This is a genomic window from Nocardia sp. NPDC020380, assembly GCF_044386975.1.
Taxonomy (GTDB): Bacteria; Actinomycetota; Actinomycetes; order Mycobacteriales; family Mycobacteriaceae; genus Nocardia.
Genome location: NZ_JBIRVQ010000007.1, coordinates 1 through 57,213, shown reverse-complemented (window position 1 = coordinate 57,213; position 57,213 = coordinate 1). Strand labels below are relative to the sequence as shown.

The window sequence follows — 57,213 nt, the reverse complement described above, 5'->3', positions numbered from 1 at the left end:
TGGCGGCGGTATTGCCGATCGCGGTGACCAGCAGCGCCACGAAGTTGGCGATCTGGGCGCCCATGACCGGCTGCAGCAGCACGTAGAGCAGTGCGTAGGCCAGGGTGGACAGCACGCCGACGATGCCGAACCGGACCAGCTGCCCGACCATGCCCAGCGGTACGCCCTCCATGAGCGGCTCCCGTCCGATGGCCGCCCGCAGCTCGTTGATGGGCAGCTTGCCGGTGGTCATGGCCCGGCCGACGCGCCAGACGCCGAGCAGATCCTTGCGGGCGGTGTCGACGATGTCGACGCTGCTGTCGGGATCGTCGATCCAGTCGACCGGCACCTCGTGGATGCGCAGTCCGATGCGTTCCGCGATCACCAGCAGTTCGGTGTCGAAGAACCATTCGCCGTCCTCGACGAGCGGGAGCACGACCTTGGCGACGTCGGTGCGCATGGCCTTGAAGCCGCACTGGGCGTCGGAGAACTTGGCCTGCAGCGAGGTGCGCAGGATCAGGTTGTAGCTGCGGGAGATGAACTCGCGCTTGGGTCCGCGCACGACTCGCGAGGAGGCGGCGAGGCGGGTGCCGATGGCGAGATCCGAGTGACCGGAGACGAGCGGGGCGACCAGCGGCAGCAGCGCATTGAGGTCGGTGGACAGGTCGACGTCCATGTAGGCGACGATCTGCGCGTCCGAGTGCTGCCACACCTCGCGGAGCGCCCGGCCGCGGCCCTTGCGGTCCAGGTGCACCACGCGCACACCGTCGAGCTGGTCCACCAGCTGGTTGGCCACCTCCATGGTGGTGTCGGTGGACGCGTTGTCGGCGATGGTGATCCGGGCAGCGAACGGGAAGCTGAGCGCCAGGAAGGCATGCAGGCGGCGCACGCACGGTCCCAGGTCGGCCTCTTCGTTGTAGACAGGGATGACCACGTCGACGACGGGCGCGGCCACTGCCTCTGCTTGTTCCGCCGCCCGGACGGCGGTCACTGTCTCGGTCATGAACACTAACTTCGACGATCACACTGAACTCGGCCTGCCATGCAGCTGGGAGGTTCCTGGGAGCATCGACTTCAGGTCTTGACCAGGGCGTTACGAACCGGAAATGCCCAGGTGCAGACGCCAGAGCGGCGAGACCGGCCCGTGTCCTGCGCCGAGGTCGTAAGAGGCCTCCAAGCAGCGGAAAGTCCACTCCTTGGCGAAGGCGACCGCATCGGGCACCGAATAGCCGTGCGCGAGGGCGCTGGCGATGGCCGCGGCGAGCGTGTCGCCGCCGCCGTGATCATTGCCCGTGGCAATGCGTTTCGCGGGTAGTTCGTGGAAGGTTTCGCCGTCGAACAGCAGGTCGGTGCTCTGTTCGGAGCTGCGCAGATGCCCGCCCTTGACGATGGCCCAGCGCGGTCCGAGCGCGTGCAGCGCCTCGGCGGCCTTGCGGGCGCTGCGGTCGTCGACGACGTCGAGGCCGGTGATGAGCCGGACCTCGTCGAGGTTGGGGGTGACGACGGTGGCGAGCGGAATCAGGGTGTGCCGCACCGCGTCCAGGGCCTCGGCGTGCAGCAGCGGGTCGCCGTGCATGGAGGCGGCGACGGGGTCCACCACGAGCGGGATCTCGCCGTCGCGGCCGATGCCGACCTCGCGGCAGACGCCGGCCACGGCCTCGATGATGGCAGTGGAGGCGAGCATGCCGGTCTTGGCCGCGCCGATGCCGATGTCGGACACCACGGTCCGCACCTGGCCGGCCACGATCTCCGGCGGGATCTCGTGAAAAGCGCTGACGCCCAAGGTGTTCTGCACCGTCACGGCGGCCACGGCCACGCACGCGTGCACGCCGCACAGCGCCATGGTGCGGGAGTCGGCCTGGATGCCGGCGCCGCCGCCGGAGTCGGTCCCGGCGATGGTGAGCGCGCGGACCGGGGTCTGACCGTTGGGGGTGAGCGGAAGCAGTTGCACGGAGTCGACCCTATGTCCCGGGGTGTGGCGGTGGACACCCCACCCGGCCCTGTAAATGAAAACCATTATCATTAGCTCGTGACTTCAGCCCAGACACCCGCACAGCTGCCCGTGACCGTGCTCTCCGGCTTCCTCGGGGCCGGTAAGACCACCCTGCTCAACCACATCCTCGCCAACCGCGACGGCCGCCGCGTAGCCGTGATCGTGAACGATATGAGCGAGGTGAACATCGACGCCGCCCTCGTCGCCGGCCAGGGCCACCTGGACCGCACCGAGGAGAAACTCGTCGAACTCACCAATGGCTGCATCTGCTGCACGCTGCGCGAGGACCTCATCGAATCGGTCGGGAAACTCGCCCGCGAGGGCCGCTTCGACCAACTGGTGATCGAATCCACCGGCATCTCCGAACCCATGCCCGTGGCCGCCACCTTCGAATGGGAATTCGAGGACGGTTTCACACTCGGCGATATCGCCCGATTGGACACCATGGTGACGGTCGTCGACGCCTCGACCTTCCTCACCGAAGTGGTGAAGGGGCAGGCGCTCGCGGAGCGGAATATGCAAGCGGGAGAAGGGGATGCGCGCACCATCGCCGATCTGCTGATCGATCAGGTGGAATTCGCCAATGTGCTGATTCTCAACAAGACCGATCTGGTGAGCGCGAATGCGGCGGGGACGGTGGAAGCGACGATCCGCCGCCTGAATCCGGCGGCGCGCATCATTCGCGCCGAACGCGGAAGCGTCGATCTCGCAGACGTTTTGGGGACCGGGCTCTACAACCCCGATCTGGCTGCCCAATTCGACGGCTGGGACGAAGAACTCGCGGGCGGGCACACCCCCGAAACCGAGGAATACGGCATCAGCAGCCTGACCTTCCGGGCCGACCGTCCTTTCCATCCCGAACGGCTGGAAAACGCACTGGCCCAATTGCATCGGCTGCTGCGCAGCAAGGGCTTCTTCTGGCTGGCCACCCGCCCGGACCTGGCCGCCATCTGGTCGCAGGCCGGTCCGAACCTGACCTTCGAGGCGGGCGCCTACTGGAGTGCGCTCGATATGCAACCCGGTCAGGAAATCGTGTTCATCGGCGTGAAACTGGATCGCCCGCATGTGCAGGATCTGCTGACCTCGGCGCTGCTCACCGACGCGGAATGGGAATCCGGGCCGCGTGCATGGCTGCGGCTCCCGGATCCCTTCCCGTCGTGGGGTGAAACCCACGAGCACGCCTGAATCGGTGAATTACCGGACCTGAGCGAAGAATTCGCGAATATCGGAGACCAATACCCGCGGCGCCTCGTGCGCGGCGTAATGCCCGGCCGCGTCATTGGGCCCGCCGATCGTCGAGCCGATGTCGTAGGAGTTCCAGCGCACGATGTTCTTGTGATCCCGTTCGGCGAATCGCCGGATGGACTGGAAATCGCCCTTGAACATGGCCAGTGCGGTGGGCGTGGTGGTGGGCTGCTGCTGCGGGGCGTGCGCGTCCTCGTAGTAGAAACGGATGCTCGACCCCGCGGTGCCGGTCAGCCAGTACACGGCCACATTACCGATGATGAAGTCCGGGTCCAGGCTCTCGCCGAAAAGCTGTGCGTTCCAGCCGAGCAGGCCGATCGGCGAATCGGTGAGGGCGTAGGCGAGGGTCTGCGGCTGCTGGCTCTGCAGGGTATTGAACGACATCTTGTTGTCCAGGAACCACTGCAGATGCTGCAGGCCCGCCATATCCTCGGCGGAGATCCCCTCGAACTCCGCGGGATCGCCGGAGGGGAACGAGAACAGCTGTGTCACATGGACTCCGATGACCTTCTCCGGTGCCAGCCGGCCGATCTCGGGCGAGATCATCGAGCCGGCGTCATTGCCGATCGTGCCGAAGCGCTGGTAGCCGAGCCGGTCCATGAGCTCCACCCAGGCGCGGGCGGTGCGGTCGCGGCCCCAGCCGGTGCTGCGGGTGGGCCCGGAGAAGCCGTAACCCGGCAGCGAGGGAATGACCAGGTGGAAGGCCGGATCCGTCGCGGATTCGGGAGCGGTGAGCAGCGGGATCACGTCGAGGTACTCGAGGATGCTGCCCGGCCAGCCGTGCGTGAGGACGACCGGCACGGCATCCGCCCGCTCGGATCGCACATGCAGGAAGTGGATGTCCTCGCCCTCGATCTCGGTGGTGAACTGCGGGTACGCGTTGATCTTCGATTCCAGTGCGCGCCAATCGAATTCCTCGGCCCAGTAGCGCGCCAACCGCTGCACCCGATCGCCGGGCACGCCGTAGGCGTCGCCCACGCCCGGCAGTTCGGCGGGCCACAGCGCCTTGCGCAACCGGTCGTTCAGGTCGTCGAGGCGGGCCTGCGGGATGTCGATGAGGAAGGGGCGGATGGCGGTGCTGCTCATGTCTGGCTCCTAGATTGGAACGGAATGTTTCGTTCTGTTTGAAGCGTATCGGAACGGATCATTCCGTTCAAGTGGTATTCTCGGATTCGTGCCGAAGTCAGTAGAAACCGCAGCTCAGCGCGCCCTGCCCGGTCGCAAGGCCCAGGCCGCCCGCAATGACGAACTCATCCTCGCGGCCGCCCGAGAGGTCTTCCTCGCCGAACCCAAGGCCCCGATCTCGGCCGTCGCCGAACGCGCGGGCGTGGGCATCAGCGCCCTCTACCGCCGCTATCCCAGCAAGGAGGACCTGCTGCGTACCCTCTGCTACGACGGCCTGCGCCGCTACAACACCGAAGCCGCGGCGGCACTGGAGAATGCGGACGACTGGCAGGTGCTCGTCGACTTCCTACAACGCGTCGTCGACGCCGACGTCCACTCCCTGACCGTCCGCCTCGCCGGCACCTTCACCCCCGACGACTCGATCCTCCCCGAGGTCCTCCGGGCCGGGGAACTCAACGAGCAGATCCTCCGCCGCGCCCGCGAATCCGGCCGCCTCCGCCCGGCCGCCACCGTCGCCGATTTCGGCCTCATCCTCGAATCCTGCGCCGCCATCGCCCTTCCCGATCCGGCCCGGTCGGCACAGCTCCGCCGGCGCGTGCTCGCCCTGCTCATCGACGGCCTGGCCGCCAGCGGCGACCTACCGGGCCCGCCACCCGAGCCCGGCGAATTCGCGGGCCGATGGCGGCCGCGAACCTGACGAGTTTCGCGAGACTAAGCTTCCCGCGTGGAATTGCGGCAACTGCGCTACTTCGTGACCGTGGCGGAGGAATTGCATTTCGGGCGCGCGGCCGAACGGCTGCACATCGCGCAGCCGGCGGTGAGCCAGCAGGTACAGCGCCTGGAACGAGACCTGAAGGTGCAGTTACTGGACCGGTCGTCACGACGCGTGCGACTGACCGAGGCGGGCCTGCGCTTCCTGCCCGAGGCGCGCGCGGTGCTGGCGGCCGCGGATCGGGCGCGGGCCGCGATCGCGGACCTGGCGGGGGAGCGGGCGCAGACGCTGCGCCTGGGGACGGTCACCGGGCTCGGCGAGCGGCTGGACTCGGTGCTGGCAGGTTTCGCCGATCGGATGCCGCAGGTGCAGATCGATCTGCTCGCGTTGCCGGTGCAGGAGCGGCTGGCGCGGGTCGCCGACGGGCGGCTGGACGCGGCCTTCGTGCGGGCGCCCTCCCCGGGGGAGAGTCCCGATCTGGAATTCCTGCCCGCCTGGGACGATCCGCTGATGGTGGCATTGCCCGCCCGGCATCCGCTCGCCGAGCAGGAGTCGCTGCGCCTGGCGGATCTGGCGGCCTTGCCGCTGCACATGATCGAGCGCCGCAATCATCCGGCCCTGGTCGATCTGGTGCTGAACGCCTGTGCGCGTGCGGGATTCGAGCCGATTCCGGTGCCGACGGCCTCCGCCACCTTCCAGGACAATATGGCGATGGTCGGTTCCGGGTCACCCATGTGGACGGTCATCTACGCCGCCAATGCGCATCAGGTGCACACGTCGCGGGTGGTCGTCCGTCCGTTCGCCGAGCCCGGCATGAGCCTGCCCATCGCCGTGGCGGTGCGCCCGGATGCCGTGTCGCCGCAGCTGAACCTGCTGATGCGGCTGCTCGCCGAGGGCCGTCCCGAGGCCGGCGCCGAGCGATAAGACATCGTTATCGCTGCGTGCGAGATCCGGCCATTGGTCGGCGCGGCGGGATGCGGTGAACTGTTCTCAGGCCGCGAACGGACCGTCGCAGACGGAAACCGAAGGCGGGCAAAGGTATTCACACCTTTCGTAGAGGAGAGCAGTCATGCCCATCATCACCGTTCAGCAGGGTCCCCGCACCGTCGAGCTGAAGCGGGACCTGGTCCGTCGCCTCACCGACGCCATGGTCGACGCCTACCAGATTCCGGCCGAGGCCGTGCAGGTCTGGATTCAGGAGACCCCCACCGACAGCTGGGGCATCGGCGGCATCCTGACCGCCGACAAGTAGTCGCCGCGCAGGTCACTCGGTATCGCCCGGGCCGGGCCAGGATTCGATGATCCTGGTGAAGGCCCGGGCTGCCGCGCTTTCATAGGCGTTCTCGCGGCGGAGCAGGGCGGCGGTGCGGGCGGGGAGTGGCGGATCCAGTGCGATCGCGGTCAGGCCCGAGCGGTCGGCGCTCACCGCGTCCGGCAGAACCGTCGCCAGCGTGGTGTGCTGCACGATCTCGATGACCGCCTCGATGCTGTTGGCCTCCATGGCGATTCGGGGAATCACCGCGTGCGCGCGGAAGTAGGCGTCGATGTGACCGCGCGTGGCGAAGTCCGAGTTCAGCAGGGCGAGTTCGTATTCGGCGAGATCCGCGGGGGAGACCGGGGAACGGGCGGTGCCGTCGGCGGCCTGGACGAGGCTCAAGGTCTCGGTACCGAGGGGTGTCGCCGCGATACCGTCGAAATGGTTTCGGACGAAGGCGATTCCGAGATCCAGCTCATCGGCCAGCAGTCTCGATTCCAGTGCGTCCTGGCTGGTTTCGGTCAGTTCCAGCGTGATGCCCGGATGCCGGGCCCGCAGCTCGGCCACCAGCGGGCCGACCAGATACGAGGTGAAGGTCGGGGTGACCGCGAGGCGCAGGTGCCCGCGGGTCAGCTCGGCCACATCGTGCACGGCCTGTTCGGCCTGATCCAGTTCCCGCAGCGCCCGCCGGGCATGCCGGGCGTACACGCTCCCGGCGTCGGTGAGCCGTACCGCGCGCCCGCTGCGGTCCAGCAGGGGCGTGCCCACCAGCCGTTCGAGCTGGCGAATCTGCTGCGACAGGGTCGGCTGCGACAGATGCAGTTCGGCGGCCGCGCGCGTGAAGTTGCCGTGCTCGGCGACCGCCAGCAGGTAGCGCAGATGCCGCAGTTCCGGGGTCATACCCCCGACTATAGACAGCATCAATGCTAACCATGGACAGCAAGTCTTGGACTCTATAGTGGCTGCTCCGGCAGGGTGTAGTTACCGGCTCGAACGGGCCGGACACCCACCGAAAGGAGCCGGCGTGCAATCCCTCATCGACGGTGTGCGGCGCTTCCAGCGGGAGGTCTTCCCGGCCAAGGCGGACCTGTTCACCTGGCTGTCCACCGCGCAGCACCCCACCGCCCTGTTCATCGGCTGCTCGGATTCCCGTGTCCCGCCGGAACTCATCACCTCGGCCGAGCCGGGTGAACTGTTCGTCATCCGCACCGCCGGCAATCTGGTGCCCGCCTACGCACCGGGCGCCGGGGACGGGGTCACGGCCAGCATCGAATACGCCGTGGCCGAACTCGGCGTCACCGACATCGTGGTGTGCGGGCATTCGGCGTGCGGCGCCATGACCGCACTGGCGCACGGCCACGACCTGTCCGCCGTCCCCGCCGTCGCGGGCTGGCTCCGCAATGCCGAAAGCTCCCGGGCCCGCGCCGAATCCACCGCCTCGAATGGCGTGGAAGTGGCGGATCTGGTGCGCTGGAACGTGGCGGCGCAGCTGGCGAACATGGCCACCCATCCCGCGGTCGCCAGGGCCCTGGCCGCCCGCACCCTCACCCTGCACGGCTGGGTCTTCGACATCGCCACCGGCGCGGTCGAGGACATCGGCACCGGCACCGGCGAATTCACCTCGAAAGGACTCTGACCACCATGGTTCACGCACAGTTCGATCCCACCGCCCGCGAGCGGCTCGCCATCGAGGCGGTCGCCGCCAAGACGGCCAAGGACCTCACCTGGCAGCAGATCGCGGACGCCTCCGGCCTCTCGCCCGCCTTCACCACCGCCGCGGTCCTCGGCCAGCACCCGCTGCCGCGCGAATCCGCCCTCGCCGTGGCCGAATTGCTCGGCCTCGACGAGTCGGCCGCGGCACTGCTGCAGACCATTCCCACCCGCGGTTCGATTCCCGGTGGCGTGCCGACCGATCCGACCATCTACCGCTTCTACGAGATGCTGCAGGTCTACGGCACCACGCTGAAGGCCCTGGTGCACGAGCAGTTCGGTGACGGCATCATCAGCGCCATCAACTTCAAGCTGAAGGTGGAGAAGGTCGCCGATCCGGAAGGCGGGGAGCGCGCGGTCATCACCCTCGACGGGAAGTACCTGCCCACCAAGCCTTTCTGAGCCGGACTACTGCTCCGGAAATGACGCCGGGCGGGTGACCCGAAGGTCACCCGCCCCGCACGGGGGTTCTGCCCCCACCAGATTTCTTACACGACCGGCAGGTACACCTTGTTACCCGCGTCCGCGAATTCCGCCGACTTCTCGGCCATTCCGGCCTCGATGGCCTCCAGGCTGGTGAGCCCGGTCTTCTCCGCGTACTCGCGAACATCCGCCGAGATCCGCATGGAGCAGAACTTCGGCCCGCACATGGAGCAGAAGTGCGCGGTCTTGGCGGGCTCCGCCGGCAGCGTCTCGTCGTGGTATTCGCGAGCCGTGTCGGGGTCCAGCGACAGGTTGAACTGGTCCGTCCACCGGAATTCGAAGCGCGCCTTGGACAGTTCGTTGTCCCGGTCCTGCGCCCGCGGGTGCTGCTTGGCCAGGTCGGCGGAGTGGGCGGCGATCTTGTAGGTGATCACGCCGACCTTCACGTCGTCCCGGTTGGGCAGGCCCAGGTGCTCCTTGGGCGTGACGTAGCAGAGCATGGCGGTGCCGGCCTGGGCGATGATGGCGGCGCCGATGGCCGAGGTGATGTGGTCGTAGGCGGGCGCGATATCGGTGGCCAGCGGGCCGAGCGTGTAGAAGGGGGCCTCCTCGCAGAGTTCCTCTTCCAGCTTCACGTTCTCGACGATCTTGTGCATGGGCACGTGGCCCGGGCCCTCGATCATCACCTGCACGCCATAGGATTTCGCGATCTTGGTGAGCTCGCCGAGGGTGCGCAGCTCCGCGAACTGGGCCTCGTCGTTGGCGTCCGCGATGGAACCCGGGCGCAGGCCGTCACCCAGCGAGAACGTGATGTCGTACTTGGCCAGGATCTCGCACAGTTCCCGGAAGTTGGTGTACAGGAACGATTCCTGGTGATGCGCGAGACACCACGCCGCCATGATCGAGCCACCGCGCGACACGATGCCGGTGACGCGCTTGGCGGTCAGCGGCACGTAGCGCAGCAGCACGCCGGCGTGCACGGTCATGTAGTCCACGCCCTGCTCGGCCTGCTCGATGACGGTGTCGCGGTAGATCTCCCAGGTGAGCAGGGTGGGATCGCCGTTCACCTTCTCCAGGGCCTGGTAGATCGGCACGGTGCCGACCGGTACGGGCGAGTTGCGCAGGATCCATTCGCGGGTCTCGTGAATGTTCTTGCCGGTGGACAGGTCCATGATGGTGTCGGCGCCCCAGCGGCTGGCCCACACCATCTTCTCGACCTCTTCGGCGATGGAGGAGCTGACCGCCGAGTTGCCGATATTGGCGTTGATCTTCACCGCGAACTGCTTACCGATGATCATCGGCTCGGATTCGGGATGCTTGTGGTTGGCCGGGATGACCGCGCGGCCCGCGGCGACCTCGTCGCGCACGAACTCGGGGCTCATGCCCTCGCGGGCGGCGATGTAGCGCATCTCCTGGGTGACGATGCCCCGCCGGGCCCAGGCGAGCTGGGTGGGCGGGCCGTCGACCTGCGGTTTGGTCCACTCGTCGCGGAGCTTGGGCAGGCCCGCCTCGAGGTCGATCTCGGCGGTGTCGTCGGTGTACGGACCCGAGGTGTCGTACACGTCGAAGTGGTCGCCATTGGTGAGATTGATGCGCCGCACCGGAACTCGCAGGGTGATGCCGTCGGCCTCGACCTGCTCGTAGTGCTTGACGCTGCCCTGAATGGGACCGGTTGTCACGGTGTCGACAGGCGCTGCCTGGTTGGGGACACGGCTGGATGACATTGTGAATCCTCCCTACGCCGGCATTACCCGGTCAGGTTCATACGGTCGACGGCCCACTAGCCGTCCTCTCAGCCCGCTGGTGCGAGCCCCCGTTGGCATGCGTACTTTTCCGGCCCGACCTTACCTCGCGGACGCAAGAGGTGAGGCCGGGCCGGGAAAGATATACGGATCGGCGCTAGTGCTCGGCCGGCCCGATGGGCCAGCCCAGCGCGCCGAAGAGGGCGTTCAGATTGATCTCGGTCTGTGTCTTCAGGGCGTCGAGACTGCCGAGCATGGTGAGCACGTCATCGGTGTGGCACCCCTGCGGATCCGGGGCGCCCGGCTGCAACCGCGCCTTGACCCAGTTGAAGGCGTCCGCCATGCCGAGCGTGGTCAGGGTCAGGTGTTCGCTGAGATGGTCGCGCTTGTATTCGACGGAGGTGCCGCCGTCGCACCAGCGTTGGACCATGCGGTCGTTGGTGTACCAGGGCACCGCCTCGTCGTACACGCCCTGATAGACGAACATGGGTGCGGTCGGCGGATTACTGCCCAGCACGGTCGAGTCGAAGACTTCCTTGATGTCCGGCAGCGCAAGGAAATCCGCGATCGGGATGGTCAGCATGCGCTGGTAGTCGGTGAACATCAGTTCCACCACATTGCGCACCAGGCACTGGCTGTTCGTGCGATCCATGATCGCCTTGCCCTCGGGCGTCAGATACCGGTCGAGGGTCGTCGCGAACTTCGGATACGCATTGCGCAGCGAGGCCATACCCACGCCGATGAGGCTGGCGAACATGGAACCGTTGACATGCAAAAGGGATTCGACATCCGAGACGGGCGCGCCCAGCGCGATGCCCTTCACATTCAGCTCCGGGGCGTAGGTCGGCTGCATCTCGGCGGCCCAGCCACTGCCCATGCCGCCGCCGGAGTAACCCCACAGTGCGACAGGCGTATTCGCGCCGTCCAGGCCGAGCGGCTGGAACGCCTCGGCCGCGCGGACACTGTCCAGGATCATGTAGCCGGGCTCCTTCGCCACGGCCAGATGTCCTTGCAGCCCTTCGTAATCCGGCACATTGATCGCGTAGCCCTGGCTGATGGAGGCCGCGAGTTCGAGGTACTCGGCGGTGGAATGGATGCCCTCCAGCGCGGGCAGCCCGCCGCCCTGCTGCAGCACGAACGAGGGTGCGCAGTTGGGTGCGGCGCTGTCATAGAAGAACTGGTGCGAGACCAGCGGCCGGCTGTGAGAAGTGTTCGCCCCCAGGGGAACCGCGACCGTGGTGGCCGCGACGGCCGGCTTCCCGAACAGATCGGTGGTGCGGTACAGCAGCTGCCAGGACCGCACATGCACCGGTAGCACGGTGAGCACGGCCAGCTGCACCTCGCGGCTGCGCAGAATCGCGCCGGGCGCAGCGGATTCGAAGCCGTCGGGCGCCTGATAGAACGGGTCCACATCGATCGGCAGCGGGCCGGCGCTCGCGGGCGCGGCCGTGACCCCTCCCACCAGCGCGGCGCAGGCCGCGGTCAACGCCATGACGAGTGCGGCCGCGGTGCGCCGCCGCCACTCCCTTCGCCGGCGATCCCCTTTGATTGCCACGGCTGCCCCTTCCTCATCGACGTGATCAGAATTACAACATGGCATCCGGTTATCAACAAGATGTCTTGTTGAAACTGGCTCGGCTATCGTCTGGGCATGTCCCGCAGCAAATCTGCCGCGGCGCCCGACCGGAGTCCCGCACGGCGTCGCATCCGCGGCCTCGATGCCGACGAGCGCAGCGCGCAGCGCCGCCGTCAACTGCTCACCGCGGCGACCGAACTCTTTGCCCAGCACAGCTATTCGGGCACCTCCATCGAACAGATCTGCCAGCAGGCGTTCGTCGGCACCAAAGGCTTCTACGATCACTTCGACAGCAAGGAAGCGCTGTATCGGGCGCTGCTGGAACAGGTGAGCACCGGTATCCAGCAACGTGTCTCACAGGTGGCCGCCGAGACCGCCGGCCAGGACTGGCCGCAGCGCCGCGGCAAGGTGGTAGAAGCCTTCGTGCACGCCATCGCCGACGACCCCCGCCTGGCCAAGGTCACCTTCGGCGAAGCGGGCGGCATCTCACCCGCGGTCGAGGCCCAGCGCCGCAGCAACCGCCGCTGGTCGGCGGAATTCCTTGCCCACCAGTGGGGTTCGGCGGATCCGGCCGGAGACCCGCAACTACTGGCCCTCGCCCTGGCCACCATCGGCGGCATGTTCGAACTGGTCGCCGACTGGCTGCATCACCACGACGACGGCGGCGCACCCGATTCCGTCGACACCCTCGTCGCGGACCTGAATCACTTCGTGGCCGTGGTGGACGCGGGCCGGACCGCCGGTCGCTGAGCGAGCATCAGCTCACGCAGGGTTTCCCTCAGCCAGATATGCGCCGCATCCGCGTCATTGCGCGGATGCCAGGCCATCCCGTAGGGGAGCGGCGGTGTCTCGACCGGAAGATCGAACACCGCCAACCCGATGCGCTCGGCCATCCCCGTCGCACAGGCGGGGATATTGCCCAGCAGATCCGTGTCCTGCAGAAAGAACAGCGAACTCGGGAACCCGGCCACGCTGGCGCACACCGCCCGCTGAAATCCCAGCTGCTCCAGGGCCGTATCGATCGGGCCGGAGAGTCGCCCGCGCCGCGACACCGACAGGTGCCGGGCGCGCGCATAGTCCTCGAGTCGAATCGTCCTGCCGCGCACCATCGGATGCCCGATGCGCGCCACCCCGACCATGTGATCGTCGTACACGGGCTCGACGTGGATCTCGGGCGACCGCGCCCCGATGATGCCGAGTTCCAGATCGGCCGCCCCGTCCCGCAGCACCGGCAGATCCACATGGCTCTCGGTGAGAAAACGCAGCGTGACGCCCGGCGCCCCTGCAGCCGCACGTTCCAATAGCGCCGGACCGACGACAGCCGCCAGCGCGTAGTGCGCGAGCACGGTCAGATCCCGCGTCACCGTCCGCACATCCGTCCCGTGGGCCGCCGAGAACAACCGCCGCACTCGCTCGACCAGCTCCCGCACCTCCGGCTCTATCGCCAGCGCATGTGGCGTCGGCACCATGGCTCGACCGGCCCGGACGAGAATCGGATCCGCGAGCGTCTTGCGGATGCGCCCGAGCGCCCGGCTCACCGCGGGCTCCGACAACTGCAATCGCTCAGCGGCTTCCGTCACGCTGCGCTCCATCAGCAGAGCATCGAGTGCCACCAGCAGATTGAGGTCGAGATTCCGCAGGTCGGCGCCCGCCCCGCGCGAGTCCACCGTGTTCCGCCCGGACACGGCATCCGGCTCGGGCGCGGCGTCCCGCCCGGACGCGGCACCGGAGTTCTGCGCCGCGCGGTGGTCCGAGGTGCCGCGCAGGCCCGCGCTTGCGCCGGGATCCCCGGTCGAGGCGGCGGTCCGGGGCATGCGCGCTCTGCTGCCTGTAGTCGATGATTGCTTTTCGTGCATATATTCCTTGCTGAAGATGCATTGGAGTAATTGCACTGTCGACTCTACTGTCGAACTCGACGCGGTGCAGCCGCGGCCCCGGGGCTTCGCCCGGTCGGCCGGATCGACTGCGCCGCAATCGGTTCCGCCGCTCGTGCCGGTCGGAATGTAGATTCCGCTATTGCTCAGGAGTTCGTCATGTCCACTGCTGTATCCACGGCGCCTGCCGTGACCGCTGCCCGCGGCCCGGGGCCGTCGCGCGTCGTGCTGCTCGCCCTCTGTGCCTGCGTCATGGTGGCGCAGAGCATGGTGGCGGCCCTGAATCTGTCCATTCCGCTGCTGGCGGCGTCGGCGCTGCATCCGAAGTCGTCCGAACTGCTGTGGGCGGTGGACGCGTACGTGATCGTGTTCGCGAGCCTGCTCATCCCGGCCGGTGCGCTCGGTGACCGATACGGCCGGAAGGGGGCGTTGCTCGCGGGGCTGGGGCTGTTCGCGGTCGGGGCCACCACCAGCGCGCTCGCCTTGCATCCGGCCGTGCTGATCGCGGGGCGGGCGGTGTCCGGGGCGGGGGCGGCGTTCATCATGCCCGCCACCATGTCGATCCTGGTGCAGTTGTCACCGGATGCGAAGACGCGAGCGCATGCGTTGGCGGCGTGGACGCTGTCGGTGGGCGTCGGCGGGGCGCTGGGCAATATCGGGGGCGGGCTGTTGCAGCAGTATCTGCCGTGGCAGGCGCTGTTCTGGGTGATGGGGCCGGTGGCGGTGGCGTTGATCGCCGTCGTGGCGGCGGTGACGCCGAAGACGCCGCGGCGGGCCGTCGATCAGGATCCGGTCGGAGCCGTGCTGCTCACCGCCGGGTCGACCGCCATGTTGTACGGCCTCATCGAAGGCCCGGGGCAAGGGTGGGGATCGCTGCCGGTGCTGGCCGGATTCGGTTGCGGTGCAGTGCTACTCGCGGTGCTGCTGTGGCATTCGCTGCGGTCGCCGCAGCCGCTGATCGATCCGCGGCTGTTCCGGTCGGGCCGCTTGCGCGCCGCGGTGCTGGGCACGGCCACCAGCTTCTTCGGATTGTTCGCGCTGTTCTTCGTGAACTCGCAGTACCTGCAGTACGCGAAGGGGTTCTCGCCCGCCGAGGCCGGTCTCGCCATCGTGCCGCTGACGCTCGGCATGATCTTCGTGCCGCGGCTGGCCGTGCGGATGGAAGCCAGGCTGGGCGACCGGATTCCGGCCACGGGCGGGCTCGTGATCATCGGGCTCGGTCTGCTCGCGGTGGCCACCGCCGACGCGAGTACGCCCTACCCGCTGTATGCCGGGTACCTGGTGGTGCTGTCGATCGGCATCGGGCTGGCGGCTCCGGTGCTCACGCACGCGGTCATCGCGAGCCTGCCGGCCGAACAATCCGGCATGGGCGCCGGATTGAACACCGCCGCACGGGAATTCGGCGCCGCGATCGGCGTGGCGGTGCTGGGCACCATCCTCGCGTCACACACCACCGACGCCGCTCACCACACCGTCGCGTTCCTCGACGGCATGGGCGCCGGACTCGCCGTCATCGGCGCGCTGGTCCTGGTCGCCGCCGCCGCGGTGGGTATCGGCTACCGCGTCCGCCGGTGACTCCTCCAGGCCGATCCGCTTGTGCAGTGCCGCAAGCGGTTTCGGCGCCCACCAGTTGCCGGTGCTCATCAATCGCATGAGCGCCGGCGCGAGCAGGCCGCGGATGATGGTGGCGTCCGAGATCACCGCGAGCGCCAGGCCGATGCCGAACAGCTTCATGGGCGCGACCTCGGAGGTCGCCACCGCGAGCAGCACCACCGCCATCAAACCCGCTGCGGCGGTGAAGATCCGGCCGGTCCGCGCCACGCCCAGCGCCACCGACCGGGTGTTCGCCGCCTTGCCGCGGTCCGAGGCCAGCCATTCCTCGCGAATGCGGGACAGCAGGAACACCTCGTAGTCCATGGACATGCCGAAGGCCAGGCAGAACATGAGGATCGGCATGAACATGTCGATATTGCCGGTCGCGGTGAAACCCAGCAGCCCGGACAGGTGGCCCTGCTCGAAGATCCAGATCATGGCGCCGAAGGTCGCGGTCAGCGACAGCATGTTCAGCAGCAGCGCCTTCAACGGCAGCACCACGCTGCCGGTGAACAGGAACAGCAGGATGAAGGTGATGACGGCGATCAGCCCGGCCGCCAGCGGCAGTCGCGCGACGACCGCGTCGGTGGTGTCCTCGTTGAGCGCCGCCGCGCCCGCGAACAGCGTCTGCCCGGGCGCGGATACCGCCCGCAGCTCGGCCAGCTGCTGCTTACCCGCCGCCGAGTACGGCGCCAGCTTGGTGCCGACCGACAGGTACGCGCCCTGCGGTCCCGCCATCTGCGGAATCCCCGCGGCCATCCGCTGGCCGTTCATATAGACGCCCTCGCTGGAGAGCACCGCCGGCACGCCGGGCACCTGCGACAGGTCGTGCGCGTACCCCGCGAGTTGTGCGGGCGTGCCGTGGAATCCGGGCAGCACGATCACCGCACTCGACGCCATATCCGCGGAGAAGTCCGAACGGAGTGCGTCACCCACCTGCCGGGCCGGCGCGAAGGTGCCGATCACCCGATCGTCGGGAGTCCCGAAATGCGCCCGCAGGAACGGCGATCCGAGCGCGAGCAGCACCGCCGACGCGATCACCGCCACCGGCACGGCCCGCCGCATGACCCAGGTGACCAGGCGATACCAGAAGGTCTCCTCCGGCTGCTTCGCGACCGGTTCGGGGCGGCCGAGCAGGCGGCGCAAAGGTTTCCGCAGATCCCACGCATTCACCCGATCACCGAGCAGGATGAGCGCGGCGGGCAGCAGCAGGACCGACGCGCCCACCGCGGCAATCACCACCGCCACACCGGCATACGCGAAGGACTGGAAGAACGGCTGCGGGAACACCGCCAGCGCGGCCAGCGCCAGCGCCACGGTGAGACCCGAGAACACCACCGTCCGCCCCGCCGTCTGCACCGCCCGCGTGACGGCCGACCGAGTATCCCGCCCCTGCGCCAGCTCCTCGCGATACCGGCTGACAATGAACAAGCTGTAGTCGATCGCCAGCGCCAGCCCCAGCGCACTGGTCATGTTCAGCGCGAACACCGACACATCCATGACCGTGGTGAGCAGCCGCAGAATCCCCATGGTCGCCGCAATCGCGAACAGCCCCACCCCGATCGGCAGCGCCGCCGCGACCACACTGCCGAACACCAGCACCAGCAGCAGCCCCGACACCGGCACCGCAATCGCCTCGGCCAGCAGCAGATCCTTTTCGACCTGGTCATTGATATCGGCGAAGGTGCCCGCCATACCGCCGACCCGCACCTGCACGCCGTCCCGGTCGCCGTTCAGATCCTTGCCGAGCGCCGCGGCCCGATTCTGCACCTGGGTATCGGTCCCGGTCACCGTGGCCATGATCAGCCCCCGATGCCCGTCCTTACTCTTCAGCGCACTCGCCAGATCGGGCCGCGCCGCCCCACTGCTCCAATACGACTGCACCCCTGTGATTTCCGGGTCGTGCGTCAACTGATCCGTGATCCGCTGCGCCTCGGCACGCGTCTGCGGACTGTTCACTCCCGCATCCGAGCTGACCATGATGATCAGATTCGGATTCCCGCCGGGAAAGTTCTGATCGATGAAGTCATTGGCCCGCACCGACTCCAGCGAATTCGTCAAATAGCCGCCGCCCACCATGTGGGACTTGACCGTGGCGCCGAAGCCACCGCAAACGACCATCAGCAACAGGGCGGTCACCAGGACGGCACGCGGACGCGCCATGGCGAACCGGGCAAGACTGGTCAACATCGACGCCACCCTCCGGGGAGTTTCTCACCGGAACGGTAACGTTCCTCAACTCCCCGGAGCAGTCTTCAGTGACCATGCTCATGGTGATAGCAATCACCTATGACAAGCGCTCGCGCGGCCTGGCGGTTAGGCGGGCACGATGCGCCCCCGCACTTCACCGAGGGTGAGGCGGCCGCCGTCGGTGGCCGGGGCGGTGGCGGTGATGACTACCTCGTCGGCGTCCTCCAAGAAGGTGCGTTTGGCCCCGGCTACGTCGACGGGTTCGGTTCCGGCCCAGGTCAATTCCATGAAGGAGCCGCGCTGTTCGCGGTCCTCGCCGGAGATGGTGCCGGAGGCGAACAGGTCGCCGGTGCGGAGGGAGGCGCCGTTCACTGTCATGTGGGCGAGCATTTGCGCGGGGGACCAGTACATGCGGCGGTATGGGGGAGCGGAGACCTGCTGTCCGTTCCAGGTGACCGCCAGCTCGATGTCCAGGCCCCAGAGTTCGCTGTCGCGAAGATAGGGGAGCGGCTCGGGGGCCTGGGGTGGTAGCGGGATGCGAGCGGCGGCGAGTGCGTCCAGGGGAGTCACCCAGGCGGAGAGGCTGGTCGCGAAGGATTTGCCCAGAAACGGGCCGAGCGGTTGGCCCTCCCAGGCCTGGATATCGCGTGCGGACCAGTCGTCGACCAGCGCCACGCCGAAGACGTGATCGGCGAAATCGCCGGTGGGAACGGACTTCCCGCGCTCCGAACCGACACCGACCAGGAAGCCCAGCTCCGCCTCGATGTCGAGGCGACGGGTGGGCCCGAAATCGGGCACACCGGAATCCGTCTTCCGCTGGCCCGCCGGGCGGATGATGTCGGTGCCCGACACCACGACCGTGCCCGAACGCCCGTGATAACCGACCGGCAGGTGCCGCCAATTCGGTAGCAGTGCCTCACCGTTCGGGCGGAGCATGCGGCCCAGCGCGGTGGCGTGCTCCAGGCTGGCATAGAAGTCGACGTAGTCGCCGATCTCCACCGGCAGGTCCAGCCGTACCGAGGACACCGGATGCACCGCCGCGGCGGGCAGTTCCGATTCGGCGGCGGTGCGCACCTGTTCGCGTACCTCGCGCCAGCATTGCGGGCCCTGGGTCATGAAGGCGTTCAGGCTGGGGCGGGCGAACATCGGATCATCCAGTGCCACCGCCAGATCGATGATCGAATCGCCCAGTCGCGCACCCACTCGCGGTTGCTCGCCACGTGGCCGGAATACGCAGTAGGGCAGGTGTGACAGGCCGAAGCCCGACTCGTCCGGCACCTCGATACGCACACGACTATTCATTCCCGCACCCCATCCGAATCCTCTCCACGTATCCGTGCCTCAAATCCATGCCGAGGGACCCCGTCCCGACCAGGTCCACGCATACCCGGGGTCCTCGCAGGCCAGCGCGCCCTCCGCCAGTTGCAGCGGATGGAAGGTGTCGACCATGACGGCCAGCTCGTCGAAGAACTCCGCGCCGATGCTGCGCTCGTACGCGCCCGGCTGCGGGCCGTGCGCGTACCCGCCGGGATGCACCGATACCGACCCCTGTGCGATCCCGGATCCCTTGCGCGCCTCGTAGTTTCCGCCGCAATAGAACATGATCTCGTCGGAGTCGACATTGGAGTGGTAGTACGGCACGGGGATGGACAGCGGGTGATAGTCCACCTTGCGCGGCACGAAGTTGCAGACCACGAAGTTGTTGCCCTCGAAGGCCTGATGCGCCGGCGGCGGCTGATGCACGCGGCCGGTGATGGGCTCGAAATCGGCGATATCGAAGGTGAACGGATACAGGCAGCCGTCCCAGCCGACCACGTCGAACGGATGTTTCGCGTACACCATCCGGGTGCCCACGACCGCACCCGCCGGGCGGTGCTTCACCAGCACCTCGACCTCTTCACCCTCGACGAGCAGCGGTTCCGCGGGACCGTGCAGATCGCGCTCGCAGTAGGGTGAATGTTCCAGCAGCTGACCGTATTTCGAGAGATACCGCTTGGGTGGCGCGATGTGACCGCTGCCCTCGATCAGATACGCGCGCAATGGTTCCGGACCATCCGGTATCCACCGGTGCGTGGTGGCGCGCGGTAGCAGCACCTGGTGTCCCTGCCGCACCGGGATCACGCCGAACACCGTCTCCACCCGCCCGGAACCGGACTCGATGTAGACGAGCTCGTCGCCGATCGCATTGCGGTACAGGGGCGATTCCCGCAGCGCCGCCACATAGGAGATGCGGACGTCATTGTTGCCGAGCAGCAGCCGCCGCCCGGTCACCACATCGCTCTCGGCGGGCTTGTCGCCCAGGAACAGCTCGTGCAGCTTCAAATGCCGGTGCTGCAGTGGATGATTCGCGAACAGTCGTTGTTCGGGCAGCTGCCACACCGTCGAGTTCACGATGGCCGGTGGCAGGCCCCGGTGGTAGAGCAGTGACGAATCGCCGGAGAAGCCCTCTTCTCCCATCAGCTCTTCGTAGTAGAGGTTGCCTTGCTGGTCACGGTGCTGGGTGTGCCGTTTCGGCGGCACCGAGCCCACTTGTCGATAGAACGTCATCCTCGGCCTCCCGATGGACGGATGGTCCCCGTAACCTCATCGTATCCATCGAATCGGCGAGCTAACCGACGTTTTCCTTATCTTTCTGTTCAGGCCGAATATTCTTCTCAGGCGTGCCGGAGCGCGCGGTAGACGGCAGCGCCCACGAACTCGCCGAGCGTGTCCGGGGTCCAGTCGCCCGGCTCGCCGAGCTGGGTGCGCACCGCGCTCTCACCAGCGGAAACCCACAGCTCCACCAGTGCGGGCAGCTTGCGCTCGGCGTCCTCGGTACCCCACGCCTGCAGTGTCGGCCGCAGTCGCCGGGTGCAGCGTTCGAGAGCCAGCGCCCGGCCGCGGCCGAACGAATCCGCCACTGCCGGATCGGGATTGCCGTACAACAGCCGCCAGGTATCGGGCCGCGCGGCCACCGTGTGCAGCAGCGCGCGGAAGCCCTCCACGAACACGGCCTCGTCGGCCTCGACGCGGCGGCGGGGGAGGGTCTCCATCACCCCTTCGAGGAGGTAGTCCTCCTCGCGGCGGATGAGGGCCTCGATGAGCTCGACCCGATCGGCGAAGCAGGCATACACGACCGGCCGGGTGACCTGCATGCGCTCGGCGACGGCCGCGATGGTGACGGTCGCGATCCCGTGCTCGACCGCGATTTCCAGGGCGGTGTCGAGCACTTGCGGGCGTCGGCGTTCGGGACCGAGATGTTGTGCGCGCTGCCGTGGTCGCACGGCCGATTCGGTACCCATGCCCACCGACGATAGCAGCGTGCGAATCCCGCGCCACCTGGGTCGCAAGATCATTTCCTACAGCGGCGAATGAAAATGTTACAGTCACGAATGAAAAGTCCGGACGGCCGCCGAGGCCGCCCGAAGGCAAGGCCGCCACCGCCGAGGAGAAGCCATGACCGACACCCTCTTCAACCCGAAGACCTGCGATTTCGCCGAATTCGACGGCGAGACCCGGCGTCTGCTGCGCGCCACCGTCAACTGGTTCGAAGACCGCGGCAAGGTCCGCCTGCTCGCCGACAGCCGCGACCGCATCTGGTACTCCGACTTCCTCGACTTCGTGAAGCGCGAACGCGTCTTCGCCACCTTCCTGACTCCGGCCGCCGAGGCCGCCGGCGATCCCAACAAGCGCTGGGACACCGCGCGCATCGCCATGATGAGCAAGATCCTCGGCTTCTACGGCATGCAGTACTGGTACGTCTGGCAGGTCAGCATCCTCGGCCTGGGCCCGATCTGGCAGAGCGCGAACCAGGCCGCCAAGGCCCGCGCCGCCGCCGCGCTCGACTCCGGCGAGATCTTCGCCTTCGGTCTCTCCGAACAGGCGCACGGCGCCGACATCTACTCCACCGATATGGTCCTCGAGCCCACCGGCCAGGGCGGATTCGCGGCCACCGGCGGCAAGTACTACATCGGCAACGGCAACGAGGCCGCCATGGTCTCCGTCTTCGGCCGCCGCGCCGACAAGCCGATCATCGACTCGTCGGACTTCCTGCGGAAGATGACCGATGAGGAGTACTCCGGCTACCTCTTCTTCGCCGCCGACTCCCGGCACGCCGGCTACAAGCTGCGCAAGAACGTCGTCGACTCCCAGATGTACGTCGCCGCATTCGATCTGGAGAACTACCCGGTCGACGAGGCCGACATCCTGCACACCGGCCGCGCCGCCTTCGACGCCGCCATGAACACCGTCAATGTCGGCAAGTTCAACCTCGGCTTCGGCGCGGTCGGCGCCTGCGAGCACGCCATGTTCGAGGCCGTCACGCACGCCGAGAACCGAGTCCTGTTCGGGCACAAGGTGACCGAGTTCCCGCAGGTGAAATCGCTGCTCGCGGACAGCTACGCGCGACTGATCGGTATGAAGCTCTACAGCGAGCGGGCCATCGACTACATGCGCTCCGCGGATGACGACGACCGCCGCTACCTGCTTTTCAACGCCATCGAGAAGATGTCCGTCACCCGCAACGGCCAGAAGCTCTACGAGGACCTCGCCGATGTCATCGCGGCGCGCGGCTTCGAGAACGACATGTACTTCCCCATGGCCATGGTCGGCATGTTCGGCCTGCCGCGCCTCGAGGGAACTGTGCACGTGAACATGGCGCTCTCGCTGAAGTTCATGCCCAACTACATGTTCCATCCGGCCGATGCCGGATTGGCCGCGCTCCGTTACCTTCCCGGCGCGGGCGCCGCCCCCGCCGCCGCGGTGCGGGCCGTCTCCGGCGCGCTCAGCTGGACCAGCCGCCGCGCCGCTCGACCCGCCGCCAAGGCCGTTCCGAAGCTGCGCACCGAATTCGCCCGTGCCGCACACGCTCCCGTGCCGGTGCGCCGCGATGCCGCCGATGACGAGTTCCTGTTCCGGCAGGGCCCGAGCAGCGGGCTGGGCAAGATCCGCTTCGCCGACTGGCGTCCGGTGTTCGAGCACTTCTCGCACATCCCGAACGTGGCGGTGTTCCTGGAGCAGGCCCTCGCCCTGCAGACGCTGCTGGCGGCGGCGACCCCGACCGCCGAACAGCAGGCGGACGTGGACTTCCTGTTCGGCCTCGGCGAGCTCTTCACGCTGGTGCCCTACGCCCAGCTGATCCTGGAGCAGGCGAAGCTCGACGGCACCAGCGTGGATGTGCTGGACCAGCTGTTCGACATCTTCGTGCGCGACCTCTCCAAGCACGCCCTGACCCTGCACAGCAAGCCCGCCGCCACCAAGGCGCAGCAGACCCGCGCACTGGATCTGGTGCGGCGCCCGGTGGCCGATCAGGGCCGCTTCGACCGGGTGACGACGCAGGTCCGGGCCCTCGCCGGCGGGTACGAAATGAACCCCTGACCTTGTTCGTAGCCGAGCTAACGAACATTTGCTACATTCGTGAATGAAAGGGCCTTCCCGGCCCGCGTCACCTGCAAAGGAGCAGACGATGACGGCAGCGAACACGCGTCCCCAATTCGACGCACCTGCCCGCACCATCCGTGAGGTGGACTACGGCTTCTTCGGGCCGGGCTCGCCCACCTGGAAGGTATGGACCGCCCCGACGGCCCTGATCGGCTTCCAGCGCGCGGTGACGCTCGAACACTTCGACCCGGACCTGACCGCGGCGGTCGCCGATGTCGGCGGCATCTACAGCGACCCCCGCGGCCGGCTCGACCACACCTTCGCCTACTTCCTCATCGCCGCCGTGGCCGACAGTCGCATGGCCATCGAGGCCTCCGAACACCTCATGCAGGTGCACGCCAAGGCGACCGGTATCGAGCCGATCAGCGGAAACCGTTACAGCGCAAACAATCCCGACTCCCAGCTGTGGATCCACGTCACCGGCTGGCATTCGGTGCTCAAGTGCTACGAGATGTACGGCCCCGGCCCGCTGAGCCCGGCCGAGGAACAGCGGTACTGGGCCGAATGCGTCATCGCCGCGGAACTGCAGACCTGCAAGCCGTCCGACGTCCCGCGTTCGCGCGCCGAGGTCCGCGACTACTTCGCCGCGGTCCGGCCCAAGCTGTGCACCTCCGAACGCGCCCGCCAGGGCATGCACTACCTGCTCTTCACTCCCTCGGAGAAGGGCCTGAGCCTGTGGGCCGGCAGCCGCCTGGTCGCCCCCGCCGCCATTGCCACGCTGCCCGAATGGATGCGTGTCACAGGCGGTTTCGACCAGCCCGGCGTCCTCGACGCCGCCTACCCGCCCGCCGTCCGGGCGGCCATGGGCGCGTTGCGCAGCGATCGCCTGAAACTCAAGGTGGCCGAGCACTTCATCGGCCGCATGACCGGGCGATTGCTGAAGGAACACCTGCAGGCCGGCGTCCCGGAGAACCCGGTCACCGTGACCCCGCGCGAGGCCAGGGAAAGGTACGGGCGACAGGCCCGGAATGTAGGGTGACCAATTCGTGACTTGGCTGGTCCGACGGGTTTTTTCGCTGTAAAACGCAATCCCTACGGTTGCGTAACCGAACGAGCGTACGGCAACCTGCGCTTGATCATCAAGACTTACGGCGAGGAGGCCCGTCCGTGTCCCACTACAAGGCGAACCTGCGTGACATCGAGTTCAACTTGTTCGAAGTACTGGGAATCGGGGAACTGCTGGACGCAGGCGCCTACGGCGACCTCGACAGCGAAACCGTCCGCGACATGCTCACCGAGGCCAAGCGCCTCGCAGAGGGACCGATCGCCGAGTCGTTCATCGAAGGCGACCGCACCCCCGTCGAATTCATTCCGGAGCAGCACACCATCATCGTGCCGCCGCTGCTGCGCAAGACCGTCGCCGCGGTGAACGAAGCCGGCTACTCCGGACTCGGCATGTCCGAGGAGATGGGCGGCGTGCCCGCCCCCAACGCGGTCATCTGGGGCATCCAGGAAATGATCGTGGCCGCCAACAACTCGGCCTCCTTCTTCAATATGGGCCCGCTCATGCACAAGGTCCTCTTCGACGAGGGCACCGAGGAGCAGCAGCGCTGGGCCGCGCACGCCTGGGAGAACCGCTGGGGCGGCACCATGGTGCTCACCGAGCCCGACGCCGGCTCCGATGTCGGCATGGGCCGCACCAAGGCCGTGCAGCAGCCCAACGGCGACTGGCACATCGACGGCGTGAAGCGCTTCATCTCCGGCGGCGACGTCGGCGACACCGCCGCCAATATCTTCCACCTGGTGCTGGCCCGCCCCGAGGGCGCCGGCCCCGGCACCAAGGGCCTCTCCCTGTTCGTGGTGCCGCGCTTCCTGTTCGACTCCGAGACAATGGAACTCGGCGAGAAGAACGGCGCGCTGGTCACCGGCGTCGAGCACAAGATGGGCATCAAGTCCTCGCCCACCTGCGAGATCACCTTCGGCGGCGACAAGCCCGCCATCGGCTACCTGGTCGGCAATGTGCACAACGGCATCGCTCAGATGTTCAAGGTCATCGAGAACGCGCGGATGATGGTGGGCACCAAGGCCACCGGCGCGCTCTCCACCGGCTACCTGAACGCCCTCGAGTACGCCAAGCAGCGCGTGCAGGGCGCGGACCTGACCCAGATGACGGACAAGGCCGCCCCGCGCGTCACCATCACCCACCACCCCGACGTGCGTCGCTCGCTCGCCACCCAGAAGGCCTACGCCGAGGGGCTGCGCGCGCTGTACATGTACTGCGCCTCGCACCAGAACGCCGATGTGGCGCAGGCCAATTACGGTATCGACGCCGAACTGGCCGAGCGGGTGAACGACCTGCTGCTGCCCCTCGTCAAGGGCTGCGGCTCGGACCGGGCCTACGAGAGCCTGACCGAATCGCTACAGACCCTGGGCGGCTCCGGCTACCTGCAGGACTACCCGATCGAGCAGTACATCCGCGACTGCAAGATCGACTCGCTGTACGAGGGCACCACCGCCATCCAGGCGCAGGACTTCTTCTTCCGCAAGATCATTCGCGACAAGGGCGCGGCGCTGGGCCACGTCGCCGGGCTCATCCAGAAGTTCGTCGACGCCGGGCCGGACCAGTTCAAGGCCGAGCGCGGACTGCTCGGCGCGGCCCTCGCCGACGTGCAGGCCATGGCCGCCGCCCTCACCGGCTATCTGATGGCCTCGCAGCAGCAGGTCGACGAGATCTACAAGGTCGGCCTCGGCTCGGTCCGATTCCTGTACGCCGTCGGCGATCTCGTCATCGCCTGGCGACTGCTGGAACAGGCCGCCATCGCCCAGGCCGCCCTGGATGGCGGCGCTGCCGAGAAGGACAAGAACTTCTACATCGGCAAGGTCGGGATCGCTTCCTGGTTCGCGAAGAACAAGCTGCCGCTGATCAACGGCGTGCGTTCCGTCGTCGAGAACCTCGACAACGACATCATGAAGCTGGACGAAGCCGCCTTCTAAAACCGCTGGCCGCGTGTCATATCGGCGTGTTTTCTGGCGCGCCGGTGTGACACGCGCTTTCTGTTTGCGACCTCGCGAATTGTGACGGTCGTACCGGGTACAACTACGGCATGGTCTTCCCGGTGACATTCGGCTGGATACAGATCCTGCTGATCGTGCTCGCTGTCGGCGCTCTCGCGCTGCTGGTGACCGCGGTGTTCAAGGCGCGCAAGGTCGGTCTGCGAGTACTCGCGGGCCGCGGCGCCGGGGCGGTCGGGCTCGTGCTCGTCGCGGTGGTGATCCTCTGGATCACCACACTGCTGCAAACATTCCTCGGACTCACCGGCGAGGTGAAAGCCGCGCATATCGTCGCGACACCCATTGCGGGCCAGGACCACGAGATGAACGTGGACCTGACCCTGTACGGCGACAAGGACCACGGCGAACAACACCTGACCTACAAGGTCGAGGGCGATATGTGGGTCCTGCAGGCCGATATCGTCGAACTCGAACCCTGGGTCAACGCACTGGGATTCAACTCCGGATACAAGATCACCCGGCTCTACGGGCAGCGCTTGGACGGCATCGCCACCAAGCAGAACCAGATCTTCCTGAACGGCGGCGACGGCGACTTCTTCAAGGACATGAAGGACCAGTCCTGGTACACCAAGCCCTTCGTGAAGTCCGCCTACGGCAATGCCGTCATCGCCATCAACGGCAGCTACGACGTCTTCATCTCCCGAGACGCCATCAAGGCGCGGCCCTCGTAGGTCAGTTCGCGATCTCGGCGAACACGGGCGCGTGATCACTGGCGCCCTTGCCCTTTCGCTCCTCGCGGTCCACGTTCGAGTCGGTGACGCGGGCCGCGAGATCGGGGGAGCCCAGGATGAAGTCGATGCGCATGCCCTCCTTACGGGGGAAACGCAGCTGGGTGTAGTCCCAGTAGGTGTAGACACCGGGGCCCGGATGGAACGGCCGCATCACGTCCGAGAAGCCCGCTTCGGTGAAGGCGTCGAAGGCATTTCGCTCCGGCTCGGAGACGTGGGTCTTGCCCTCGAAGAACTCGGACGACCACACGTCCACGTCGGTCGGCGCGATATTCCAGTCGCCGACCAAGGCGATCTGCGCATTCGGGTCTTCGGACAACCACTTCGCGCCCGCGGTCCGCAGGTTCGCGAGCCACTCCAGCTTGTAGGTGTAGTGCGGATCGTCCAGCGCGCGGCCGTTCGGCACGTACAGGCTCCACACCCGCACCCCGCCGCAGGTCGCGCCGAGCGCCCGCGCCTCCACAACCGGTGTGCTGAGCAGGGATTCACCCGCGTCCTTGTCGAACCCCGGCTGATCCGGGAACGACAGCTCCACATCCTTGATACCTACCCGGGACGCGATGGCCACACCGTTCCACTGGTTGTGGCCGACATGCGCGACCTCGTAGCCGGCCGCCTCGAACGCCTCGAACGGGAACTGCTCGTCCTTGCACTTGGTTTCCTGCATGGCCAGCACGTCGATATCGGAGCGGTCCAGCCAGGACACCACCCGATCGACTCGGGTCCGGATGGAGTTCACGTTCCAGGTAGCCAGCCGCACGGGAGAACCTTTCAGCAATAGTGTCTTTCAGGGTAATCAGCAATCAGGCGCGGTCTGTCAAGGCGCCGCGTACCGATAGGCATGGTGTTCCACGAAACCCAGCTCGCGGTACAACGCCAGCGCCGCCTCGTTGTCCGCCTGCACCTGGACGTAGGCGTGCGTCGCCTCGCGGGCCTGACCCCAGCGCAGCATCTCCGCGCACACCAGGGAGCCCAGTCCGTGCCGGCGATGCCCGGCCATCACCGCCACACAGGTGAGACCCACCCAGCGGCGCCCGCCCGGCGCGGTCGTCACCGCCGCCCGGCCGATGGCCAGGGGAGTGGGCAGACCCAGCGCGGCGAAACCGACCTCGCCGTCCCGGACCGCCGTCAGCACGTCAGCCACCGGCATCGGCGCCACGTCCGAATCGCCGCCGCGATGCCGGTACACGGACAGCCAGCCGCCGTCCGGTTCGGCCGTGAACCGCACCATGGGCGGGCCCTGCGGCAGCACCACGTTCTCGATATCGACTGCCAGCACCAGGGTTTCGCTCCAGGTGCGCCAGCCCGGCGGCACCGGCGCCAGCCGGTCCGGCAGCATCAGCTGCACGGGCAGGCCCTGCGCCGCATACCATTCGGCGATCCCCTGCAGGGCGCCGTCCGACAGCAGTGCGTGGCCGTCCGGGCCGCCCAGCGGCACAGCCGAATTCGCGCGATTGGTGTAGCCCTGCCCGGCGCGCAGCAGCCAACCGTCCACCCAGGAGCGTTGCAGGCCGGGCCAGCCGTCGGCGGCCGCCGCCTCCAGGGCGCGGATCTCGCTGGTGCGAATCGGCCTGGGGCCCACCGCTTTACACGCGACGATGCGATCCGGGGCGATCGACAGCACCTGGCCGTCGCCGGTGCGCACGGTCAGTGGATCGGTCGCCAGCAATTCGCCGATCACATCGGTGAGCGGCTGCGGATAGCCTTCGGGCAGGCGGTAGCGCACCACCACCCGCTGCCCGATCGGCGGCAGCCCGGAGTCAGCGGTCACGGTCGGTGATCAGTCCTCGAAGTCGTCGTGCCCGAACGGGTCCGGCACCGTGCCCGGAATCCAGCTCTGTCCCGGTGTGCCCCAGCCGTTCCGCTTGATGGCCTTCTTGGCCGCGCGCGCGTTCCGGCCGATCAGTACGTCCACATAGAGGAAGCCGTCCAGATGGCCCACCTCGTGCTGCAGCATGCGGGCGAAGAAACCCTCGCCCTCCAGCTCGACCGGCTCACCCTTCTCGTCGGTGCCGGTCACCCGGGCCCAGTCCGCGCGCCCGGTCGGGAACTGCTCGCCCGGCACGGACAGACAGCCCTCCTCGTCGTCCTCGGGATCCGGCATGGTCTCCGGCAGCTTCGAGGTCTCCAGCACCGGATTGACCACGACCCCGCGGCGCCGGACCATCTTGCCGTCCACCGGCTCGTCGGGGCAGTCGTACACGAAAAGGCGCAACGACCGGCCCACCTGATTGGCGGCCAGGCCCACACCATTGGCGGCATCGAGGGTCTCGAACATGTCCGCGATCAGCCCGGCCAGTTCCTCAGGAGTCTGCGTGACCTTTTCGGTCGGATTGTGCAGAACCGGGTCGCCGACGATGACGATCGGGAGAATAGCCATGCTGAGCAGCCTACTGGGTGATTGCGGGGCTCCGATCGCACCCCGTGGGCGTCGCGACACGCCGGACGATCGGCCTGGAAACACGCCGAGCGGTACGCATCGGGAAGGTCGCGGCCCGTGGTTGAATGATCGGCGACGTACAAGCACCATATTCGTCTGGTGACAACTCGGCGAGGGAGCATTATGGACGGCGCAGCGGCATGGAACATCTCCGCAAGCGAGGACGGCCCTGCCGCGAGCGAAGGGTCCGCCGCGAGCGAGGGTGAAGGCGCACACGGCCTTTCCCGCCGGGAACTCGACATCCTGGACTTCGAGCGCAAATGGTGGAAATACGCCGGCGCCAAAGAGGAAGCCATCCGGGAACTCTTCGACCTCTCACCCACCCGCTACTACCAGGTCCTGAACGCCGTCGTGGACAAGGCCGAAGCCCTCTCGGCCGACCCGATGCTCGTCAAGCGCCTGCGCCGGCTCCGCGCCAGCCGCCAGAAGACCAGGGCCGCACGCCGACTCGGCTTCCAGGTGTGAGCAACCGGTACCCATTAGGCTGCAGGCCGTGAGCAATCCGAATTCGCCGTCCGGCGGCCCGCCACTGCGCGCGCTGGCGATGGTCCTGATCGCCCTGGCCATCGTGTTCGCCGGCCTGGGCGCGATGTCCCTGTCGAGTTCGGACTCCAGCTCGGCCTCCGGCAGCACCACCTCCAGCCCCGCCGCACCCACCACGACTGCGGCGCAGCCGGTTTCACCCGCCCCGGCCACGGCCCCCGCCACCACGGCACCGTCCAGTTCGGCAGCGCCCACCACGACGGCAGCGCCGAGCACCACGACCGCGGCGCCCACCACCACCGCGGCCGCCCTCGACAAGTCCGTTCCGGTACAGGTTCTCAACAACAGCACCGTCTCCGGCCTGGCCGCCAAGACCGGCAGCCAGCTCACCGCCGACGGTTTCAATGTCACCGGAACCGGTAACTACCCGAACGGTGTCATCCCCAAAACGACCGTGTACTACGGCAACTCGCCGCAGGAGCAGGCGGTGGCGCAGGCCATCGCCGCCGAACTCGGCTGCGCGGCCGAACCCAAGTTCTCCGGACTCGGCGACTCCTCCCCGGGCGTCGTCGTCATCGTCACCGGTAACTGAAAGCTCTCCAGGTAGCTCTTCCGCACGCGCACAGAACACCCCGGGCGGCCCCTCCACGGAACGCACCGGTGCCTCTGGCATCATCTTGTCCGGTACGAACTATGTCCAACCGGCTTTACCCGTAAACTCGGTACTCGTAAAGGAGTTCCCCGATGGCCCCGTCCCCCACACGTCGCCCGTCCTGGCGGATCGTCGCCCCGGTGCTCGCGGTCGCGGCGCTCGGCCTCGCGGCGTGCTCCAACGGTCAATCGTCGAGTGACGTCAAGGGAACAACCCCGCCGGTGTTCACCAGCTCCGCCGCGCCCGCGGGCCAGGAGAGCGGTCTCGCGAACCCGCCCAGCGACTCCGTCAGCGCCACGCTGAAGGACTCCAACGGGCAGCCGGTCGGCACCGCCACCTTCGCCAAGTCCGGCAACTTCGTGCAGGTCACCATCGACGCCCACGGCCTCAAGCCCGGCTTCCACGGCCTGCACATCCACTCGGTCGGCAAGTGCGAGCCCAACTCGGTCGCACCCGCCGGCGGCGCGCCCGGCGACTTCCTCTCCGCGGGCGGTCACTTCGAGGCCGGCGATATGAGCCTGCACCCGCAGAGCGGCGACCTGACCTCGCTGCAGGTGCGCTCCGACGGCACCGCCAAGCTGGTCACCACCACCGACGCCTTCACCGTGGACCAGATCAAGGACAAGTCCCTGATCATCCACGCCGGCGCCGACAACTTCGGCAATATCCCCACCCGCTACGCGCCCGCACCGGACGCGGAGACCCTCGCCACCGGTGACGCCGGCGCCCGGGTCGCCTGCGGCGTTATTTCCTGACCCTCCTAACCAGAGGTGAGCCATGGCCGGGGCAATCCGGAAGGTCCCCTTCAACTCCTCGCCCCGGCCCACGCTCGGCGTGGAATGGGAGGTCGCGCTCGTCGACAAGCAGACGCGCGACCTTTCCAACACCGCCGCAGCGGTTTTCGAGGAAGTCGGTGATCTGCGCGCCTGGGACGGCACCCCGCAGATCACCAAGGAACTGCTCCGCAACACCGTGGAACTGGTGTCCGGCAAGCACGACAATGTCGGCGAAGCCGTCGACGAACTGCGGGCCACCCAGGACGCCGTGCGCCGCGCCGCGGACCGGCTCGGCGTCGACATCTTCTGCGCCGGAACGCATCCCTTCGCACAATGGTCGACGCAGTTGCTCACGCGCAGCGAGCACTACGACGAACTCATCGAGCGCACCCAGTGGTGGGGCCGGCAGATGCTCATCTGGGGCGTGCACGTGCACGTCGGCATCTCGCATCCGGAGAAGGTCTTCCCCATTCTCAACCGGCTGCTGACCAGCTACCCGCACCTGCTGGCACTGTCCGCCTCCTCACCCATGTGGGCCGGCGTCGACACCGGCTACGCCTCCAACCGGGCGCTCATGTTCCAGCAGCTGCCCACCGCCGGCCTGCCCTTTCAGTTCGAAAACTGGCGGCAGTTCGAGGCTTTCGCGCACGACCAGATCAAAACCGGTGTGTTCGAACAACTCGGCGGCATGCACTGGGACATCCGGCCCGCCCCCAAATGGGGCACCATCGAGGTCCGGGTCTGCGACGGCACACCCACCAAGACCGAGCTCGCGGCCATCGTGGCGCTGATCCATTGCCTCATAGTCGATCTCGATCGCCGCGTGGAATCCGGGGAACCGCTACCCGCACCGCTGCCCCCGTGGCATGTGCAGGAAAACAAATGGCGGGCAGCGCGATACGGGCTGGACGCCATTGTCATCACCGACGCCGACAGCAACGAGCGGCTTATCACCGACGACCTGTCCGAGATGCTCAACCGCCTCGAACCCACCGCCAAGAGCCTCGGCTGCGAGAACGAGCTCGCCCTGGTCGCCGAGATCCCGAAGCGCGGCGCCTCCTATCAACGGCAGCGGCGGGTGGCCGCGGCCGCGCAGGGCGATCTGGTGGCGGTCGTCGACTCGCTGGTGCACGAACTCGAGAACTGAGCCCGCGGGGGTTGCCCGCGCAAGCCGCACAGGTTTGCCGGAGCGACACGGGAACCCGTTCCAATGGCGGATTCCGGCCGTTTCCTGAATACGCGCTGTGTGATTTCGGTTACCCGGCTGTGCGTACGGCGTACGGCCTGGCCAGCGCCTACATGCGGCTGAGCGGCACCTGTTCACACGGTGACGGGGGTCTCGTTCAACTGCCCACCCGGTTGGCGTTCATGCTGCGTTTACTATGGCTGGGTGTTGCTCGACGATCCGCGTTCCGGCGTAGGTGGGGCACGCCGGAGTCCGATGTCGTCGACGCGCGTCCGGACCACCGCCGTGCTGTCCGCCGGTGCGGTCGTACTCATCGCACTGCAGCTCGTCGCCGCGCGCCACCACTTCACCGGCCCGCTGGAAAGCCTCTGGGCCGACTACACGGGCACCCCCAAATCCTTCACCGTGCCGTGGGCCGGACTCGGGCTCGCCCTCATCGGGCTGTCCTGGCGGCGACGCTTCCTCGCCGCCGGCGCCGCACTCGGCATCGACCTGATCTATCAGGCCTTCCGATCCCTCGACGGCGGACCGCTGGCCATGGGCAACGGCCCGGTCATCGTGCTCACCGGGCTGATCGTGCTGGCCGCCTGGAAATGGGACGGCAAGGACCGCGGCAATGCGATTCACGCTGCGGCACTGGGCATTCTGCTGGTGCTTTCCAGCAAGATCGCCGACGTCTGGCTCGGCATCACCGTGCTCGCCGGGCCCAAGGTCCTCGACCAGCACATCGTGCTCGTCGACCACGCCCTCGGCGACCCCTCCTGGATGCTGGGCCAGCTGCTCGCCTGGCTCGGCTCGGCGCCCTCCGCCGTCCTGCACTGGGTCTACATCGAGCTACCCATGGGCGCCATGATCGTGACCATCTGGCAGCTGCGGAACGTGGTCAAGACGGGGGAGTGGCCACGGCACTACCTGGTCCGCACCTTCCTCACCATCGGCCTGATCGGGCCCATCTTCTACATCGTGTTCCCGGTCGTCGGGCCCATGTTCGCGTTCGGCCACGACGGCGGCGCCTTCTCGCTCGGCGACTACTGGCCGAACATCGTGCCGCCGGTGGATCTCCATCCGGGCGCCATGCCGTTCGACCACTACACGCCGCGCAACTGCATGCCGTCGCTGCACACCGCGTGGGCGCTGTCGATCTTCATCCACTCCCGGCGTGACACCGCGGGCAATCCCGCACCCCGCTGGCTGCGCTGGGGCGGCGCGTTCTGGCTGCTCGCCACCCTGTCCGCCACCCTCGGCTTCGGCTACCACTACGGCGCCGACCTGGTCGCGGGCGCGGTGCTGTGCCTGACCATCGAATCCGCGCTGCGGGCGCCCGAACGCGGCTGGGATCCGGCCCGCATCCGGCTGGTCGGCGCGGGGGCCGTGCTGTTCGGCTCGCTGCTGCTGTCGTACCGATACGCCTCGGACTTCTACGCCGCGCACCCGCTGCCCGCCGGATTCATCGTGCTCGGCCTGCTGGCCGCGTTCGTCACGGCGTTCTATCGCACCTGGTTCGCGCAGGTGCCCGTGCCGGCCGCGGCAGAGCTTCCGGCCCGCGTCTGAGCCCTCGGGTCGATCCTCAGCCGGAAAGGCCTTCGCCGCGCGGGGATTCGCCGCTGTCGGCTGATTCCGCCGGATCCTGCAGCGGACGGTTCCTGCGCAGCACCAGAATTCCGCCCATACAGCCCGCCGTGACCAGCAGCGCGGTCCACGCGGGCGAGGAAGTCGCCTCGGTGGCCACCGTGCACACCACCGAATGGTTCGAGGTCTGCAGCGCGTAATGCCCGCGCGCCACGTAGTCACGCATGCCCAGCACCGCGGACGGCACGAACACCACCATGCTGCCCAGCACCCGGCTCGGCACATAGCGTGTCCGCGCCGCGGTGAGCCCGAAACCGTAGAGCCAGGCCAGCACCGCCGTACTGCCCACGATGATCCAGGCCCGCGAGGTATCCGAGGTGAAGGCGGTGACCAGGTCGAGCACGATCAGCAGTGCCAGACACGCGACAGGCGCATGCCGTTTGCTGCCGTACCACATGCCTACCGCGGCGATGGCCACCGAAACCGGAATCGCCCAGGCCGGCAAGGCCACCGCCAGGGTGGCCGCGCCCACCGAACTCACGGCCACGGTCGTCAGCACGAGTTCGCCGTCCCGGCCCGGCAGCAGCATGGCCGCGATGAACGCGGTCACCACCGCGCTGGTCACCGCGAGCACGATCCCGGCCAGCGAGTCCCCGTGCCGCGCCAGCCATTCCGCACTGGCCAGCGTCACCAGCACCAGCACCACGCCCGCCAGGATCGGCGCCATGGGCAGTTCGATCGAGGGCCGATCCGCGGGCGGGCGATTGCGATTCCACAGCAGTCCGGCCACCACCAGCACCAGGGAGACCTCGATCATCCACAGGGGTGGCATATCGGTGGCCTGCCAATGGTCCGGCAGCGTCTCGTCCAGGGTGCCGCCACCCACGTGCGGCAGCGGGTTCACCGAACCCAGCAGCAGGCTGATCAGCACGCCGAGCGTCCAGGCATAGGCGGACAGCTTGTGATGCAGCACGGCCGCGCCCAGCGCGCCCAGAATGACCCCGCCCGCGAAGGAGTCGATGAAGTTCATGGTGGACAGCGAGGACGCCGGATCCGCCGCATGCCCGAACAGGTGATTGATCAGCAGCACCAGCAGGCCGCCCAGGGTGGTGCCCCAGGCCGCGACGGTACTGGCCAGCGTGGTGATCAGCACCGCCACGATCATGGCGATGATGACGCCGGCGGCCACCGCGCGGGGCAGGCTGTAGGCGAGCAGGTCGAGTTGCAGGGCGGAAGTCTGTGAGGTCCAGCCGAAGTCGATCGGCAAGGCCAGCGCCAGTCCAGCAACCGTGGCTGTGACCAGAGCCGTGATCGTCTCGGCGGCGATCTGATACGACTTCACCTGGGTGAAAATACCGGCGGAAGCCCGACCGACCAGTCCGACACTCTGCCGCCTCCCCGAAACTTAAGCGCCCGGCAAAGTGCCGTCTGCGCTGGCCAGGCGCCTGGCGGCCGGGTGCCGAACCGATTTTGGGCGTCCCCGGGGAGTTACCCGGAGCCCCGCGAAATCAGTCGTTGCGTTCTTATCCCCGGGTCAGACATAGCCCTCGGCCGTGCCCGCCGGGCCCGGCACCCGCTGCTCCGCATACAGCCGCAGCGACTCCACCTGCATCGGATCCAGCGACGGCCGGACCGCCGCCCGCGCGGCCGCGACATCCGCCGCGGTCACATCGGCGGCGTCCACATCCCGGCGCATGGCGGCCAGCGCCGCCTCGCGCAACAGCGCCGAACAGTCGGCGGCCGAATACCCGTCCAGGCCCTGCGCCAGCTTGCGCAGGTTCACGTCCTTGGCCAGCGGCACGGATTTCGCTGCCGTGCGCAGGATTTCGGCCCGCGCGGCCGCATCGGGCGGCGGAACGAAGACCATCCGCTCCAGACGGCCGGGACGGGTCAGGGCCGGGTCGATCAATTCCGGCCGGTTGGTCGCCCCGACCACCACCACATCCCGCAGCGGCTCCACCCCGTCCAGCTCGGTCAGCAGCGCCGCCACCACCCGATCCGACACTCCCGAATCACTCGACTGCCCGCGCCGCGGCGCCAGCGCGTCCACCTCGTCCAGGAAGATCAGCGACGGCGCGGAATCGCGTGCGCGCTGGAACAATTCCCGCACCGCCCGCTCCGACGAGCCCACCCACTTGTCCATGAGCTCCGCGCCCTTCACGGCGTGCACGCTCAACTGCCCCGAACCCGCCAGCGCGCGCACCAGGAACGTCTTCCCGCATCCGGGCGGCCCGTACAACAGCACGCCGCGCGGCGGTTCGATACCCAGTCGCGCGAACGAATCCGGATGCTGCAGCGGCCACAGCACCGCTTCGGTCAGCGCCTGCTTGGTCTCGGTCATATCGCCGACATCATCCAGGCTCAGATTCCCGACGGCCAGCTCCGCCGACCCCGAACGCGACAGTGGCCGAATCACTTCCAGCGCCCCGGCCAGATCCTGCTGCCGCAGCTTCGGTTCGCTGTGCTCCCGGCTGGCTCGCGCGGCCGCCCGCAGCGCCGCCTCCCGCACCAGCGCCGCCAGATCCGACACCACGAATCCCGGTGTCCGCGCGCCGATCTCGTCCAGTTTCAGCTCGTCCGCCGGAGCCTTCCGCAGCAACTGCTCCAGCAGCGCGGCGCGCACCCGTCCCGTCGGCAGCGGCAGCGATACCTCGCGATCGCACAGATCCGGTCCGCGCAGCCGCGGATCCACACCCACCGCATTCGACGTGGTCGCGATCATCGCCACCGCGGGACTGGCCACCGCCGCCCGCAATTGATCCAGGATCATCGTCGCCACCGGCTCCGCCTCGGCGGGCAGCAGGGCGTCGACATCGGTGATCAGCAGGATTCCGCCCGCGCCCGAACAGATCTCGCCCACCACCCGGTGCACCTCGTTCAGCCGGGCCCCGGCCTCGCGCGCGCCCGTCGAGGGACCGTCCAGCTCCACGAGGCGCCGCTGCCCGGCCACCGCCCGCACCAGCGTCGCCTTCCCGACTCCCGCCGGGCCGGTGACCAGCACACCCAATTGTGACGTCGCGCCAAGGGTTTTCAGTAGTTCCGGCTCGTCCAGTGCGAGGTTCAGCCACTCGGTGAGCTTCGCGGCCTGTGCCTGTACCCCGGCCAGATCCGCCACCGCCACCGCCGTCATCGGAGCGGGTGACATCGGCCGCTCCTGCAGGGCCGGCCCCGCGGGTGCGGTCTGCTCGAACTGCGACTGCGGGATGTCCGACAGGGCCGCGCCCGTATCCCACACCACCGAAGTACTGGGCAGAATCGTCACGGGTCCGTTCGGGTGCGTGCCCGTCACCGTGAGCACCTCCGACGTCCACGCGATCCCCAGTCCCGACAAGGCCTTCCGCGCCACCGACGGGCTGATCACCGACCACGGTTCGTTCGGCCGCAGATCCCGCGGCAGCAAGGTCACCGTGTCCCCGGCGGTGACCACCTTCCCGAGCAGTGCCTGCCGCAGCGTGGCTTCCGGAATGTGGGTGGTGGCCAGCGCGGATCCGGTGAGCGAAATGCGTTGCGCCGGAGCCTCGACGGCCGGCTCGATACGCACCTCCGAGCCCTCGCGCACCCGCGCGTTCCCGAGCGTCACCTCGTCCAGCAATGCCACCTTGGTGGGATCGGCCGCGGCCCCCACCCGATGCGCGGGCGTGAAGGCCGCCACCACCGCCGCCGTCCGGCGCGTGCCGATGAGCGTGACCCCGTCCCCCGGTTGCAACCCGAGCGCGGCCAGCGCCTTCGGATGCAACCGCACCAGCCCCCAGCGGGCGTCAGCGGACGAGGTATTGCGTTGCGCGGTCAGCGCGAGTTCCGGCACGCAGTCAATTCTGCCCGGACCGCCCGGTCTACGACCGGGACGCTCACGAAATGGGCCTAGCGCTTGATGTTCTCGATATAGCGATCACGCGAGCCCGGACGCCGCAGCCGCAGGCGAGCGGTGGAGACCCGCGGGACCCGGGCCAGCGGCGGCCGCTGGCGGCGCTGCGCTCGCCGCTGTGCGCGGCGTTCGGCGGGCTTGTGGTTCCAGGTCTCCGGCCGCGCGGCCACCCAGCGGGCTGAATGCACGGCGAACGGGATGTGGATCAGGTACAGCGCCACCAGGGCGATCATCAGGATCAGCGGGTAGGTGACCAGCAGCGCGGCGGCCAGGCCGACCAGCACCAGCAGGATCGGCGCGGTGCGCGGGGCCACCGACACCGACTTGACCGCCAGCGTCGGCAGGGTGCTCACGCACAGCAGCCCGGTCAGCACGGTCCAGGTGGCGACCGCGGGGAAGCTCACCCACCAGCCGTCGTGGAACTGCTCGGACAGCGCGATGGGTAGCAGCACGATCAGCGCGCCCGCGGGCGCCGGGACACCGACGAAGTACTCACGCTGCCAATCCGGCGTGTTGTCGTTGTCCATGAGGGTGTTGAAGCGGGCCAGCCGCAACACCATGCACACCGCGAACATGAGCGCCAGGATCCAGCCCACGCTGTCGGAGTGCAGGAAGGTCACGTAGAGCACCAGCGCGGGCGCGACGCCGAAGGCGATGGCGTCGGACAGTGAATCCAGTTCCGCGCCCATCTTGGTGGTGGCGTCCAGCATGCGGGCGATGCGGCCGTCCAGCATGTCGAAGACGGCGGCCGCGGCGATCAGCGCCAGCGAAACTCCGAGCGTGCCCTCCATGGCGAACTTGACCGACGACAATCCGGAGCAGAGACCCAGGATGGTCACCATGCTCGGCAGCAGCCGGATGGTGCGGTTACGGCGGCGATCGGACTCCGCGTGCGCGAGTTGCTCCATCACGAATCCAGTTCGGCCAGCACCGTTTCCGCGCCGATGGTGCGCTGTCCCGGCGCGACCAGCAGCTTGGTGCCCACGGGGAAGTAGGTGTCGACCCGCGATCCGAATCGGATGAGGCCGTAGGTGTCTCCGATGGTCAGCTTGTCGCCGACCTTGGCCTCGCACACGATCCGGCGCGCCAGCAGACCGGCGATCTGCACCACCACGATGCGGCGGCCGGTCTCGGTCTCGATGACCATGCTGTTGCGTTCGTTCGCGTCGCTCGCCTCGGGTAGGTCGGCCGAGAGGAATTCGCCCTTCTTGTAGACGATCTCGTTGACCAGACCCGAGACCGGCGTGCGCTGCACGTGCACGTCCAGCACGCTCAGGAAGATGCTCACGCGCGGCAGCGGCTGATCGCCCAGCGCCAGCTCGGCCGGCGGCACCGCGGTATCGACCAGCGCCACCTCGCCGTCCGCGGGGGCGACCACGACACCGGCGCGGTTCGGCGGCACCCGATGCGGATGCCGGAAGAAGGTCGCGGTGGCCGCGGCTGCGAGCAGACCCGCGCGGCGTACCCATTTGTGCCGGATGCCGAGCGCGGCAACGGTCAACGGCGCCGCGACGAACGGCAGTCCGGCCGGATGCAGCGGAGGAACGGCTTTGCGGACCAGGTCGGCCACATGGCCGAGGCCGGTGCGTTCGGGGGTGCCGGGCGGGGTGGGACGGCGGGCCACAAGCTCCTCTTTCATGCGCGGGTAAGTGCGGTCAGGACCGCGATCACACGATACGGGAATGCGGCGCGGGGCTCGCGCTCTCGGTGACCGGAAGCGGCGGTGATCCGTCTGGCAGGCCGGTCCGATTGTGACCATAAGCACTCGGACGACGCCGTATCTCGATTAATATGAGGGAGCCTCATGTCTGCGGCGTGCTCGGTCCGTGGGGGGTGAGGAACCCGATGAAGGTCACGTTCGACGCGCAGTACATAGGAGAAGAACCATGGCTGCTCGACTTGCCTCGATCACTGGGGCAGAGCACACGGCAATGCTCGGGCTCGGCGTGTACCGCCCGGAACGAGTCGTCACCAATGATGAGGTCGCGGGGGCGATCGATTCCAGCGACGAATGGATCCGCACCCGGTCCGGCATCCGCACCCGGCGCTTCGCCTCGCCGCGGGAAACCATCATCAGCATGAGCGCGGCCGCCGCGCGCGATGCCATCGAAGCCGCCGAGATCGAAACCGGCGCGATCGACTGCGTCATCGTCGCCACCTCCACCTGGCTGCTGCTCACGCCCGCCGCCGCACCCCAGATCGCCACCGAACTGGGCCTGAAAAACGTTGCGGCCTTCGATATCTCGGCCGGCTGCGCGGGCTTCTGCCACGCCGTCGCGCTGGCCTCCGACCTGGTGAAGGGCGGCACCGCCGGGCATATCCTGGTCATCGGCGTCGAACGCCTCACCGACACCATCAACCCGAAGGACCGCGGCACCGCCTTCCTGTTCGCGGACGGTGCGGGCGCGGTGGTGGTCGGCCCCGCCGAGGAACCCGGAATCGGGCCCACCGTCTGGGGTTCCGACGGCACCCAGCATCACGCCATCCGCCAGGACAAGGACTGGATGCAGTTCTTCGCCGAGATCGAGGAGCAGGGCCTCGACGCCGTCCGCCCCTACCTCGCCATGGAGGGCACGGCCGTATTCCGCTGGGCCGCACACTCTCTGGAGACGGTGTGCCGCGACGCCATCGACCGCGCCGGCCTCACTCCCGAGGATCTCGACGCCATGGTGCCGCACCAGGCCAACGGCCGCATCATCGACATCATGGCGCGGGTGCTCAAACTCCCCGAGAGTTGCGCCCTCGCCAATGACATCGAGGAGACCGGCAATACCTCCGCCGCGTCGATCCCCCTGGCCATGGAGGCCATGATGCGCAAGGGTGACGCCAAACCCGGTGGCACGGCACTGCTCATCGCCTTCGGCGCGGGCCTGTCCTACGCCGCCCAGTGCGTCACCCTGCCCAACTGGAAATAAGTTCCAGCCCTTCAGTTTCTCGCCTCCGCGCGCCGCCTCCAGGCGGCGCGCGGGATCAAGAGTTAACCCAGATCCCAGGCGACGGTCACAGTGAAAGTGACCGTCTGCTGGCCTGGTTCGAGGTTGATGTTCGGCGCGGCAGCCGGGGCATTCTGCCGGAAGGTGGGCGGGGTTGTGTCGCTGCCGTTTTCGCTGATCGTCTTGACCGACTTCAACTTCAGGTTCGAGAGATCCGCGTACTGCTGTGCGCGGCTCTTGGCATCGTCGAAGGCACGTGCCCGGGCGTCCGACAGCAGCTTGGTGTTGTCCTCCAACGCGAAGGACACCGAGTTGATCCGGGTGTCATTGCCGCCCGCCTGCACCGCGGCCGACAGGATCGCCGACGCCTTCGGCAGATCCCGCACGGCCACCTGCATGGAATTGGTTGCGCGATAACCAGTGATGTTGTGCCCATCGGTCCCGTAGGTGGGCTGCACAGACAGGTCGCTGGTCTTGATGTCCGCCTGTTTCGCCCCCGCCGCGACCATGGCGTCACTGATCGCCTTGGCCTTGTTATTGGCCTGATCCACCGCGCTCGACACGTCGGCGGCGTTCACATCGGTGCCGAGGTCGGCATTGAGCACATCCGGTGTGCCCTGCACCTTCCCGGTGCCGGTCACGGTCACGGTCCGATCGCCGGAAGAGTCGGAGCTGCCGCATCCGGTCAGCAGCAGCGCGACACCGGCGGCCACGGCACAGATCCCTGTCAGTCGTCCCATGGCCCGAACCTACGCGCTCAGTGTTCGAGTGCGGCCTTGATATTGCGGAGAGTCTCTTCCATTCCGGCGATCAATGCCGCCTCGAACGGCTGTTCCCCGCCGAGTGCCGCGTCGGTGGCCTTGCGGGAGAACCAGCTGACTCCGCGCGGAATGTCCCGGCGTTGCACCACATGGGTGCCGCCGTCGGCGTTCGGTTCGAGGGTGTAGCTCCAGATGGTCCGGTTCTCGTTGATCCGGAAGGCGATGGCCCGGTTGGGCTCGTAGCGCACGACGCGGCCGGTGGTCGGGTACACGTAGTGCTGGGCGCGATTCAGGTGGACCGTCCAGGTGCCGGTGTGAACCCGCCCGAGCGGTTGCATCCGCAGCGTGGCGGGACTGAACTCGGGGATACGTTTCAGATCGGAGACGATGCCCCAGACCTGTTCGGGTGTCGCAGCGATATCGATGCTGGCTTCGAGGGGTTTCGGCAACGCTGCCTCCGGGTTCGGACCTGTGTTCTATGAGGAATCCTAGTTCCGGGGGGTGAAAATCAACTAGATCACATTCCGGTGATGTCGATGGGCCAAATGTAATGAGCGGCGCACAATAAGGGATAGACGAAGCAACAGACACCGCCACCAACTTCCGATTGATTGGGAAACGTGAGGTGATCGGCCGTGAACCTGCGCTCGCTCCTGCATCGCAAGGCAAGAGCTGTTCCGCTCCTCCCCGCCGCACAGTCCGGCGAAACCCCGCCACCCACCGGGCATATCCGGAAGTATCGCCGCAAGGCCAACGGCGCCTTGGAAGAGAAGCTGGAACGCCTGCTGACCCCGAGTGAGCTAGACCTGGTTCAGCATCACCGAATTTGAGCGCCGGGAGGAATGCCCATGGCGAGTGCCGGCTCGTGGATCAACTGCCCTGGTTACGGGCCTCCGCGCCGTAGCATCATGCGCCGAGTTGCCCACCCACTTCATACTGCTTAGGTGACTTCACCAGCTGCCGCCAAACCGGCCATCCTCAGCGTCGACGACGATCCGGGCGTTTCCCGTGCCGTCGTTCGTGACCTGCGCCGCCGGTACGGGGCGGACTACCGGATCTTGCGGGCGGAGTCGGGGGCGGACGCGCTCGAGGCTTTGCGAGAAATGAAACTGCGCGGCCAGCCGGTCGCGGTCCTGATCGCCGACTACCGGATGCCCGGTATGAACGGCGTCGAATTCCTGGAGCAGGCCATGGACCTGCACCCGTACGCGCGGCGCGTGCTGCTGACCGCCTACGCGGACACCAATGCCGCCATCGAGGCCATCAATGTGGTCGACCTCGACCATTACCTGCTCAAGCCGTGGGATCCGCCGGAAGAGAAGCTGTACCCGGTCGTCGACTCCCTGCTGGAGGCGTGGCGCGGGGACGCGCACAAGCCGGTCACCGAGACCAAGGTGGTGGGTCACCGCTGGTCGGCGCGCTGCTCGGAGGTGCGGGAATTCCTGGCGCGCAACCAGTTGCCCTACCGCTGGTACCAGTTCGACGAGCCCGAGGGCGCCCGCCTGCTCACCGCGGCCGGCGCGAACGAGGACCAGTGCCCGGTCATCATCAGCTCGACCGGTGACGTGCTGATCATGCCCACCGACGCGGAACTCGCGGTGAGCGTGGGCCTGAATACCGCACCGGCGGAAGACTTCTACGACCTCATCGTGGTCGGCGGCGGCCCGGCCGGTCTGGGCGCGGCGGTTTACGGCGCGTCCGAGGGACTACGCACCGTGCTCGTCGAGCGCACCGCGACCGGTGGACAGGCGGGACAGAGTTCGCGCATCGAGAACTATCTGGGCTTCCCGGACGGTCTCTCGGGCGCGCAGCTGGCGGATCGGGCGCGGCGGCAGGCCGTGAAATTCGGGGCCGAACTGATCACCGCCCGCGAGGTGGTGGCGCTGGAGCAGTGCGGTTCGGCGCGCGTGGTGAAGTTCGCCGACGGCGGCAGCATCGCCGCGCATTCGGTGCTCATCGCGACCGGCGTCAACTACCGGCACCATCCGGCGCCGGGCGTGGACGAATACACCGGCCGCGGCGTCTACTACGGCTCGGCCATGACCGAGGCCAGCGATTGCGCCGAACGCGACATCTACATCGTGGGCGGCGCCAACTCGGCTGGTCAGGCGGCGGTCTTCTTGTCCAGGAACGCGCGCTCGGTGCACATCCTGGTGCGTGGCGACGCGCTGGAAGCGTCCATGTCGCACTACCTGATTCAGCAGATCGAGCAGATTCCGAACATCACGGTGCACACCGGTACCGAGGTGGTCTCGGCCGACGGCGACGATCACCTCGAGCGAATCGTGCTGCGTGACAACAAGACCGGCGCCGAGGAAAAGGTGGATACGGAACGGTTGTTCCTGTTCATCGGCGCCGCACCGGAAACCGATTGGCTCGACGGTCAGGTGCACCGCGACGACAAGGGTTTCGTGCTCGCCGGACCCGACCTCATGGTGGACGGCGAGCGCCCGGCGGGCTGGGAATTGCCGCGGCCGCCACAGCATTTGGAGACCAGCGTGCCCGGCGTGTTCGTGGCGGGCGACGTGCGGTCGGAATCCGCGAAGCGGGTGGCGTCGGCGGTCGGCGAGGGTGCCATGGCCGTCATGCTCGTACACCGCTACCTGGCGAAACAGTAGGAGTGGCCGGAATGGGCAATACCCGATTGATCTGTGATCCCGATGAACTGCGCACGCTGTTCCTGTTCGAGAAGCTGAACGACGAACAGCTGGCGTGGCTCTGCAAGGACGGCCGGGTGGAACGGTTCGAACCCGGTCCCGTCTACGCGGAGGGCGACCCGGCCACCTGCTTCTACGTGCTGATGGACGGTGAGCTGGTGCTCACCAAGAATTCGGGCGGCGAGCAGATCGAGCTGGTGCGCACCACGCACCGCGGCGCCTACTCCGGCGCCTGGACCGCCTACATGGGCGACAAGGTCGACCAGCACTACGCGGGATCCATGACCGTCACCACGCCGGCGACGTTCTTCGTCCTGGACGCCGATTCCTTCGCGAAGATGATGAAGGAATGGTTCCCGATGGCCCTGCACCTGCTGGAGGGCCTGTTCTTCGGCAACCGCAATACCAACGAGATCCTCGGCCAGCGTGAGCGATTGCTTGCCCTGGGCTCGCTCTCGGCGGGCCTCACCCACGAGCTGAACAATCCGGCCGCCGCCGCGGTGCGCGCCACCTCCTCGCTGCGGGATCGGGTGGCGGGCATGCGGCACAAGCTGAAGATGATGGCGCACGGCAAGTTCGACTCCAACACCATGGAGGCGCTGGCCCAGCTGCAGGAGGAGGCCGCCGCGCAGGTGCTCAAGGCCCCCACCCTGACCTCGATGGAGGCCGCCGACCGCGAGGACGAGATCGGCGACTGGCTGACCGATCACGCCATCGACAACGGCTGGGACCTGGCGCCCAACTTCGTGCAGGCGGGCTTCGACATCGACTGGATGGAGAAGGTGCACGGCACCCTGTCCGGTTGCGGCCCCGATGTTTTCGAGGGCGCCATCCGCTGGCTCAACTACACGGTCGAGACCGAGTTGCTGATGAACGAGATCACCGACTCGACCAACCGCATCTCCTCGCTGGTGAACGCGGCCAAGCAGTATTCGCAGATGGATCGCGCGCCCTTCCAGGTGGTGGACATCCACGAACTGCTGGACAGCACGCTGGTCATGCTGGCCCGCAAGATCGGCGACGATATCGAGGTGGTCAAGGAGTACGACCGCGGCCTGGCGCCGGTGCCCTGCTTCGCGGCCGAACTGAATCAGGTGTGGACCAACCTGATCGACAATGCGGTCTCCGCCATGGGCGGGCACGGCGTCCTCACCATCCGCACCTACCGCGAGAACGAGTGCGTGGCAGTGGAGATCGGGGACACCGGCCCGGGTGTGCCCGCGGAGATCCGCAATCGCATCTTCGAGCCGTTCTTCACCACCAAGCCGGTCGGCGAGGGTACCGGCCTGGGCCTGGACATCTCGTTCCGCATCGTGGTGAACAAGCATCACGGCGATATCCGCGTCGAATCCGAGCCCGGCAATACGCGTTTCATCGTGCGCCTGCCGCTGGAGAGCCCGGAGGTCGCCGAAGGCGAAGCAGCACAATCGAATACAGGAGGCAATTGATGTCCGAGCAGATTCCCGGGATCGATCCGAGCGTCGCGCCCAGCGGCACCGGCTGCGTGGAATGCGAAGCGGCCAAGGGCTGGTGGGTGCATCTGCGCCGGTGTGCCGAGTGCGGGCACGTCGGCTGTTGTGACAGTTCCCCGTCCCAGCACGCCACCAAGCACTTCAAGAGCTCCGGTCATCCCTTCGTGCAGAGCTTCGAGCCGGGGGAGGACTGGTTCTACAACTTCCAGGACGAGGGCATGTACGAGGGCCCGGAACTGGCGCCGCCGCAGCATCACCCGCTGAACCAGACGGTGCCGGGACCGCGGGAACGGGTGCCCGCCGACTGGCAACAGCACGTTCACTGACCTCTGCGAACGATCTCTTCCGGGACTCGGCGAGCCCGGGTACGCTGCTGCGAGCGCCGGGCCCGCCCCGCGCCTGCAGTAGCGGAAAGAGTTCGGGAAGCAGGGTATGAAACGTTCTTCGATCGTCGCCCTCGCGGCAGGCGCGATGGTGTTGAGTCTCGCCGGCTGCGGGTCGGGCAAATCCACCCAGGCGGACGGCGTCCGGCAGGCCACCTCGACCATCACGGCGAAAACGGCCCCGGCGGCGAGCCCGGCTCCGGTCATCCCCACGACCGCCGCCGCGGCCACCACCTCGGCCGCATCGGTGATCGAACCGCCGCCCAATGCCGCGCCCGTCACCGCGTCGGTGGCGCAGCAGACCACCGCCCCGAACGGTGCGCAGACCAACTGCCACGAATTCCTGCAGCTGACCGAGGACACCGAGAAACAGGTGATCGGCCAGATCCTCGCCGCCAACCCCGGTTCCAAGTTCGACGGCAGCCCGAATGTGGCGCTCGGCACTGCCCGGATCGCCTGCACCGTCGCCGACTATGCGAAAACCCCTGTCGCCGTGGCCATCGGCGCCGCGAAATAGCCCGGGCGCGCCTTCGCCCACCTCGCGCCCGGCGTATTGTCGCTGAACGACTATGTGACATGGCGCCGATCATGTGACGCGAGGACGGGGTGGAGGCCATGGACGCCGACGGGCTGGTGGAATTCGAGCGGCACCGCCCGCGCCTGTTCGCGCTCGCCTACCGGATGCTGGGCTCGGCGAGCGAGGCCGAGGACGCCGTGCAGGAAACCTACCTGCGCTGGGACGCCACCCTCCGCACCGAAATCCGTTCCGCCGAAGCCTGGTTGACCACCGTCCTGGTGAACCTGTGCCGCACTTGGCTGGAATCGGCCCGCGCCCGCCGCGAAACCTACGTCGGCCCTTGGCTACCCGAGCCCGTGCCCACCGGCCGCGGCGAACTCGGCCCGCTGGAATCCGCCGAACAGCGCGAAATGGTGTCCATGGCCTTCCTGACCCTGTCGGAACGCCTGACCCCCGCCGAACGCGCGGTCTTCGTGCTGCGCGAGGCCTTCGGTTACGCCCACCGCGAGATCGCCGACATGCTCGGGTTCACCGAGGCCAACTCGCAACAGCTCTACCGCCGCGCCGGCCAGCGGGTCCGGGAGGATCACGCGCGCTTCGATCCGGCGCCCGCGCATTCGTTCGCCCTGCTCGAAAAGTTCCTGAACGCCGCGCAATCCGGTGATGTGGCCTCCCTGGAGGCGATGTTCACCGCCGACATCATGGCGACCGCGGACGGCGGCGGCAAGCTCAATGCGGCACGGCGTCCGATCGTGGGCCTGGGCCGGGTGGCGCATTACCTCGTCAAGCTCTGCACCGTCGATCTGCCGGGTTTCGCGCTCGGTATCGAGGAGGTCAACGGCGCACCGGCGGTGGTGGCCCGGGCCGGCGGCCAGGTGGTCGGGGTCGTGTTCGCCGAGTTCATCGGCGATTCGATCGCGGCGGCCCAGGTGGTCGTGAACCCGGACAAGCTGGTGTATTTCCGGCGCGTCGAGCAGGCGCACACCGGTGAGATCGCCGGCTGAACCGCGCCTCCCAGGGCGAGTGACGCAGGACACAGCGCGGAGCTGTCAGGGATTCCGGGGCTGTCCGGTCTAGAGGGTGTCGGACAGCTTGGAAGGACCACTCTCATGACCGCACATCGCATCGTCATCCTCGGCGCGGGATACGCCGGACTCTCGGCCGCCAAGGAAGCAGCCGAGGCCGAGGGCGCACAGGTCACCGTGATCGACGCCCGCACCGAATTCCTCTCCCGCGTCCGCCTCCACCAGGTCATCGCGGGCCAGCCCGTCGAGCGCGTCGATCTGCGAAACGCTCTGGAGCCCAAGGGAATCCAGTTCGTGAACGCCTACGCGACCCGCATCGACCCCGATGCCCGGCGCATCGAACTGACCGCCGCAAACGCCGGGGCCACACCCGATTTCGTCGAATACGACACCTTGATCTACGCGCTCGGCAGCCGTGGCGACCGCAGTGCGGTGCCGGGCGCGGCCGAATTCGCCCATGCCGTGGCAACTCCCGAGGACCTGCCCGCCATGCCCGCCCTCGCCGGCCGGGTCGCCGTGGTCGGCGGCGGCCCGACCGGTATCGAGACCGCCGCCGAACTCGCCGAATCCCGGCCGGACCTGGACGTGATCCTGGTGAGTTCGAACGAGCCGGGCAGCTGGCTGACCGCCAAGGCGTGCAACCACATTCGCGCCACCCTGCAGCGGCTCGGCGTACAGGTGCACGCCGATGTCAAGGTCGCGGAGGTGACCGCCGCGGGTCTCGAACTGGTCGGCGGCGAGCACATCCCCGCCGACATCGTGTTCTGGACAGCAGGTTTCGCGGTGCCCGAGGTGGCGGCCCGCTCGGACCTCCCCGTCGATGCGCACGGCCGCCTGCTGGTCGGCCCCGACCTGCGCGTCCTCGACCACGAGCACATCTACGCGGTCGGCGACGCCGCCGCCATGCACGGCCCCGACGGCCGCGAACTCCGCATGGCCTGCGCCACCGCCATGCCCGCCGGCGGCTACCTCGGCAAAGCCGTCGCCACCCGCCTCCGCGGCAAGACCCCCGCCCCGCACAAGGGCTGGTACATCCTGCAGTGCATCAGCCTCGGCCGCCGCGACGCCGTCATCCAGCACGTCCACGCCGACGACTCCATGGCCCGCCTGGTCCTCACCGGCCGTCCAGCAGTCTTCGTGAAGGAGCAGATAGTCCGCGGCGTCGGCCGTGTCGCCAAGCTCTGATCAGGGGGTTTCAGGGGGTTGCCCCTGAGGGTCCCGGGAGTGGGAATCTCCGTCAACTGACGGTTGACCATCGTGGCATGGTCAACCTATCGTTGACGATATGACTAATCCGCATATCCGCCTCGATGATCTGATCGACGGCATCAAGAAGGCCCTCCCCGACGATGTCCTTGAACAGCTCAATGCCGCCGTAGTGGCCGCCAACCACCTGGGCGAGGTGGCCGATCACCTGATCGGCCACTTCGTCGACCAGGCCCGCCGTTCCGGCGCGTCCTGGACCGAGATCGGCCAGAGCATGGGCGTCACCAAGCAGGCCGCCCAGAAGCGTTTCGTCGCCAAGTCCTCCAGCAATCTGGAAGCCGCGATCATGGATCCCAAGGACGGCTTCGCCCGCTTCACCCCGCGTGCCCGCAATGTGGTGGTGTCCGCTCAGGAAGAGGCGCGGCAGGTCGGCAATCTCGAGATCACGCCCGACCACCTGATCCTCGGCCTGCTGGCCGAGCCGGATTCCCTGGCCGTGAAGCTCATCAACGCCAAGGGCGTCTCCGACGAGGCCGTCCGCCGCGTCGCCGTGAACGCCCTGCCGCCTGCCTCGGGTGAGGCCGTACCCGCCCTCATCCCGTTCGACGGCCAGTCCCGCAAGGCGCTTGAGCTGACCTTCCGTGAGGCGTTGCGGCTCGGTCACAACTACATCGGCACCGAGCACATTCTGCTGGCCCTGCTGGATCTCGAGGCCGGTACCGGCGTGTTGTCCGGTCTGGGCCTCGACAAGGACGAGTTGTCGGCCGATCTGACCGCCCTGCTCGCGTCGATTGTCGGCGAGAAAGCGGCCCCCACCTCGGAATCTGCGGATCCGCAGTAGTTCTGCGCGCGCAGCTCCCGCGTTCCGGAGCGAGCGCCCGATACGATATCGGCATGGCGGACGACGAAGGTTCCGACCTAATAGCGGGGGAACTGCGCACTGACCTGCTGCGCGCGCTGAGTTATGTCACCACCGAGGACACGCCGGACGGCGGCTACATAGTGAACGGCGACCTGCCTCCCGAGGTAGCGCCGCCGTTCGTCCGGGCCATCATGCGCATCGAAGCGGAACTCCTCCTCCAGGACGCCGAACTCGTCAACATAGAACACGGCGAGCCACGCACCCCCGAGGAACGCCGCACCGACGCCCTGATAGCCCTCCTGCTCCGCGTCGACGACCGCGCCGGCTTCGGCTTATAGAAGCCCGTCCTACCCGGCCGCCGAGAAAGACTCGCGCGGCCATAGCTTCGTCGCCGGAATGCAAGATCGGCGGCGGACCGCGGCCCCTGTGAAGGGCACGTGGCAGCCGCAAGAAGACCTGGCGCGCCAGCTTGGCGGAAGCCGAGGGGCCTGGGTGGCAGCCGGGGAGCCCGGGTTGCAGCCGAAGGGGGCCGGGCGCAGCCCCAAGGGGGTTTCGGGGGGCTTGGCCCCCGCCCTGCTTTTCCGGGGTTCGGGGTACGGCCCCAACCTTGCACTCGCTGGTGGGGAGTGCTAGAAAGGGGTTTGGCACTCCGGACCCCTGAGTGCTAGGTCGGAACGGTGAGACCGGTCAACCGGTCGTCCGTCGCGGGCACCGAACCTGACCAGATCATGTCAATCCCCTGATCTGGAGGATCTCAACGCAATGGCCAAGACAATTGCGTACGACGAAGAGGCTCGCCGCGGACTCGAGCGTGGCCTGAACAGCCTCGCCGACGCTGTCAAGGTGACCCTTGGCCCCAAGGGCCGCAATGTCGTGCTGGAGAAGAAGTGGGGCGCCCCCACCATCACCAACGATGGTGTCTCCATCGCGAAGGAAATCGAGCTCGAGGACCCGTACGAGAAGATCGGCGCGGAGCTCGTCAAGGAAGTTGCGAAGAAGACCGACGACGTCGCGGGTGACGGCACCACCACCGCGACCGTGCTCGCCCAGGCGCTCGTGCGCGAGGGCCTGCGCAACGTGGCCGCCGGCGCCAACCCGCTGGGCCTGAAGCGCGGCATCGAGAAGGCCGTCGAGGCTGTCACCACCGCCCTCCTCGCCACCGCCAAGGAGGTGGAGACCAAGGAGCAGATCGCTGCCACCGCCGGTATCTCCGCGGGCGACTCGTCCATCGGTGAGCTCATTGCCGAGGCCATGGACAAGGTCGGCAAGGAAGGCGTCATCACCGTCGAGGAGAGCAACACCTTCGGTCTCCAGCTGGAGCTGACCGAGGGCATGCGCTTCGACAAGGGCTACATCTCCGGTTACTTCGTGACCGACCCGGAGCGTCAGGAAGCGGTCCTCGAGGATCCGTACATCCTGCTGGTCGGTTCCAAGATTTCCACCGTCAAGGACCTGCTGCCGCTGCTGGAGAAGGTCATCCAGGCCGGCAAGCCGCTGCTGATCATCGCGGAAGACGTTGAGGGCGAAGCGCTTTCGACTCTGGTCGTGAACAAGATCCGTGGCACCTTCAAGTCCATCGCCGTCAAGGCCCCGGGCTTCGGTGACCGTCGCAAGGCCATGCTGGCCGATATCGCCATCCTGACCGGTGGCGAGGTCATCAGCGAAGAGGTCGGCCTCTCCCTGGAGACCGCCGGTCTGGAGCTGCTGGGCCAGGCCCGCAAGGTCGTCGTCACCAAGGACGAGACCACCATCGTCGAGGGCGCGGGCGACCCGGAGGCCATCAAGGGCCGTGTCGCGCAGATCCGTACCGAGATCGAGAACTCGGATTCGGATTACGACCGTGAGAAGCTGCAGGAGCGTCTGGCCAAGCTGGCCGGCGGTGTTGCGGTCATCAAGGCCGGCGCCGCGACCGAGGTCGAGCTGAAGGAGCGCAAGCACCGCATCGAGGATGCCGTGCGTAACGCCAAGGCTGCCGTCGAAGAGGGCATCGTCGCCGGTGGTGGCGTGGCTCTGCTGCAGTCGGCTCCGGCCCTGGACGCCCTGTCCCTGACCGGTGACGAGGCGACCGGCGCGAACATCGTCCGCGTCGCGCTGTCGGCTCCGCTGAAGCAGATCGCGTTCAACGCCGGCCTGGAGCCGGGCGTTGTCGCCGAGAAGGTCTCGAACCTTCCCGCCGGCCACGGCCTGAACGCCGATTCGGGCGAGTACGTCGACCTGCTGGCCGCCGGCGTTGCCGACCCGGTCAAGGTCACCCGCTCGGCCCTGCAGAACGCGGCCTCCATCGCGGCCTTGTTCCTCACCACCGAGGCTGTCGTCGCCGACAAGCCGGAGAAGGCCGCCCCCGCGGGCGACCCGACCGGTGGCATGGGTGGCATGGACTTCTGAGTCCTGCCTTCCGGCAACCTTTTCGAGAATCGAAGCCCCGGCCACCGATGGTGGCCGGGGCTTCGGCCATTCTCCGGGCTGTTGCGGCCGGAGTTGTGACGGTGGTCGCATCCGTTTGCGCCCGCGCGCCGGCACCCCTCAGAATTCTTGAGTAGCCAGTTATTTGCTCAAGTGCAGGGGCGGATGCATCCATGAGGTTGATCAGTAGAAAGCATGCTCACACCGGGGTTGCGGTGCGCCGCCGCCCGCCGATTGTCGAACAGGCCGTGCACGATTACGTCGCCGCCGCGAACGCGGTCGACCGCGCCCGTCACCGCAACAGTGAGTGTGGCTGCATGGTCGAGGAATTGGAGACGCTGGGCCCGTTGGTCGCGGTGACCCTGGTCCGCGGGAAGTCGCCCCGGCGCGCCCGTCTCAGTGTGGAAGGTTTCGCGGCCACCCGGATGGACGGCGATACCGCGACGATCGAAGCCGTGCTGTCCCGCGCGGATTCCCCTGCGCCGCAGCAGGTCCGGTTCCGTCTCGCCCGTTCGGAGGGCGTCTGGAAGGTCTGCTCCACCGACGAGCCCATCGCCTGATCGTCAGGCGGGCAGGCCGATCAGGTCGGCGATGAGACTCATCTGGTGCTCGAAGTATTCGGCGCGCGCGGTGACGGTGCCTTCGAGGCGTCCGAAGATCTCGAAGGTGATGAGTCCGAAAAGCTGTGTCCAGCCGAGGAATACGCGATCCAGCACTTCTTCGGGCAGGTCCGAGTCGCGTTGCGCGATGAGCACCCGCAGATCCGCGCGTACGGGTGCGGGCAGTGGTGTGGCCAGGGGTGCGGGCTGCAGCCGGCCCGCGTAGTGCGCCGCGCCGGCGATGTCGGAGAGCAGCAGGACCACGGTGGCGGCGGGGGCGATGGTGTCGTGTGGCGCGTCGTAGCCGGGGATCGGGCTGCCGTAGAGCAGTCCGTATTCGGCGGGGTTGGTGAGGGCCCAGTCACGGACCGCGTGGCAGACGGCGAGCCATTGCCAGCGGTCGTCGTTGCCGGTTGCGGCGGCGCGGGTGGCGGCGGCGCCGAGTGATTCGTAGCTCTCCAGGATGAGCGCGGTGAGCAGGTCGTCGCGGCTGGGGAAGTAGCGGTAGAGCGCCGAGGCGACGATGCCCATGTCGCGGGCGACGCCGCGCAGTGAGAGTCCGGCGCCGTCGGTGGCCAGCCGGCGGCGGGCGGTGGCCTTGATTTCTTCGATCATTTCGGTGCGGACGCGGGCGCGCAGGGATGCGGCGGACATACCCGGAGTGTAGAGAACGGGAAACCTTTCGGAGAACAGTGGATGACTGAGAGAACACTGTTCTTGACGGGAAACGCTGTGCACTCCTACGCTCGGATCAGGCCGAGAACAGTGTTCTCGGAAACGTCCGACAGGATCGAGGACCCCATGTCCCTGCACGTCGTCATCGGAGCAGGCCCGGTGGGCAGCGCCACCGCCCTGCTACTCGCCGCGCGAGGCGATCAGGTTCGCCTGGTGACCCGCAGCGGTTCCGGCCCGGAACACCCCCGCATCGAACGTGTCACCGCCGACGCCACCGATGCGTCGTCGCTGGTCACGCACTGTATGGCGGCGACGGCCGTGTACCAGTGCGCGCAACCGCCCTACCATCGCTGGCCGCAGGAGTTCCCGCAGTTGCACCGGTCGGTGCTGACCGCCGCCGAACGATCGGGCGCGGTGCTGGTCACCGTCGGAAATCTGTACGGCTACGGCGAATTCGACGGCCCGGTCACCGAATCCCGGCCACTGCGCCCGAATTCGGTGAAGGGCCGGGTCCGTGCGGACATGTGGGCGGAGCAGCTGGCCGGACACCGGTCGGGCCGCCTCCGCACGGCCGAGGTGCGCGGTTCGGATTACCTCGGCGCGCATGTCACTTCGGCGGCCACGGTCCTGCTGCTCCCCGCGATCCTGGCGGGCAAGCGCGTGCTGTTCCCCGCCGACCTCGACGCACCGCACTCCTGGACGGCCACCGCCGATGTCGCGCGCCTGCTGGTCGCCGTGACGGAGGACGAATCCGCTTGGGGCACACCGTGGCACGTCCCTTCCGCTCCGCCGGTATCGGTGCGCGGCCTCGCCGATCTCGCCGCCACCGTGGCCGAGGCGCCGCCGGTCAGGATCGCGCGCATGCCCGCCGTCTTTCTGTGGATGGCCGGTGTCTTCTCCCCGGATGCGCGTGAAATGCGGGAGATGCAGTACCAGTTCAACCGCCCGTTCGTCCTGGACGCGTCCGCCGCAACGGCCCGCTTCGACCTCGCGCCGACACCGCTCGAGGAGTCCCTCCGCGAAACCATTGCCGCCCTTCGCGGCGCCGTATCCCTCCCGGCGGTTCGGCAGTGAGCCGGGTGTCAGCGGCGGCTGCAGTCGTAGACGGAGATGGATGAATCGTCGTTGGGCAGCTTGCGGCAGTGCTGCTGGATCCAGGTGAGGCGCTCGTCGTCGGCCGGGGTGGCCAGGACGATCCCGACCTGCCCGGACTCGATCAGCCGGGCGATGTCGGCGGTGGTGGGTACGGGCGCCATGCCGGTGAATCCGCCGATGCTGGGCACCTGTTGCCCGTTGTCGAGGATGAACGGTCCGGCGAGCACCGAGGTATAGGTGACCAGCGGATATCGCGGGTGGCTCGGCATTTTCGCGAGTTGTGCGTGTAATTGCCCGGCCGAGGTGAGCGCCTCGCGCATGAAAACCTGGGTGACCTGCCGGGTCTGCGCGGATTCGAAGGGCATGTCGAGCGGCCCGTACCCGTCGGCGACGAGTGACAGGGCGGCCGCCGCCGGTGCGATGAGGGCCGTGGCGAGCAGCGGTGCGAGGGCGGGGAGGCCCCGGGACAGCACTGCGAGCAGTCCGGCCACGACGGTGAGGACGACGGCGGTAATGCGCACCCACCCCGGTGCGGGGGTGAGCAGCCACCAGCCGTAAACGGCCGTGGCCGCGACGGCGATGGTGCCGCCGAGGCGCACGCGTCGATCGGTGGAATTCCGGAATGCCATGGCGCCCATACCGATCAGCGCCGCGATGGCAGGGGTGAGCACCGCGAGGTAGTACGGGTTGACCGTGCCGATGGCCAGGAAGACGACCATGTGGATGATCAGCCATCCACCCCACAGCGTGAGCGCGGCGGTGCAGGGATCGGTGCGCGGGCGCCGGCGGGCGGTCCAGGCCCGGGCGGCGAGGCAGAGCAGTGCGAGGGGGACGAGCCACCCGGCCTCGCGCCCGCCACCGCCGCCGAGGAGATGGTCGAAGTGATTGTCGGGTCCGAGTACGAGTGAGGTCCGGTAGCCGGGTCCGCTGGAGCCGGTGGCGAAATTGGCCGCGCCGACGCTGAATCCGTTATTGGTCCGGCTGGCCGCGTTGTAGACGAAGACCTGCGCGAAGAGTGAGTTGTCCCGGCTGCCGTCGACATAGGGCCGATGTCCGGCGGGAAGCAGGCTGACGATGGTCATCCAGCTCAGTGACACGGCAGCGGTGATGGCTCCGAAGCCGAGGGTGCCGATGATGCGTTGCCGCAACAGGTTTCGTGGCGTCGCGAGGAGTACCGCCGCCGCGACGGCCGGCACGATGAACCAGGCCTGCACCATCTTGGCCTGGAAGGCGAGCCCTATCCAGAGTCCGGAGTACAGCAGGTGCCGGTTGCGACCGGTCTGTATGACTGCCGCCGCCTGATCGGCGGCCAGCACCAGCAGTAGGACGAGCAGCGTGTCCGAGATATTGCCCCGGTTCAGCGCGACGGTCGCGGGCGCCACCGCCGCCACCGCGGCGGCAATCAGGCCCGCGCCCGGACCCGACAGTCTGCGAACCGCCCGGTACAGCACCAGCACGGTCAGCACACCCTCGATGACCTGCGGCAGGATGAACGCCCACACGTGCGGTCCGAAGATCCGCACCGACAGCGCCTGTACCCAGAACGCGCCGGGCAGTTTGTCGATGCTGATGGTGGCGTCGGGGTCGAAGGCGGCGAAGAAGGCGTTGTGCCAGCTCATCGACATGGAGCGCACGGCGGCGGAGTAGTAGAGGTGCGGGACCTGGCTCGCGATGCCCCACGCATAGAGGACTCCCGCGAGTGCGGCGATCCCGAAGAGTGCGAGTCGTGCCCGGGTGGGCTGTGTCACCGCCTCAATCTGGGCTGCGGGCGCGGGTGCTGTCAAAGGAATTCCGCCCGGCGGGGTCAGGGGTGCGGGTGTCGTTCGGAGAGAGTGATGGCGGCGTCGATGGGCCGGATGCCGAGCCGGGCCGCGGTGGCGGCGACGACCGCCCGGGTGTCGGCGTCGTCCGAGCGGGTCGGGTCGTAGAGAAGTTCGACGAGTTCGATGGCGGCAATGGCTTGTTCTTTGGTCACGAGTCGCCCGGGCAACCAACTGACACGCCAGTCGGTTTCTTTATGGCCGGGAAGTCGCTCTGCGAACTCGCCGACGACTGCACTCGTTATCGACCCTTCGCAGACGTACACCCCCCAATTAGACCGCTGACCAGCCGATTTGACATTGGTTCGCGGCGACACGTAACTTATTCCAGGTCAGAGCGACACGGACACCGACCCGGAGCCCCAAGGGCCTGGGAAACGAGGTTGGACGAGGAGCGCCTGATGATCACACTAGTTCCACTTGACCAGCGGATTTGGTTCCGCTGTGACGGCTGGTCTAAGCTGTAAAAGTTGCCTCACGATCGAACGGGACAAGCGCCCGGGAGATTGTTTGTGCGTGTGTTCTTTGAGAACTCAATAGTGTGTCGATGAATGTCAGTGCCAAATATTTTATTTGGTTCCGATTCCTCACCCCCCGTGTGAGGGTCGGACATTTAAGTCAGCAAATACTTTTGCTGGCGTTTGATTTTGCCAAGGTTTTCGGACTCTGGTTAATTCTTCCAATTACATCCGTAAGGATGGGATTGAGAGTCTTCAACGGAGAGTTTGATCCTGGCTCAGGACGAACGCTGGCGGCGTGCTTAACACATGCAAGTCGAGCGGTAAGGCCCTTCGGGGTACACGAGCGGCGAACGGGTGAGTAACACGTGGGTGATCTGCCTCGCACTCTGGGATAAGCCTGGGAAACTGGGTCTAATACCGGATATGACCACGCACTGCATGGTGTGTGGTGGAAAGATTTATCGGTGCGAGATGGGCCCGCGGCCTATCAGCTTGTTGGTGGGGTAACGGCCTACCAAGGCGACGACGGGTAGCCGGCCTGAGAGGGTGATCGGCCACACTGGGACTGAGACACGGCCCAGACTCCTACGGGAGGCAGCAGTGGGGAATATTGCACAATGGGCGGAAGCCTGATGCAGCGACGCCGCGTGAGGGATGACGGCCTTCGGGTTGTAAACCTCTTTCGACAGGGACGAAGGGAAACTGACGGTACCTGTAGAAGAAGCACCGGCTAACTACGTGCCAGCAGCCGCGGTAATACGTAGGGTGCGAGCGTTGTCCGGAATTACTGGGCGTAAA

The 57,213-nt window shown here is 67.6% G+C and carries 52 protein-coding genes, 1 rRNA gene, 1 pseudogene and 1 riboswitch (1 of these 55 only partly in view); of the genes and pseudogenes, 31 read left to right on the top strand and 23 right to left on the bottom strand.

Annotation, left to right across the window (positions count from 1 at the left end; genetic code table 11):
- Positions 1–982, bottom strand: partial view of a glycosyltransferase gene (locus ACH438_RS19990; RefSeq protein WP_397007262.1) — the 5' portion only. It extends 272 nt beyond the left edge of the window; 982 of the gene's 1,254 nt are visible here — the first part of the coding sequence; it begins with the start codon at positions 980–982; its stop codon lies off the left edge, out of view.
- A gap of 90 nt (positions 983–1,072) precedes the next feature.
- Positions 1,073–1,930: a bifunctional hydroxymethylpyrimidine kinase/phosphomethylpyrimidine kinase gene (gene thiD / locus ACH438_RS19985; protein ID WP_397007260.1), complete on the bottom strand. Its 858-nt coding sequence runs from the start codon at positions 1,928–1,930 to the stop codon at positions 1,073–1,075.
- A gap of 78 nt (positions 1,931–2,008) precedes the next feature.
- Between thiD and ACH438_RS19980 the strand changes: the two genes are divergently transcribed.
- Positions 2,009–3,157: a GTP-binding protein gene (locus ACH438_RS19980; RefSeq protein WP_397007258.1), complete on the top strand. Its 1,149-nt coding sequence runs from the start codon at positions 2,009–2,011 to the stop codon at positions 3,155–3,157.
- A gap of 9 nt (positions 3,158–3,166) precedes the next feature.
- On the opposite strand, the gene ACH438_RS19975 is transcribed toward ACH438_RS19980, so the two are convergent.
- Positions 3,167–4,303 carry an epoxide hydrolase family protein gene (locus tag ACH438_RS19975; protein ID WP_397007256.1) on the bottom strand — a complete coding sequence of 379 codons (1,137 nt, stop codon included), beginning with the start codon at positions 4,301–4,303 and terminating at the stop codon, positions 3,167–3,169.
- Between the two features lie 88 nt (positions 4,304–4,391).
- On the opposite strand from ACH438_RS19975, the gene ACH438_RS19970 reads away from it, so the two are divergent.
- From ACH438_RS19970 to dmpI, 3 genes are all read left to right on the top strand, one after another.
- Positions 4,392–5,039 (top strand): TetR/AcrR family transcriptional regulator, encoded by a 648-nt coding sequence (locus tag ACH438_RS19970; protein ID WP_397007254.1) that lies wholly within the window; start codon positions 4,392–4,394, stop codon positions 5,037–5,039.
- A 27-nt stretch (positions 5,040–5,066) separates the two neighbouring features.
- Positions 5,067–5,978, top strand: a complete 912-nt coding sequence (locus ACH438_RS19965) for a LysR family transcriptional regulator (protein WP_397007252.1) — start codon at positions 5,067–5,069, stop codon at positions 5,976–5,978.
- A gap of 145 nt (positions 5,979–6,123) precedes the next feature.
- Positions 6,124–6,306 carry a 4-oxalocrotonate tautomerase DmpI gene (dmpI, locus tag ACH438_RS19960; protein WP_397007250.1) on the top strand — a complete coding sequence of 61 codons (183 nt, stop codon included), beginning with the start codon at positions 6,124–6,126 and terminating at the stop codon, positions 6,304–6,306.
- A gap of 12 nt (positions 6,307–6,318) precedes the next feature.
- Here the strand turns inward: dmpI and cynR are convergent, their stop codons facing one another.
- Complete coding sequence (cynR, locus tag ACH438_RS19955) at positions 6,319–7,209, bottom strand: transcriptional regulator CynR (protein WP_397007248.1); 891 nt, start codon at positions 7,207–7,209, stop codon at positions 6,319–6,321.
- A gap of 124 nt (positions 7,210–7,333) precedes the next feature.
- Between cynR and ACH438_RS19950 the strand changes: the two genes are divergently transcribed.
- Both ACH438_RS19950 and cynS read left to right on the top strand, forming a co-directional pair.
- The gene (locus ACH438_RS19950) at positions 7,334–7,945 is read left to right on the top strand and encodes a carbonic anhydrase (protein WP_397007246.1); all 612 of its coding nucleotides are present in this window, start codon (positions 7,334–7,336) and stop codon (positions 7,943–7,945) included.
- A 5-nt stretch (positions 7,946–7,950) separates the two neighbouring features.
- The gene (gene cynS / locus ACH438_RS19945) at positions 7,951–8,421 is read left to right on the top strand and encodes a cyanase (protein WP_397007244.1); all 471 of its coding nucleotides are present in this window, start codon (positions 7,951–7,953) and stop codon (positions 8,419–8,421) included.
- A gap of 86 nt (positions 8,422–8,507) precedes the next feature.
- On the opposite strand, the gene thiC is transcribed toward cynS, so the two are convergent.
- Both thiC and ACH438_RS19935 read right to left on the bottom strand, forming a co-directional pair.
- The gene (thiC, locus tag ACH438_RS19940) at positions 8,508–10,166 is read right to left on the bottom strand and encodes a phosphomethylpyrimidine synthase ThiC (protein ID WP_397007242.1); all 1,659 of its coding nucleotides are present in this window, start codon (positions 10,164–10,166) and stop codon (positions 8,508–8,510) included.
- Positions 10,159–10,269, bottom strand: a riboswitch (TPP riboswitch). (Overlaps the previous gene by 8 nt.)
- 72 nt (positions 10,270–10,341) lie before the next feature.
- Positions 10,342–11,739 (bottom strand): lipase family protein, encoded by a 1,398-nt coding sequence (locus ACH438_RS19935; protein WP_397007240.1) that lies wholly within the window; start codon positions 11,737–11,739, stop codon positions 10,342–10,344.
- Positions 11,740–11,835: 96 nt separating this feature from the next.
- On the opposite strand from ACH438_RS19935, the gene ACH438_RS19930 reads away from it, so the two are divergent.
- Positions 11,836–12,510, top strand: a complete 675-nt coding sequence (locus tag ACH438_RS19930; RefSeq protein ID WP_397007238.1) for a TetR/AcrR family transcriptional regulator — start codon at positions 11,836–11,838, stop codon at positions 12,508–12,510.
- Here ACH438_RS19930 and ACH438_RS19925 read toward each other — a convergent pair.
- Entirely contained in the window at positions 12,465–13,574 is a 1,110-nt protein-coding gene (locus tag ACH438_RS19925; protein ID WP_397007236.1) for a LysR family transcriptional regulator, read from the bottom strand. The genes ACH438_RS19930 and ACH438_RS19925 overlap by 46 nt on opposite strands.
- Before the next feature lie 219 nt (positions 13,575–13,793).
- Here ACH438_RS19925 and ACH438_RS19920 point away from each other — a divergent pair.
- Positions 13,794–15,038 (top strand): annotated as a pseudogene (locus tag ACH438_RS19920) (MFS transporter); the annotation flags it as partial.
- A 39-nt stretch (positions 15,039–15,077) separates the two neighbouring features.
- On the opposite strand, the gene ACH438_RS19915 reads toward ACH438_RS19920, so the two are convergent.
- From ACH438_RS19915 to ACH438_RS19900, 4 genes are all read right to left on the bottom strand, one after another.
- A complete protein-coding gene (locus ACH438_RS19915) occupies positions 15,078–17,417 on the bottom strand; it encodes an MMPL family transporter (protein ID WP_397007234.1) in 2,340 nt (779 codons plus the stop codon).
- A 126-nt stretch (positions 17,418–17,543) separates the two neighbouring features.
- Positions 17,544–18,719, bottom strand: a complete 1,176-nt coding sequence (gene fahA / locus ACH438_RS19910) for a fumarylacetoacetase (RefSeq protein ID WP_397007232.1) — start codon at positions 18,717–18,719, stop codon at positions 17,544–17,546.
- 39 nt (positions 18,720–18,758) lie between these two features.
- A complete protein-coding gene (locus tag ACH438_RS19905) occupies positions 18,759–19,964 on the bottom strand; it encodes a homogentisate 1,2-dioxygenase (protein WP_397007230.1) in 1,206 nt (401 codons plus the stop codon).
- A gap of 107 nt (positions 19,965–20,071) precedes the next feature.
- On the bottom strand, positions 20,072–20,698 hold the full coding sequence (locus ACH438_RS19900) for a TetR/AcrR family transcriptional regulator (RefSeq protein WP_397007228.1): 627 nt from the start codon (positions 20,696–20,698) through the stop codon (positions 20,072–20,074).
- 154 nt (positions 20,699–20,852) lie between these two features.
- On the opposite strand from ACH438_RS19900, the gene ACH438_RS19895 reads away from it, so the two are divergent.
- From ACH438_RS19895 to ACH438_RS19880, 4 genes are all read left to right on the top strand, one after another.
- Positions 20,853–22,772: an acyl-CoA dehydrogenase family protein gene (locus ACH438_RS19895; protein WP_397007226.1), complete on the top strand. Its 1,920-nt coding sequence runs from the start codon at positions 20,853–20,855 to the stop codon at positions 22,770–22,772.
- Positions 22,773–22,860: 88 nt separating this feature from the next.
- Complete coding sequence (locus ACH438_RS19890) at positions 22,861–23,814, top strand: oxygenase MpaB family protein (protein WP_397007224.1); 954 nt, start codon at positions 22,861–22,863, stop codon at positions 23,812–23,814.
- Positions 23,815–23,942: 128 nt separating this feature from the next.
- On the top strand, positions 23,943–25,769 hold the full coding sequence (locus tag ACH438_RS19885; protein ID WP_397007222.1) for an acyl-CoA dehydrogenase: 1,827 nt from the start codon (positions 23,943–23,945) through the stop codon (positions 25,767–25,769).
- A 110-nt stretch (positions 25,770–25,879) separates the two neighbouring features.
- Positions 25,880–26,518 carry a hypothetical protein gene (locus ACH438_RS19880; RefSeq protein WP_397007220.1) on the top strand — a complete coding sequence of 213 codons (639 nt, stop codon included), beginning with the start codon at positions 25,880–25,882 and terminating at the stop codon, positions 26,516–26,518.
- 1 nt (position 26,519) lies between these two features.
- Here ACH438_RS19880 and ACH438_RS19875 read toward each other — a convergent pair whose 3' ends face one another.
- The 3 genes from ACH438_RS19875 to ACH438_RS19865 are packed head-to-tail and all read right to left on the bottom strand — an operon-like array spanning position 26,520 to position 28,955.
- Entirely contained in the window at positions 26,520–27,335 is an 816-nt protein-coding gene (locus ACH438_RS19875; RefSeq protein ID WP_397007218.1) for an exodeoxyribonuclease III, read from the bottom strand.
- Positions 27,336–27,392: 57 nt separating this feature from the next.
- Positions 27,393–28,346 (bottom strand): GNAT family N-acetyltransferase, encoded by a 954-nt coding sequence (locus tag ACH438_RS19870; RefSeq protein WP_397007216.1) that lies wholly within the window; start codon positions 28,344–28,346, stop codon positions 27,393–27,395.
- Between the two features lie 9 nt (positions 28,347–28,355).
- Complete coding sequence (locus ACH438_RS19865) at positions 28,356–28,955, bottom strand: peptide deformylase (RefSeq protein ID WP_397007214.1); 600 nt, start codon at positions 28,953–28,955, stop codon at positions 28,356–28,358.
- A 183-nt stretch (positions 28,956–29,138) separates the two neighbouring features.
- Between ACH438_RS19865 and ACH438_RS19860 the strand changes: the two genes are divergently transcribed.
- The 5 genes from ACH438_RS19860 to ACH438_RS19840 all read left to right on the top strand — a co-directional run bounded on the left by ACH438_RS19860 (position 29,139) and on the right by ACH438_RS19840 (position 33,663).
- Positions 29,139–29,480 carry a DUF3263 domain-containing protein gene (locus ACH438_RS19860; protein WP_397007212.1) on the top strand — a complete coding sequence of 114 codons (342 nt, stop codon included), beginning with the start codon at positions 29,139–29,141 and terminating at the stop codon, positions 29,478–29,480.
- Between the two features lie 28 nt (positions 29,481–29,508).
- On the top strand, positions 29,509–30,090 hold the full coding sequence (locus tag ACH438_RS19855) for a LytR C-terminal domain-containing protein (RefSeq protein WP_397007210.1): 582 nt from the start codon (positions 29,509–29,511) through the stop codon (positions 30,088–30,090).
- A 152-nt stretch (positions 30,091–30,242) separates the two neighbouring features.
- The gene (gene sodC / locus ACH438_RS19850; protein ID WP_397007208.1) at positions 30,243–30,905 is read left to right on the top strand and encodes a superoxide dismutase[Cu-Zn]; all 663 of its coding nucleotides are present in this window, start codon (positions 30,243–30,245) and stop codon (positions 30,903–30,905) included.
- Positions 30,906–30,927: 22 nt separating this feature from the next.
- The gene (locus tag ACH438_RS19845) at positions 30,928–32,073 is read left to right on the top strand and encodes a glutamate--cysteine ligase (RefSeq protein WP_397007206.1); all 1,146 of its coding nucleotides are present in this window, start codon (positions 30,928–30,930) and stop codon (positions 32,071–32,073) included.
- A 294-nt stretch (positions 32,074–32,367) separates the two neighbouring features.
- Entirely contained in the window at positions 32,368–33,663 is a 1,296-nt protein-coding gene (locus ACH438_RS19840; protein ID WP_397007204.1) for a DUF5933 domain-containing protein, read from the top strand.
- Positions 33,664–33,679: 16 nt separating this feature from the next.
- On the opposite strand, the gene ACH438_RS19835 is transcribed toward ACH438_RS19840, so the two are convergent.
- From ACH438_RS19835 to ACH438_RS19820, 4 genes are all read right to left on the bottom strand, one after another.
- Positions 33,680–35,023, bottom strand: coding sequence for a hypothetical protein (locus ACH438_RS19835; RefSeq protein ID WP_397007202.1), 1,344 nt, complete (start codon positions 35,021–35,023; stop codon positions 33,680–33,682).
- Between the two features lie 192 nt (positions 35,024–35,215).
- The gene (locus ACH438_RS19830) at positions 35,216–37,486 is read right to left on the bottom strand and encodes an AAA family ATPase (RefSeq protein WP_397007200.1); all 2,271 of its coding nucleotides are present in this window, start codon (positions 37,484–37,486) and stop codon (positions 35,216–35,218) included.
- A gap of 56 nt (positions 37,487–37,542) precedes the next feature.
- Positions 37,543–38,454, bottom strand: a complete 912-nt coding sequence (gene pssA / locus ACH438_RS19825) for a CDP-diacylglycerol--serine O-phosphatidyltransferase (protein WP_397007198.1) — start codon at positions 38,452–38,454, stop codon at positions 37,543–37,545.
- Entirely contained in the window at positions 38,454–39,170 is a 717-nt protein-coding gene (locus tag ACH438_RS19820; protein ID WP_397008176.1) for a phosphatidylserine decarboxylase, read from the bottom strand. Before ACH438_RS19820 ends, pssA begins: the two co-directional genes overlap by 1 nt.
- A gap of 262 nt (positions 39,171–39,432) precedes the next feature.
- Between ACH438_RS19820 and ACH438_RS19815 the strand changes: the two genes are divergently transcribed.
- The gene (locus ACH438_RS19815) at positions 39,433–40,461 is read left to right on the top strand and encodes a beta-ketoacyl-ACP synthase III (RefSeq protein WP_397007196.1); all 1,029 of its coding nucleotides are present in this window, start codon (positions 39,433–39,435) and stop codon (positions 40,459–40,461) included.
- A 62-nt stretch (positions 40,462–40,523) separates the two neighbouring features.
- On the opposite strand, the gene ACH438_RS19810 is transcribed toward ACH438_RS19815, so the two are convergent.
- A complete protein-coding gene (locus ACH438_RS19810; RefSeq protein ID WP_397007194.1) occupies positions 40,524–41,219 on the bottom strand; it encodes an SIMPL domain-containing protein in 696 nt (231 codons plus the stop codon).
- Between the two features lie 17 nt (positions 41,220–41,236).
- The gene (locus ACH438_RS19805; protein ID WP_397007192.1) at positions 41,237–41,689 is read right to left on the bottom strand and encodes an SRPBCC family protein; all 453 of its coding nucleotides are present in this window, start codon (positions 41,687–41,689) and stop codon (positions 41,237–41,239) included.
- A gap of 186 nt (positions 41,690–41,875) precedes the next feature.
- Here ACH438_RS19805 and ACH438_RS19800 point away from each other — a divergent pair, with 186 nt between their 5' ends.
- The 11 genes from ACH438_RS19800 (at position 41,876) to ACH438_RS19750 (ending at position 52,325) form a co-directional block, all read left to right on the top strand.
- Positions 41,876–42,070, top strand: coding sequence for a hypothetical protein (locus ACH438_RS19800; protein ID WP_397007190.1), 195 nt, complete (start codon positions 41,876–41,878; stop codon positions 42,068–42,070).
- Positions 42,071–42,184: 114 nt separating this feature from the next.
- A complete protein-coding gene (locus tag ACH438_RS19795; protein WP_397007188.1) occupies positions 42,185–43,858 on the top strand; it encodes an FAD-dependent oxidoreductase in 1,674 nt (557 codons plus the stop codon).
- An 11-nt stretch (positions 43,859–43,869) separates the two neighbouring features.
- On the top strand, positions 43,870–45,345 hold the full coding sequence (locus tag ACH438_RS19790) for an ATP-binding protein (protein WP_397007186.1): 1,476 nt from the start codon (positions 43,870–43,872) through the stop codon (positions 45,343–45,345).
- Positions 45,345–45,695 carry a UBP-type zinc finger domain-containing protein gene (locus ACH438_RS19785; RefSeq protein ID WP_397007184.1) on the top strand — a complete coding sequence of 117 codons (351 nt, stop codon included), beginning with the start codon at positions 45,345–45,347 and terminating at the stop codon, positions 45,693–45,695. Before ACH438_RS19790 ends, ACH438_RS19785 begins: the two co-directional genes overlap by 1 nt.
- A gap of 106 nt (positions 45,696–45,801) precedes the next feature.
- Positions 45,802–46,269 carry a hypothetical protein gene (locus tag ACH438_RS19780; protein WP_397007182.1) on the top strand — a complete coding sequence of 156 codons (468 nt, stop codon included), beginning with the start codon at positions 45,802–45,804 and terminating at the stop codon, positions 46,267–46,269.
- Between the two features lie 98 nt (positions 46,270–46,367).
- Positions 46,368–47,273 (top strand): RNA polymerase sigma-70 factor, encoded by a 906-nt coding sequence (locus ACH438_RS19775; protein WP_397007180.1) that lies wholly within the window; start codon positions 46,368–46,370, stop codon positions 47,271–47,273.
- A gap of 105 nt (positions 47,274–47,378) precedes the next feature.
- Positions 47,379–48,479 carry an NAD(P)/FAD-dependent oxidoreductase gene (locus ACH438_RS19770; protein ID WP_397007178.1) on the top strand — a complete coding sequence of 367 codons (1,101 nt, stop codon included), beginning with the start codon at positions 47,379–47,381 and terminating at the stop codon, positions 48,477–48,479.
- Between the two features lie 100 nt (positions 48,480–48,579).
- A complete protein-coding gene (locus ACH438_RS19765) occupies positions 48,580–49,341 on the top strand; it encodes a Clp protease N-terminal domain-containing protein (RefSeq protein WP_397007176.1) in 762 nt (253 codons plus the stop codon).
- 53 nt (positions 49,342–49,394) lie between these two features.
- Entirely contained in the window at positions 49,395–49,700 is a 306-nt protein-coding gene (locus tag ACH438_RS19760; RefSeq protein ID WP_397007174.1) for a hypothetical protein, read from the top strand.
- A 424-nt stretch (positions 49,701–50,124) separates the two neighbouring features.
- Positions 50,125–51,747, top strand: a complete 1,623-nt coding sequence (groL, locus tag ACH438_RS19755) for a chaperonin GroEL (protein WP_397007172.1) — start codon at positions 50,125–50,127, stop codon at positions 51,745–51,747.
- Positions 51,748–51,938: 191 nt separating this feature from the next.
- On the top strand, positions 51,939–52,325 hold the full coding sequence (locus ACH438_RS19750; RefSeq protein WP_397007170.1) for a hypothetical protein: 387 nt from the start codon (positions 51,939–51,941) through the stop codon (positions 52,323–52,325).
- Positions 52,326–52,328: 3 nt separating this feature from the next.
- Here the strand turns inward: ACH438_RS19750 and ACH438_RS19745 are convergent, their stop codons facing one another.
- On the bottom strand, positions 52,329–53,018 hold the full coding sequence (locus ACH438_RS19745) for a TetR/AcrR family transcriptional regulator (protein WP_397007168.1): 690 nt from the start codon (positions 53,016–53,018) through the stop codon (positions 52,329–52,331).
- Positions 53,019–53,165: 147 nt separating this feature from the next.
- Here ACH438_RS19745 and ACH438_RS19740 point away from each other — a divergent pair, with 147 nt between their 5' ends.
- Positions 53,166–54,113, top strand: a complete 948-nt coding sequence (locus ACH438_RS19740) for an NAD-dependent epimerase/dehydratase family protein (protein ID WP_397007166.1) — start codon at positions 53,166–53,168, stop codon at positions 54,111–54,113.
- Between the two features lie 8 nt (positions 54,114–54,121).
- Here ACH438_RS19740 and ACH438_RS19735 read toward each other — a convergent pair whose 3' ends face one another.
- Positions 54,122–55,882 (bottom strand): ArnT family glycosyltransferase, encoded by a 1,761-nt coding sequence (locus tag ACH438_RS19735; RefSeq protein WP_397007164.1) that lies wholly within the window; start codon positions 55,880–55,882, stop codon positions 54,122–54,124.
- A gap of 56 nt (positions 55,883–55,938) precedes the next feature.
- The gene (locus tag ACH438_RS19730) at positions 55,939–56,109 is read right to left on the bottom strand and encodes a hypothetical protein (RefSeq protein ID WP_397007162.1); all 171 of its coding nucleotides are present in this window, start codon (positions 56,107–56,109) and stop codon (positions 55,939–55,941) included.
- Between the two features lie 558 nt (positions 56,110–56,667).
- On the opposite strand from ACH438_RS19730, the gene ACH438_RS19725 reads away from it, so the two are divergent.
- Positions 56,668–57,213, top strand: a 16S ribosomal RNA gene (locus ACH438_RS19725); the annotation flags it as partial.

Bases quoted from the DNA above. Each gene is read 5' to 3' on its own strand.
- ACH438_RS19975 (WP_397007256.1), bottom strand. From the start codon at position 4,303: ATGAGCAGCACCGCCATCCGCCCCTTCCTCATCGACATCCCGCAGGCC.
- dmpI (WP_397007250.1), top strand. From the start codon at position 6,124: ATGCCCATCATCACCGTTCAGCAGGGTCCCCGCACCGTCGAGCTGAAG.
- cynR (WP_397007248.1), bottom strand. From the start codon at position 7,209: ATGACCCCGGAACTGCGGCATCTGCGCTACCTGCTGGCGGTCGCCGAG.
- cynS (WP_397007244.1), top strand. From the start codon at position 7,951: ATGGTTCACGCACAGTTCGATCCCACCGCCCGCGAGCGGCTCGCCATC.
- thiC (WP_397007242.1), bottom strand. From the start codon at position 10,166: ATGTCATCCAGCCGTGTCCCCAACCAGGCAGCGCCTGTCGACACCGTG.
- ACH438_RS19930 (WP_397007238.1), top strand. From the start codon at position 11,836: ATGTCCCGCAGCAAATCTGCCGCGGCGCCCGACCGGAGTCCCGCACGG.
- ACH438_RS19925 (WP_397007236.1), bottom strand. From the start codon at position 13,574: ATGCCCCGGACCGCCGCCTCGACCGGGGATCCCGGCGCAAGCGCGGGC.
- ACH438_RS19915 (WP_397007234.1), bottom strand. From the start codon at position 17,417: ATGTTGACCAGTCTTGCCCGGTTCGCCATGGCGCGTCCGCGTGCCGTC.
- fahA (WP_397007232.1), bottom strand. From the start codon at position 18,719: ATGAATAGTCGTGTGCGTATCGAGGTGCCGGACGAGTCGGGCTTCGGC.
- ACH438_RS19905 (WP_397007230.1), bottom strand. From the start codon at position 19,964: ATGACGTTCTATCGACAAGTGGGCTCGGTGCCGCCGAAACGGCACACC.
- ACH438_RS19900 (WP_397007228.1), bottom strand. From the start codon at position 20,698: ATGGGTACCGAATCGGCCGTGCGACCACGGCAGCGCGCACAACATCTC.
- ACH438_RS19895 (WP_397007226.1), top strand. From the start codon at position 20,853: ATGACCGACACCCTCTTCAACCCGAAGACCTGCGATTTCGCCGAATTC.
- ACH438_RS19890 (WP_397007224.1), top strand. From the start codon at position 22,861: ATGACGGCAGCGAACACGCGTCCCCAATTCGACGCACCTGCCCGCACC.
- ACH438_RS19880 (WP_397007220.1), top strand. From the start codon at position 25,880: ATGGTCTTCCCGGTGACATTCGGCTGGATACAGATCCTGCTGATCGTG.
- ACH438_RS19865 (WP_397007214.1), bottom strand. From the start codon at position 28,955: ATGGCTATTCTCCCGATCGTCATCGTCGGCGACCCGGTTCTGCACAAT.
- ACH438_RS19860 (WP_397007212.1), top strand. From the start codon at position 29,139: ATGGACGGCGCAGCGGCATGGAACATCTCCGCAAGCGAGGACGGCCCT.
- sodC (WP_397007208.1), top strand. From the start codon at position 30,243: ATGGCCCCGTCCCCCACACGTCGCCCGTCCTGGCGGATCGTCGCCCCG.
- ACH438_RS19845 (WP_397007206.1), top strand. From the start codon at position 30,928: ATGGCCGGGGCAATCCGGAAGGTCCCCTTCAACTCCTCGCCCCGGCCC.
- ACH438_RS19840 (WP_397007204.1), top strand. From the start codon at position 32,368: ATGTCGTCGACGCGCGTCCGGACCACCGCCGTGCTGTCCGCCGGTGCG.
- pssA (WP_397007198.1), bottom strand. From the start codon at position 38,454: ATGGAGCAACTCGCGCACGCGGAGTCCGATCGCCGCCGTAACCGCACC.
- ACH438_RS19815 (WP_397007196.1), top strand. From the start codon at position 39,433: ATGGCTGCTCGACTTGCCTCGATCACTGGGGCAGAGCACACGGCAATG.
- ACH438_RS19810 (WP_397007194.1), bottom strand. From the start codon at position 41,219: ATGGGACGACTGACAGGGATCTGTGCCGTGGCCGCCGGTGTCGCGCTG.
- ACH438_RS19790 (WP_397007186.1), top strand. From the start codon at position 43,870: ATGGGCAATACCCGATTGATCTGTGATCCCGATGAACTGCGCACGCTG.
- ACH438_RS19785 (WP_397007184.1), top strand. From the start codon at position 45,345: ATGTCCGAGCAGATTCCCGGGATCGATCCGAGCGTCGCGCCCAGCGGC.
- ACH438_RS19780 (WP_397007182.1), top strand. From the start codon at position 45,802: ATGAAACGTTCTTCGATCGTCGCCCTCGCGGCAGGCGCGATGGTGTTG.
- ACH438_RS19775 (WP_397007180.1), top strand. From the start codon at position 46,368: ATGGACGCCGACGGGCTGGTGGAATTCGAGCGGCACCGCCCGCGCCTG.
- ACH438_RS19770 (WP_397007178.1), top strand. From the start codon at position 47,379: ATGACCGCACATCGCATCGTCATCCTCGGCGCGGGATACGCCGGACTC.
- ACH438_RS19765 (WP_397007176.1), top strand. From the start codon at position 48,580: ATGACTAATCCGCATATCCGCCTCGATGATCTGATCGACGGCATCAAG.
- ACH438_RS19760 (WP_397007174.1), top strand. From the start codon at position 49,395: ATGGCGGACGACGAAGGTTCCGACCTAATAGCGGGGGAACTGCGCACT.
- groL (WP_397007172.1), top strand. From the start codon at position 50,125: ATGGCCAAGACAATTGCGTACGACGAAGAGGCTCGCCGCGGACTCGAG.
- ACH438_RS19750 (WP_397007170.1), top strand. From the start codon at position 51,939: ATGAGGTTGATCAGTAGAAAGCATGCTCACACCGGGGTTGCGGTGCGC.
- ACH438_RS19745 (WP_397007168.1), bottom strand. From the start codon at position 53,018: ATGTCCGCCGCATCCCTGCGCGCCCGCGTCCGCACCGAAATGATCGAA.
- ACH438_RS19740 (WP_397007166.1), top strand. From the start codon at position 53,166: ATGTCCCTGCACGTCGTCATCGGAGCAGGCCCGGTGGGCAGCGCCACC.